We start from the raw sequence: 57,671 nt of genomic DNA on the forward strand, positions 1-57,671 counted from the left end.
AATCGGCACCATCCAGCCGATCGAAGCAATTGGGGAAGTCCTGCATGAAAAGGATGTTATCTTCCATGCAGATTGTGTCCAGACATTCGGAAAAATTCCTATCCATCTCTCGAAAACAAACATCGACAGCATCTCCATCTCCAGCCATAAAATCTATGGTCCAAAGGGTGTCGGAGCTGCCTACATCCGCCCAGGGCTCCGGTGGAAATCCCAACTGCCAAACACCACGCACGAGTCCGGATTCCGCCCCGGCACCCTCAATGTCGCGGGCATCGCAGCATTTGTCACAGCCGCAAAAGCAGGCTGTAAGGATATGAAAAGGGAAGGGGAGCGAATTACAGCATTACGGGAAAAATTGATCGATCAACTAGCCGGAAAAGGCATCACTATCGAAGGACACCCATCAAACTTCCTGCCACATATTCTCGGCCTCCGCGTAGAGGGAATGGAAGGACAGTATATGATGCTCGAATGCAACCGCCACGGTATCGCCATCTCCACAGGCAGCGCATGCCAAGCCGGCTTGCAGCAACCATCCCGAACCATCACAGCAATCGGCCGCACCGACGCAGAGGCCAAACAATTCATCCGCCTCTCCCTAGGCAAACACACCAACCCAGAAGACATCAACCGCACAGGGGAAGTGTTCGATCAGGTACTGGGACAGAGGGACAGGTCCATTGTCCCATTCGGTTGATTCGGGTGATGATTGGTGGCGCGAGGGTGATGTTTTGGAAGATACGGGCGATGTTTGCAGTCATGAGGTCGAAGTTACTGGAGATTCGGTTGATGCTCACTGTCATGAAGGCGATGTTACGTGAGATACGGTCGATGCTCACTGTCATGAAGGCGATGTTACGCGAGATACGGTCGATGCTCACTGTCATGAGGTCGAAGTTAAGCAGGATTCGGTTGATGCTCACTGTCATGAAGGCGATGTTACGCGAGATCCGGTTGATGCTCGCAGTCACGAGGCCGAAGTTAAGCAAGATTCGGTTGATGCTCACAGGCATGAAGTCGAAGTTAAGCAAGATTCGGTTGATGCTCACTGTCATGAAGGCGATGTTACGCGAGATCCGGTCGATGCTCACTGTCATGAAGGCGATGTTACGCGAGATACGGTCGATGCTCACTTTCATGAGGTCGATGTTAAGCAAGATTCGGTTGATGCTCGCAGGCATGAGACGGATATTCACTCGCTTGAGTAGCAACACGGAAAGGAAAGGCTGGTCTCGGACACCCGGACAGGTTCATCGTCCCACCTCCCTCTCAGGTGGTACACCTCTAACTAGCGATTCGAAAATAATTTAGGTTAAATCGCACATGAGAACCTTTCATGTGCGATTTGGTCTTGTTTAAGAGCAATTCACGCACTTTCACATATATCAAGATTTACCGCCTATTTCAGTCTGGGAAAGTTGAATTAATAATTTATTGATTGATATATACATAATCAGACAATTCTCAAAATCATTTATATCTAAATTTGTCAGTTTTTTTATTTTCTCTAATCTATATATTAATGAATTTCGGTGAATATAGAGTTTTCGGGAGGCTTCACTTATATTCATTCTGCATTGACAATATACTAAGAAAGTTTTGGATAATGTCAAGAAATTCTCGTCATTAATTAAAAATTGAATCTTATCGTTTATACGATTATAATAATCTTCGTGAATCTCTTCTAATAGAATTCCTAACATAATGTCCATATTATTAAACGTCAATACACCATCTTGATTAATTTTTTTTCCTGCATTTATTAACTTTATGGCTTCATGATATGCTTTAATCATTCCACTAATACCTTGGTGAAAATCCCCTATTGCTACAATTGCAGAAAGTTTGTATCTCTTTTCTAATGTCTGATTAAATCTTCTTGTTATTTCCTTTATTTTATTGATGAAGGTTTCCTCTAAGTGACCTTTTGAATAAGGCATAAGTATACAATGCTGTTCGTTGTTTAGCGTACCAATTAAATCTTCTTTTGAGTTTCTAAAAAAATCCTCAATAAGTATTCTTAACTCAGTTTTCAATTGATTCAGCATTGCTTGCTTATGAATAATATTATCTTGATTTGGAAGTACAGGGATAACTTCTATTACAATACACGCTCGGTCTGTTCTTAAGTCATATCCTAACATGTCCCCATAACGTACAATATGATTTCTATCATGATTACTTTCATTAAAATGAAGTATGTATTGAATGAGACTATCTATTGAACTTGCCTCAAATGATCTTATTTCTTTTCTAATTTCTTCATGGCACATCATTTCTATGTGATTTTTAACAAGCTTTATATAGTTGGTTGTTTCCTGATTTTCTTCAACTCTATCTAGAATACCAATGGCCCCCACAACCTCCCCGTTTAATGAAATGGGAGCAGCAACACCGGGATAAATATTCGGCAGCTTTGCTGCGGCGTCCTCTCCCCAATAAATCATCCTATTTTCCCTGATAACGATAGCTAACAATTCATCGAACATACCAATTCTTGAAGAATCGCTCACTCCTATTAAATAGCCATATTCATCAGAAATACTAACCGGATATCCAATAATTGCTGATGTGTCATTCGAGACTTTTTGAGCAATTTGATTTAAGATCATTCGTTTTCCTCCCCATGAATCAAGATAATTCCACAATTGTTATCCATCTGTTTATTGGTCAGATTATCCAACTAATAAAATAAAAATATATAATGTTAGCGCTTTAAAGTCAAATTATTCGCATTACTTTGATGGGTGCCCCAACTAATGGTTAGGCATCTTGCATAATCGGAATCATTAAATTAATCAAAAATTTTGTGCGATATGGGCGATGAAAAATAGCTCTCAACTAATATATACTTTGTACTAGTTATAGAAATTTCATAACTTTTCAACTAGAAGAAAAGAAGAGGTGAAGAAATGCAGAATCAATTTGATATCATCATTGTTGGTGGGGGTATTATGGCTGCTAGTCTAGCTTATAACCTACAAAAGGACGGCTATAACGGAAACATTGCAATTTTTGAGAAAGATAAGATGTATGAATATTCTTCAACACCTCGTAGTGAAGGTGGCGTAAGGCAGACGTTTAGTACAAAAGTAAACATTCAAATGAGCCAATATAGTTATCAAATATATCAAACCTTTGAAGAGGATATGGCCTTTGATGGTGATCCATGCCATATAGACTTTCATAAACATGGATATCTATATTTGTTAAATGAAAAATCGCTTCAAAATTTTGAGGAAATAATTCAAAAACAAAAAGGGCTTGGTGTGAAGTCTAAACTTATGAATCAAAGGGAAACAAAAGCATTTTTTCCGGAGTTAAACGTAGAAGATTTAGCTGGTGCTGTTTTTGACCCGGATGCGGGCAACGCAGACCCTTATTCAGTATTGCAAGGGTACCTAAAACATGTAAGGAATTCCGGTGCCTCTATTATTCATGAAGAAGTGGAAACGATTCTATATGAATCTAAAAAGATTAAAGGCATTGTTACAAAAGAGGGGACACAATATCATGCACCGATTGTAGTTAATGCTGCGGGAGCATGGGCAGGTGAGTTGAGCCAGAAAATTGGACTTGAAATACCTGTAAAACCCCTTAAAAGGCAGTTATTTACTATCGATACCAAAGAAACTTTTGAAAGTAACTTTCCTTTTACATTTGATATTTCAGGTCTCCACTTTCGTCAAGAGGGATCCAAAGTGGTTGTTGGTTGGGCAAGGGATGTTCCCTATGGATATGACTTCAAAACAGATAAATCTTTTTTTGAAGATGAGATATGGCCAGTGCTTGCAGAAAGATGTCCATCTTTTGAACGAATAAAAATTGAAAGAGGATGGTCAGGTCTATATGATTATAATCCGATCGATCATAATGCAATAATAAGCGACCATCCAGCAATGGAAGGCTATTATATTATTAGTGGGTTTAGTGGACACGGTTTTCAACATGCACCAGCTGCAGGGAAAGGCTTATCAGAGCTAATTCGATTAGGAAGATTTGAAACGATTGATTTAAGTCCTTTATCTGTTGAACGATTTGCTGAGAATAAATTAGTACTAGAAACAGCAGTTTATTAAAATTCAAAGGGGTGTGAGGAATGAGATTAAAAGACAAAATTACAATCATAACTGGTGGAAGTCAAGGAATTGGTGAGGCAGTAGCTCAAAATTTTGGAAGGCATGGTGCGAAAATTGTAATTGCAGATATTAATGAAGAAGCGGCTGCAAAGGCAATTGATAAACTACATGATCAAGATGTAGACGCTATCTATGTGAAAACAGATGTTAGTGATGAAGAAAGTGTTAAATCATTATTTAAGCGAACAGTGGACACTTTTGGTGGTGTGGATGCATTAATTAATAACGCTGCTGCTACATTGAGGAAATCAGCAGAAGAAACCGAATTAACGGAGTGGCAGAAAGTACTGGATGTAAATTTAACAGGAACTTTCCTTTGTTCAAAATACGCTATCCAGGAGATGGAAAAACGAGGCGGAGGAGCAATCGTTAACATGGCTTCATGGCATGCCTATCGGACAATCACAAGGTTTGCGGCATATGCAGCATCGAAAGGGGGAATGACTGCATTGACTAGACAGATGTCCTTAGACTGTGGCCCTCTTAATATTCGGGTCAATGCGGTTTGCCCAAGCACCGTAGATACACCAATGTTATATGAATCATTCAAAAGTTTGCCAGATCCTGAAGAAGCTTTTAATGAATCTCTAAAATATCAGCCGTTAGGGAGAATAGCTACCGGAGAAGATATTGCAAATGCTTGTCTATTTCTCGTATCCGATGAATCTAGCTTTGTCAGTGGACATTCATTAATGGTTGACGGTGCTGCGTTTAATAAGGTAGCACGTCCGTTGATGTTTGACTAGTATTCCATTAACAGAGACGTTTCGTTAAAATCTTTTCATGAAAGTTCTTTTGTTCAAAGGGATATCGTCAAGTTCAGTTATAATCAACTTGGCTGATAAAAAATTCTCCTGAAATGAGCATCTCACATGTCGGTTTTGGGAGGATTTAAAAAAACAAATCAGTGAAAGCGATAACATTATTAATGAATCCGGGGGAGTTTTATGCCGAATGATGATGTACGTCTGCCAAAACTTAGTGAGGTTATTATAGTTTTAGCCTTATTTCTCATCATTATGTCTTTTTCAATTATATCGTTTGACATACCACTTCAGCTTTCTCTTTTCGTTGTATGGTTTTTGTTTATTGGCTTTGGTATATACCTTGGTCATAAATATAATACCCTTCAAAAAGCGATTGCGAAAGGCATTTATGAAGGGATAGAAGCAACTCTCGTCATCGTTGTCGTCGGGGCTTTGATTGGAACTTGGACTGCCGGTGGTATTGTGCCGGGTATGATTTATTATGGCTTGTCATTTGTTCATCCTAGTATTTTTTTAGTAGCTGCTATGGTGATTTGTGCAGTAACCGCACTTGCTACCGGAACTTCTTTTGGAACTGTCGGGACCGCGGGTGTAGCAATGATGGGGGTCGGCCAAAGCTTTGGTATTCCCCTTCCTCTTGTTGCTGGTGCTGTCTTATCAGGAGCGTATTTTGGAGATAAAGTGTCTCCGCTATCGGATACAACAGTTTTGGCTGCTTCTTTGTCCAGGGTAAATGTGATGGATCATGTACGTTCGATGCTTTATGTTAGTATTCCTTCCATAATTATTGCCGGGATATTATATTTGATTGTCGGATTTTTCTATGTTGGTAATACAGTTGAACTGACTGTAGTACAAACGAATATGGACGCATTGAATGAGTACTTTAATATTTCATGGTACATGCTTGTTCCGCCGGTAGTTGTAATTGTTTTATTAGCTTTAAATAAACCTGCGATTCCTTCTCTGGCATTTGGCTCTCTTCTCGGAGTTCTGTGGGCATGGGCATTTCAAGGGATGGATGTCATTGCTGGATTAAAAACAGCTTATGAAGGTATTCAGATGAATTCAGGAATTGAATTTCTGGATGGGCTTTTAAACGGTGGAGGAATTGTTTCCATGCTTAGTGTTGTATTATTTACAATACTTGCACTTGGGTTTGGTGGACTATTGGAGCAGACAGGCGTTTTGAAAGTGATTAGTGGAGTATTTTCAAGCTGGGTAAAAAATAGTACAGGAAAATTAACAGTTTCTACAGTACTCACTGGTTTCTTTGGAAATTTGTTTGGAAGTGCTGGGTACGTTTCTATTATCACAGGCTGTAAAATGACGAAAGAGAATTACCAAAAATTAAACATACAAAGACGAGTTCTTTCCAGAAATACGGAAAGCGGGGGGACGATGACAGCACCAATGATTCCTTGGAGTGATAACGGTATATTTATGGCCGCAACACTTGGGGTGGCAACAATTTCTTATTTACCGTTTATGTGGTTCGCGTTTATTGGAATTTTCATCACCATTCTTTACGGATATACCGGAAAATTCATATGGCGTGAAGACGAAGACAGCGAGGAACACAATGTTTCTTCCAAGGAAACAATAGCTAAATAGTATTGAAATCCAGAAAAATTAAGTGCTAATAAAACTGAATATTTTATCGGCAAATAATAGAAAGAAAAGTAAAAATCATTCAATCATAAAAGTTGGCATTATGAATCAAGGAAAATTTGTTTTTGAAATAAATGCTACTGACAATATGTTTTAAAAAAAGGAGGATATATATGTCTGCCATTCGTGTTGGAGTTGATATAGGTGGAACATTTACAGATATAGTGTTTCTCGATGAAGAAGGGAACAGATATTTCGGAAAAACATTAACGACATATCCTGATCCATCTGAAGGATTTCTTAAAGGACTGGATGAAACCCTTACAAAATATGGTTTCTTATACAGTGATATAAAGGCGATTATCCATGGTACTACACTAGTAGTTAATGCTCTAATTGAACGAAAAGGTGTAAAGACGGCTTTTATCACAACGAAAGGTTTTCGCGATATGTTGGAAATTGGTAACGAAAGTCGTTATGACCTGTATGACCTATTTGTAGATAAGCCGACTCCGCTGGTTCCCAGAAGCTCAATATATACGGTCACGGAGAGAATATTGGATGATGGGGAAGTATTACAGCAATTAGACGAAAATGAAGTGCGGGAAGTATTTGAGAAGATCAAAGCACAAAATGTGGAAGCTGTAGCCATATGTTTATTACACGGGTATAAAAACAGCGTTCATGAAAAAAGGATTTTGGAAATTGCTCAAGAGGTTGCACCACATATTTGTGTTTCCTTATCCTCCGAAGTTTCGCCGGAGATTCGGGAATATCAACGCGCATCGACAACCATTGCTAATGTGTACGTCCAACCGCTTGTTGAGCGATATTTAACAAAATTAGAAAAAGATCTTGAAAATCGCGGATTTCATGGTCAATTTCATATGATGCTTTCCGGTGGTGGTACATGTACGATTGAAACCGCTTGTCGTTTTCCGATACGGATTTTGGAGTCAGGGCCTGTGGGAGGATCGATAGCGGGTGCTTTTTACAGTGATCTCTGTGATCTTTCCAACCTTCTCGTATTTGATATGGGAGGAACAACAGCTAAAGCAAGTTTAGTGGATAATGGGAAACCGTTAGTCACAAACGAGTTCGAAGTTGGACGCAAAGACAGGTTTATGAAAGGGAGTGGTATTCCTGTAAAGGTACCAGTTATTGAAATGATTGAGATTGGTGCAGGTGGCGGTAGCATTGCTCATATTGATCGTTTGGGCCTTTTAAAAGTAGGACCGGAAAGTGCAAGTTCTGAACCTGGTCCAGCCAGTTATGGAAAAGGGGGGACAAACCCGACCATTACGGATGCCGATTTGGTACTAGGCTATCTGAACCCTGACTTTTTCCTTGGGGGAGAAATGAGCTTAGATGTAAATGCCGCTTACAAGGCTATTGAGGAGAAAATTGCCAAACCACTTGGTCTTGACGTGGCAGAAGCAGCTTGGGGAATTCATCGTGTTGTGAATGAGAATATGGCTAGTGCAGCACGTATTCATGCGGTGGAAAGAGGAAAGGATATTCGAAACTATCCATTGTTTGCGACAGGAGGTGCAGGTCCCGTTCACGCTTGTAACGTTGCAAATATCCTGGATGTTTCTACATTAATTTCACCTGTTGGCGCAGGTGTTTGCTCAGCCTTTGGATTCTTATCGTCACCGCTTTCTTTTGATTTTGTGCGTAGTTATCAGGGGCGGTTGGATCAATTAGATCTGAATGAAGTAACAAAGATTTTCAAGGAAATGGAGAAAGAGGGAGAATCGATTCTTATTCAATCTGGTGTTAAACCGGAGGATATTAATGTGATACGGAATTGTGAAATGAGATATGTGGGTCAGAATCATGACATTAGTGTTCCCATTCCAAATGGAGAGCTAAATGAACACTCCATTGAATCCATTCGAAACAACTTCGAAGATCAGTATGAAAAGTTGTACACAGAATCCAGTGAAGGCATGTCCATGGAAGCTGTTAATTGGCGCGTTGTTGTTCAAGGACCAACTCCGGAACTCTTATTAAACCATAACGATGGAAAAAACAGTATAAAAGTAAAACCCAAAGATGAACGTCATGTTTATTTTGGTGAACATGCTGAATATATACTAACCCCTGTGTATGATCGAAATCAATTGAGTCCAGGTGTAGAGGTGGCTGGACCGGCAATTATTGAAGAACGGGAATCAACGATGGTGGTGACACCAAATTTTACAATGACTGTTGATCCTTTCTCCAATTTAATCTTAAATTCAAAGGGGGATAAGGTAAATGAAAAGAAAGATAAAAAACAACAATATGTTTAATCCTGTTCAGTTGGAAGTTATGTGGAATCGTCTAATTACTAATTTAGAAGAGCAAGCGAAAACGTTGATCAGAACATCGTTTACAAATCTCCTTTCAGATGCTGGTGATTTATCCTGTGGATTGTTTGATAGTGAAGGAAATATGATTGCTCAAGCAAATACAGGCACACCTGGACATATCAATACAATGGCTTTAGGTGTTCGTCATTTCATCGAACGATTTCCTAAGAAGTCATTACAGAAAGGCGATGTTTTGATTAGTAACAACCCTTATGAAATTTCCGGGCATCTTTTAGACGTTACAATTGTCACACCCGTGTTTTACGAGGACCATCTTATTGGCTATGTTGCATCTGTTTGCCATGTATCAGATATTGGTGGGCGAGGTTATAGTCCAGAGGGAGAAAGTATTTATGAGGAAGGTCTTTATATTCCTTATATGAAATATTATGAAGCTGGACAAGTTAATGAGAGTATTCAGGCAATGATTAAGGCAAATGTTCGGTCACCATACGAGGTTCTGGGTGATTTGCGTGCACAGGTGGTTGCTCAAGAGGTAGCCGTTAGAAGACTATTTGAGATGATGAATGAGTTTAACATAACTGAAATTGATACGTTAGGTAATGAAATTACACAACGATCAGAAGTAGCAATGCGTAAAGCAATTTCTGATCTTCCAGACGGAATTTATGAAAACGAGGTTTTAACCGATGGTGTGGATGAGCCGATTAAATTAAAATGTTCGGTATCCATCCAGGGTGATGAACTTGAGGTAGATTTTAAAGGTTCATCACCTGCAAGTACGAAAGGGATAAACGTTTCTCTTTATTACACATTAGCATATGTTACCTATGCTTTAAAAGCAGCTGTTGCACCGGATATTCCCAACAATGAAGGGAGTTTTCGTCCGATACATGTTACCGCTCCAGAAGGTTGTATTCTCAATGCTAAACATCCTATGCCAACAGCGACGCGACATATTATTGGTCATTTTGCCCCTGTATGTGTTCTTGGTGCATTATATCATGCTATTCCAGACAAGGTCATTGCGGAAGGGGCAACTGCTCTTTGGAATATACAAGTATACGGGGAAAACCTGCAAGGTAATCCATTCTCTTATGTCGTATTTAATACTGGTGGTATGGGAGCTCGCCCTTCAAAAGACGGTTTATCTGCAACAGGGTTTCCATCCGGTGTTCGCGGAACTCCAGTTGAAATTGTTGAAAGCAGTTCACCATTACTACTTTATCAAAAAGAACTTCGTCCAGATTCTGGCGGCAGCGGAAACTACCGGGGAGGACTTGGTCAAATTATCCGCTTTGGGGTTCGTACCAATAAGATTTGGAGTTTTCCAACCATGTTTGACGGTATAACTTATCCACCACGTGGTTTAGCTGGAGGGAAATCGGGAGAGAAAGCAGAAGTTTTGCTTAACAAGAACACATCTTTAGAGCCCAAACGACTTTATAATTTGTTACCAGACGATGTCGTTACTTTAAAACTTCCTGGTGGAGGTGGCTATGGAGAACCTAAGGAACGTAACCCTGAACAAGTTCTTGTTGATGTCGTAGATGGATACATTTCCCAGGAGAAAGCTGAATCCGATTATGGGGTTGTTATCAAATCAACCTCTAACGGGTGGGAAATAGATTAAATAAACAAAGAAATACAAAAAACCCAATTATATGGGGAGCGGGTAAAATAAGAAGGCTTATAAACCTGAAAATTCCTGACCTTCCGCATGACACCACTATATTTGGGACATGAATCCTTTGAAATACTAGATAAGAATGCATTTGAAAAAAGATTATTTAATAATAGAAGGAGTGCTTAGCTATGAATAATACAAAACAAAAAGAAACGTTTGCTAAAGAACGGAAAATTCGTAAGGAAAAATTAGCTGGATCATTTCGCATTTTCTCTTTGTTTGGCTTTGATGAGGGTAACGCAGGACACATAACTGTGAGGGATCCAGAATTTGAGGATTGTTTTTGGGTGAACCCTTACAATATGCATTTTAGTCAGATTAAGGTGTCAGATCTGATTCTTGTTAACCATGAAGGGGAAGTGGTCGAGGGTGATAAACAAGTAAACAAAGCTGGTTTCACCATTCACTCTCAGCTTCATAAAGCACGCCCTGATGTAGTGGCTGCAGCTCACGCTCACTCCGTGTACGGAAAGGCATGGTCAACCTTGGGAAAACTGCTTGATCCTATAAATCAGGAAGCATGTGCTTTTTACAAAGACCACGGCTTATACGATGCATATACGGGTGTTGTTCATGATCTAAAGGAAGGAGAAAGAATCGGTAAAGCTTTGAAAGACTATAAAGCTGTTATCTTACAAAACCATGGGCTTTTAACTGTTGGAGGTTCCCTAGAAGAAACTGTCTGGTGGTTTATAAACATGGAAAGGTCATGCCAAGTGCAAATATTGGCTGAATCAGCAGGGAATCCTGTACAAATTGGGGAAGAAGATGCCACGAATACCGCAGCTCAAGTAGGATCCCCGGAAGAAGCAAAGCGTTGCTTCCAACCTTTGTGGGAACGAATAGTTAACCAACAGCCTGATTTTTTAAATTAAGTTCTTCGGAGGAAATGAAATGAAGAAAAATGTGGAAATTGTCTCTTGCAAAAGCAGTGGTACAGTGGAAGAGATCCTTGTTAAAGAGGGATCATACGTCTATGAATGGGAGAAACTTTTATCTGTTAAGCATGAGGACAGGACGATAACAAAACTGTCAGTTGGCATTAGTGGTACTGTAATTAAAGTTAATGTGGATGAGGGTTTGTGCATTGAACCAGATACCCAATTATTAGAAATAGAAGATGATTTTCTGATAACTGGCAGCGACTAACGAGCAAATCCTATGTTTCTAACAAATAACTTATTAATTAAATCTATACTACACCCAATAGTTTTCAATAAATCCTTAGGCTTTCAACTTATATAGCTATTGAAGTCAACCCTCTTAGTGATAAAGCTATTAAGAACTGTCACTAAGAGGGTTCTTTGCTTATCTATGTTTAAAAAAACGTACATTCTTACTCGAATTATTACGGCTGAGTGGGGACAGAGGGACAGGTTCATTGTCCCGTCTGTTTGATTCGGGTGATGCTAGGTGGCGCGAGGGTGATGTTTTGTAAGATATGGGCGATGTTTGCTAGCACGAGGTTGAAGTTACACGAGATTCGGTTGATGCTCACAGGCTTGAGGTCGAAGTTATGCAAGATTCGGGTGATGCTCGCTTTCATGAAGGCGATGTTACGTGAGATTCAGTCGATATTCACTGGCTTGAGTGGGGGCCAGAGGGACAGGTTCATTGTCCCGTTTGTTTGATTCGGGTGATGCTAGGTGGCGCGAGGGTGATGTTTTGTAAGATATGGGCGATGTTTGCTAGCACGAGGTTGAAGTTACACGAGATTCGGGTGATGCTCACAGGCTTGAGGTCGAAGTTATGCAAGATTCGGTTGATGCTCCCTTCCATGAAGGCGATGTTACGTGAGATTCAGTCGATATTCACAGGCTTGAGCGGGGGACAGAGGGACAGGTTCATTGTCCCGTCTCCGTTCGAGGGAGCGAGCACACGAGACCCTGAGCGCAGGACTCCCCGCCACGAAAGCAGGACTACCTTGCATGAACGCAGGACTCCAGGCCTCGAACGCATGACAGTCCATCCCCCGCGCCGCACCCCGTATTGGGGCAGAGGGAGACTACTGGGACAAGGTACCCGTCCCTCTGTCCCAATAGCTTTGGAAAAGATAAAAAGTAAGAGGAAGGTTGATGAAGTGGTGAGAAATTCCTTATCCCATCTGACTTTAACTGTTTTGTTCAGTTAATTGTAACCTATTCAGAATCTATCTTACAAAAAGGAGGGACATCTTATGAATAGGGTCATTCAATTACTAAATAGATCCATAAATGATCTAGGTGAGATTGAAGAAGAAATTAGGGGAATGAATGAGGATGAGTTCGACCAACTATCCTCTTCTTACCCATTTAATGAGTATTTCCATGAACTGGTATCAGGTTTGGAGCAATGGAAAAGTGATATCGAAAATACCTCTTAAGTTAATTTTTAATCGTATAAATTCTATCATCTATCATTATATTTTTTTATAAAGGAAGCAAAAAATTCTCCGGTTGCTTCTACTGTTATAGGTTAAAAAAATGTTTTTTTATCTGTTCTGTACAAAAAAGATACCTCAATAAGTTGGCACTCCTGAAGAATCAAAAAGATGTTTTGGTCATTTTGGTAACGAATCATAAAAGATTAACCACAATTCTTCGATTAATTTAATAAAAAGGGGTGGCTGGTGATATGCAAACAATCATACTTATTGAAATCGTATTATACATTTTAGTGATGCTTGGAATAGGTGTATATTTTAGTAGAGTAAAATTAAGTCATTCAGAGTTTCATTTAAGTAAAAAAATACCTGCTTGGGTCGTTGCTTTTTCAGAGCGTGCTACTGGATCATCTGCGTGGCTGATGTTAGGTTTTACAGGATTTGTTTTTTCGACTGGATTATCAGCTGTGTGGATGGCGGTCGGTTCCATATTGGGGGCGTTATTTTCTTGGTTTTTCATGGCAGAACGCTTCCGAAGGGATTCCAACGAAAATGGAACCATTACTTTACCGACATTTATCGTTGCGCGTTTTAATAAAAATAGAAAAGTTATTTTGTATTCAGCTAGTTTATTAATTATTTTATTTTTTATGTTTTATCTAGGCGCCCAAATTGGAGGAGCAGGTAAAACATTGTATACAATTTTCGATATTAACCCGATTGTTGCCATGATCATTTGTACACTTATCATTGTCGTTTTATCTTTTTGGGGAGGATTTACTTCAGTCGTTTGGACAGATATGGTTCAAGGTATTATGATGCTCGTTACATTAACGATCATTCCAGCAGTTGCACTTTTTCAAATCTATACACAAGACTTATCGATTCCCGTTACATTAAATCAAGCTGGGGAAGGAATGGATTCTTGGGGAGGAGGATTGACAGGTTTTGCATTAGGCGCACTATTTTTTAACAACTTCTCGTATTTCTTTGGTTATTTGGGAGGGCAGCCACAACTAAGTACGAGATTTATGGCGCTTAAAGATAAGAAAGATGTGAAGATTGGAAGTTATTCGGTCTTAATATGGTCGTTTTTATCATTCGGTGGAGCGTTTTTAATTGGATTAACTGCACTCACTCTATATCAAGATGTGCAGTTTACCGATGTTGAAGTCATTTTACCATATATGATTTTAGATTTGACGCCACCGTGGATAGCGGGTATTTTGTTAGCCGGAGTTATTTCAGCAATCGTTACGACCGCAGATTCTCAACTCATGGTAATAGTGAGTTCAATTAACGAAGATATTTTACAACATGGAGTGCGTGTGAGCTTAACTGAAAAACAATTGATGAAGCTTGCTCGAATTTTAGTCGTTGTGGTTGCACTCGTAGGACTGTTTATCGCAACTAGTTTTGATTCACTTGTCTTATTAGTCGTCAGTTGGGCTTGGGCAGGTGTAGGTTGTACTTTGTCTGCAGTAATTGTGCTCTCATTCATTTGGGATAAGTATTCAAGCATGGGGGCGTTTGCAACGATTCTATCTGGGTTAATTGCTACAATTGTTTGGATAAGTACTCCGTTAGAAGGTATAATCACTTCAAGATTTACGACGTTTTTTATCGCATTAATCGTCGGTATTACCGTCTCTTACCTATTACCAGATAAAATTGACAAAACTGCTCAACAAAATGCAGAAGCGTAAACCGTTTATTGTTGCATCCAAATTAACCAGCTAATAGTTTGTCGTTTAATGCTTGTTGTCACGAAGTCGAAGTTATGCGAGATTCAGGCGATGTTCAGAGGCATGAGGTCGAAGGGAGGGACAGGTTCATCGTCCCGTTTGGTTGATTCGGGTGATGATAGGTGGCGTGAGGGCGATGTTTGCTAGAATGAGGTAGAAGTTACACGAGATTCGGGTGATGTCCCCAGGCATGAGGTCGAAGTTAAGCAGGATTCGGGTGATGCTCACTTCCATGAAGGCGATGTTACGCGAAGTTCGGGCGATGCTGGACTTCTGTCAATAAAGTGGACAAAAACAGATGCAAAATTGAACCATTTTATTACTTCCGCGCGACTCTCTCCAAGTCGCTTGGATGCCTCTGCGTAAGGGAACGAATCATAAACCGATGCGTTCCCTTACGCAGAGGTTTTTTGTTCATTTTCGATCTCTGCTTTGTGGCCCATTTCATAGATCTTTTCTCGTTCCATTGGGCTCAAATAATCAATTGACGAATGCATACGTTTCTCGTTATAAAATTTGATGTAAAATTGAATTGCTAACATAGCTTCAGCTTTTGTGGGAAATACATGCTTATACAAAAATTCTTTTTTTAAAGAAGCGAAAAAACTCTCCACACAGGCGTTATCATAGGGATTCCCCTTCCGGCTCATACTGACTTTGGCAACAGATTCTTCAAGCGTGTTCAAATAAGCGTTAGCACAGTATTGAGATCCTCTGTCTGAATGGTGGATTAATCCTTCCTCAGGCTGACGTAGGGCAATTGCTTCCTTTAAGGCGTCCAGCGAAAGCTGCTGTCCCATGTGATCATCCACTCGATAGCTAATTATCCGACGTGCATAAAGATCCATAACCGGATTTAAGTACAGAAACCCTTCCCCTGTATGAACGTAGGTAATATCTGTCGCCCAAACCTGATTTGGTGCTTCGGGCTCAAATTCTCGATTCAAATGATTCGAAAAGGTCGGCTGTTTGTGACCTGAATCGGTCGTGTGAACGAACTTTTTCGGCGGCGTGGCATAAAGATCCAACTTCCTCATCCGGTTCGTCACTTTCTTTTTAGAGACATCAATATTGTCCCGGTCACGAAGCTTTTTGTGAATGCGCGGACTCCCATAAAAACCATGATTATCATGATAGTGAAAAAGAATACGCTCATCCAAATAACGATTAAACGCTTCTCGCTCTGTTTCCGCCCGTTCTAACCGTTTCACATATTCGTAATAACCAGAAGTCGACACACCAAGAACTTCGCACATCTTCGTAACGGTGTGCTCCATGCGATGATCATGGATAAATGCGAACCTTACTCCTTTTCCTGCGTGAAGATGTGCATCGCCTTTTTTAGAATCTCATTCTCCTCTTCCATTTCCAATCTATTTTGACGTTCCTTTTCATACAAATCCTTATATTCCGAGGCCGTGAGCAGTTGGTTCTGCTTCTCTTTCTCCGCCTTTTTTTGCCTGTCTCTATACGCCTGAACCCATCTCCTTATAGTTCCATAAGGGATATCCAGCTTATTACTTATGTCAGTTTGTTTGTGACCGTCCAGTACAACCATTTTCGTCACATATTCCATAAACTCAGTGCTATAAGTCTTGTATTTTTCAGCCATAGTGAACACGTCCTTTTAGATTTAGGTTTGATTAAAACATGGATCAATCCCTGTGTCCACTTTTTATACTAACTCTAAAACAGCACCGCCAATTCGAGCGAGCACCAATCGAAATCGAGCAACGCACCAGCATCACCAAAGCCAGAACACTTCCCATTAAGTCAGCACTCCCCCAATAACCGGCCTTTAATTAACAAAAACCCATCTATTAAAAACCTTAAAACCATATCCAATCAAAGAACTGCCCCAGTACTAAATCGAGCGGGGAGGGGGGGACAGAGGGACAGGTCCATCGTCCCAGCGAACGCCGGACACGAAGCCATGAACGCAGAACATCACGCCGCGACCGCAGGACTACCCAGCATGAGCGCAGGATGACACGTTCCGACCGCAGGACTACCTGCCCTGAACGCAGGACATCATGCCTCGACCGCAGTACTCCACATCATGAACGCAGTACTCCACGTCACGAGCGCAGAACTCCCCACCATGAACGCCGGACGCCAAGCCAGAACGCGTCCTATTAAGTCAGCACTCCCCCAATAACCGGCCTTTAATTAACTAAAACCCATCTATTAAAAACCTTAAACCCATACGGACCGAAGCAACCGCACCCAATCTTAAATCGAGCGAGCAGCAGTCCAATTCGAGCGGGCGCATCACCAAAACGAGCGAGCCGAAGCTTATATCGAGCGACAGCCACAAGCACCACACCCCGCCCACAACCGCCCAACCAGGGGGGACAAGGAACCTGTCCCCCCGTCCCACACAAAAAAAGACTCCAGCCCCCGCCAGAGTCTTCTAAACCAAAACTATTAATATAACCGCTTATAACTATGAAAATGCTTACCCCAATAATATGGATCGTTCACATCAGAGATAGTTACGCCAGTGCTGCTGCCTGCGTGGATGAATTTGCCTCCGCCCAGGTAGATTCCCATGTGGGAGATGCCTGCTCTGTATGTACCTTCAAAGAATACGAGATCTCCTACTTGTGGGTTGTTCACGGTGTAAGAACGGTTATAGTATCCATCTGTTGATGTACGTTTGATATCATCCTTGCCTGCCTGCTTGTATGCCCAGTAGATGAAGCCACTGCAGTCAAAGCCGGATGTTGATGTTCCGCCCCACGTATAAGGTGTGCCCATTTGGCTTTTCGCTGAGCTGATTAGCTTATCAACATTGTAGTCCACATCTGCAGACGATGAGCCGCCGCTTGAGCTTGACCCGGATCCAGCGTTGGAGCTTGATCCAGAAGACGAACCAGATCCAGAACTAGCTTTCCCACCAATGTTCAACTTCTGACCAATCAGAATAAGATCAGAGCTCAAGTTGTTCCAGCTCTTCAAATTGGAAACACTCACACCGTTGTTTGATGCGATCCTAGACAAAGTGTCACCAGATTTAACGGTATATACCGATGATGAAGCCGTTGATCCGCTGCCACTACCTGAGGAGCTTGAGCCTGAGCTTGAGGAACTGCTTCCAGATGAGCTGGATGAGCCTGAAGCACTTACCTTAAATACGTTCCCTGGATAGATTAATGTTGTGTCGAGATCATTCCATTTCATTAAATTGCTTATAGAAGTGTTATATTTTGAAGCAATGCCGCTTAATGTATCACCGCGTTTAACGGTGTAAGTAGATGATTGACTAGTAGAATTAGAGTTTGAATTAGAACTGCTGGAACCTGAATTGGATGATTTCGATGTCTCGATGACCTGATTTGGAAAAATGAGGTTGCCTGACAAACTATTAATCGATTTCAGTTGGGAAACGCTGGTGCTGTGTTTTTGTGCGATTGACCATAGCGAGTCCCCGCTTTTTACCTTATAAGACGCTGCGTCCACTTCTTCTGCCGCGAAAATTGCGGTTGCTATTGCTGCCGATGCAGTCACCGACATCATCATTTTTTTGTTGGCCACTCTGTTTTCCCCCTATTATATGTATCTGTTTTTTCTGCCAAAATTAGTAGAAATTAACAATATTATATCTTTTTTCTATCAATTTTAATAGGTAGATAGATGATTTGTAATGGGAATGTAACGCAACTGTAATATATCTTGTGGAAAAACCGATGAATATCGTGAAATCACAGAAAGGGGGCATCAAGAATGTATAATTTTCCACAAAATATAAAAAACGTGTACGATAACCCCCAGAAATGTGATATAATCTCTTACTGTAATGTCGAAGGATAGAACTAATAACATAGATTATCAATAACAACTAGGAAAATGGAGGTAACAACATGGAAGAAACAATTTCCCTGAAGGAGATATTCGGGGTTATCAAAAAGCGTCTGCTGATGATTATCGCATTCGTATTGGGGGCTGCACTGATTGCCGCGGTCGTCAGTTATTTTCTATTAACACCGACCTATGAATCCAGCTCACAGTTTCTCGTTAATCAAAGCAACCCAGATCCAGCTCAAGAATTTACACAAAATGATATTCGTACCAACGTCGAACTTATCAATACGTATAATGTAGTTATAAAAAGTCCAGCCATCTTGGATCAGGTTGTTGAAGAATTGAGTCTGCCTTATAGCGCAGGCGCACTTAGTGAGAAAATTCAGGTCGCCAGTGAGGAACAATCACAGGTGGTAACCGTAACGGCAACTGATGAAAATCCGGCAATGGCAGTGGATATTGCCAATGCAACGGTTGGCATCTTCCAAAATGAAATTCCAGATATTATGAATGTCGATAATGTCAGCATCCTGACAGAAGCGAGCCTGAGTGAGAATCCATCACCGGTTGCACCGAACCCAGTCCTGAATATCGCGATTGCTGTCGTGTTGGGCGCAATGGTTGGTGTCGGCCTGGCATTCCTATTAGAATACCTGGATAACACGGTAACAACCGAAGATGATATCGAGAAGCATCTTGGTCTGCCTGTACTTGGTGTGATCTCCCATATCAATGATAGTGAAGTTCGAGGGAATCATCTGACATTCCAGCCGAGAAGGAGTGAGTATAATGGCGCGCAAAAAAAATCAATCTAAACCGAGTAAAATAAGGCATCTGATTACGAAACTGAACCCGAGGTCGCCGATTTCTGAACAGTATCGTACAGTGAGAACGAATCTGCAGTTTGCGTCTGTTGATGATGACCTCCAATCCATGATTGTAACATCCTCCGGTCCTGGGGAAGGGAAATCGATGACAACAGCGAATCTGGCAGTTGTCTATGCACAACAGGGAAAAAATGTGCTGTTGATCGATGCAGATATGCGTAAACCGACCGTGCATTATACCTTCCGTATGGATAATTTAAGAGGCTTAAGCAGCATTCTTGTTGGTGAAACAACGATGGCTGAGACGGCTGAAGCGTCGGATATCGATAATCTTGATCTGATTTCCTGTGGTCCGATTCCACCAAATCCATCCGAGTTACTGGCATCCAAAAAGATGGAAATGCTGTTAAAAGAAGCGAAAATGTCCTATGATCTTGTTATCATTGATACACCACCCGTTCTGGCGGTAACGGATGCACAGGTGCTTGCGAATATGGTGGATGGCTCATTGCTCGTCATCCGAAGTAAACATACAGAATCAGAAGCAGCGGAAAAAGCGAAGGAAGCATTGGAACCAGCAAAGGCAAAATTGCTTGGTGCTGTTCTGAATGACCGTGAGAAGAAAGCTTCCAATTATTACTACTACTATGGTACAAACTAATCGAAAGGCTCCTGGCATTACAAGCTTGGAGTCTTTCTAGTAGCATAAAATTCATCCTGATTAAGTCAAATCTATCCTATGAATAACTGTTACAATCTGTTATACTACTTTTTGGTTCTTTTGACCTAACCAACGTAAAGAAATCTTAATAGAAAAGCATGCAATCGTAATGTAAAAGATTGTCATAATTTGATATACTATATGTTAATATATTCACAATTACCAAAAACTGCCAAGATTGGAGGTAAGGCTGATGATTGATATACATTCCCACATATTGCCCGGTGTTGATGATGGGGCAAAGACGGAAGAAGACAGTATGAAAATGGCAAGGGAAGCTGTTTCTCAAGGAATCGATGCGATTATCGCCACACCCCATCACCGTAATGGAAAATATGACAATGAGCGTGCGAGCATCATGCAGCATGTCACTATCCTGAATGAACTGTTCGCCAAAGAAGACATCCCGCTCACGGTATTGCCCGGCCAGGAAGTCCGGATCAATGGGGAAATGATCGAGGAAATCGAAACAGGAGGAATTCTGTCATTAAACGAGACGAAATACCTGTTTGTCGAGTTCCCATCCGGCCATGTACCGAGATATTCCAGCCAGATGCTATTCGATATCCAGGTAGCAGGCTATACGCCGATTATTGTCCACCCGGAACGGAATCAGGAGCTGATTGAGCATCCAACCAAGCTATATGAATTTGTGAAAAAAGGTGCACTTACCCAAGTGACCGCAGCGAGTGTTGCCGGGAAATTCGGGAAGAATATCCAGAAATTCTCCAACCAGCTGATTGAAGCAAATCTCACCCATTTCATCGCTTCTGATGCACATAATACAACATCACGCGGTTTTTGTATGGATGAGGCATTCAAGAAAATCAATAACGAATTCGGCAGTGAAGCTTCCTATATGTTCATGGAAAACAGCCAGCTGCTTATAGACAATATGAACGTCAACCGCATGGAACCATCCATGGTAAAGAAAAAGAAATTCCTTGGGTTGTTTTAATTAAGAAATAAACTGTTGCTATATTGGCCGCAGTCGGAATACACTTCGCTTTCCGTGGGCGGCTGGTGAGCCTCGGGCCAACACGATGTTGGTCACATAGGCGTTGCCCCAGGACGGGGCGTTCTTAGCCTATGTTCCTTAATTCGCACTCCGGGGTCTCACCGATGCCTTTTCTCCCGCTGTAGTCTTCGTGTATTTCCTCCGCTGGTTAGTGTACTGCAACTTATAGCATTTATTTATTGCTTCATTGCAATCACATATAGCCGTGCAGTTTTATGATGGTCGATTGGAGCTGCGGACCGTTGACTCCAGCGGGAACAGCACGAGACTGAAGACCCCGCAGAGTGGGTTTCTCGAGGAGGCTGAAGCCGTGCCCGCGGAAAGCAACGGTCCGCAGCGGAAATCGACATAGCAGTTACGTCGATTTACAACTATAGCGAATGCCAACTACGGACTATATAGCAACACCTAGGGAAGAGAAACTCTTACAGCTAACTTTTATTAAAAGGGGCAGTTAGTATGATTAAAGTTATGCTGGTGGATGATCAGCGTCTGTTCAGCGAAGGGGTTCATGCCATACTGAAGCGAACAGATGATATCAAAGTCGTTGGAATGGCGGCAAATGGGCAAGAGGCCGTCCAGAACATCGATGAATGGCAGCCGGATGTCATCTTAATGGATATCCATATGCCAAAAGTTGATGGAATCCGGGCAACAACCCATCTGAAGGACAATTACCCGGATGTGAAAATCATCCTCTTAACCACATTCGCAGAAGAAGACCTGATCATCCTGGGCTTACGAGCAGGGGCGGACGGATTTCTATTAAAAACGCTGGACGGGAAGCGCCTGACCCGTTCGATTCGCGATGCTTATGATGATCAGCTGGTGATTTCGGGTAAAGCTGCAAAGATACTGGCCCATAAAGTCAGTACATTTACATCGAACAGAAAAGAAATTCTTGGTGAAAAACTCAAATACCGTGATGTCAATCTGTCAAAAAGAGAACTGGATATTGCCTACCTGTTAATGGATGAGCTGACCAATAAGCAGATTGCACAGAAACTTTACTTAAGTGAAGGAACGGTTAAAAACTATTTGAGTGAAATCTACCATAAGTTGAATATCCGTCAGCGGAAAGGCGTTATCATCTACTTCAAGGGATTGTTCAGCAAAAATACTACGGAATGAAATGGTGACTTTTTCATCATAAAGTCACTAAAAACATGACCGCCAAATGGCTTACGATAGGGAAGTATGTAACTAACCTCTCAGAATAGGCGGTCATAAAGAATGATATATGTCCAATGTGTTACGAAGAATGAATATATGAATAAGCTTGTCTACGAAATAAATGAACAATCGACAATGTACGTCTCAAGCTATGAGAATTACCATAAAGGGATGCTGGAGGTTTTGGAATATACCTCTGCTGACAGTGTCGTTATCGATATCGACACTCTCGAACCCGGTGAAGTTCTATCCTTTACGAAAGAATTACAGCAAAAAAGGAAAAAGATCATCATACTAACAGAAAAAACAAAGGATGTTCACCTGCTAGAATATATCGAAGCAGGAGCCGACAGTATGATAGATAAAAACGACCCAATCGAACGAATAATCACAGCAATTCAATCGGAACATGCCGTATTCTCGCCAGACATCATTCCACTGTTCATGAAAAAATACAACACCGAACAGCAGATAAACAAGAATATGTTTGCCACTCGCTTAAAGCAGAATAACATCGATTTAACGCAAAGAGAGCAAGATGTTGCCTTTCTATTAAAAGAAGGCTTAAAAAATGAAGCAATTGGGCGTATACTAGGTATCGGAGAGGGAACGGTCAGTGTACATATTAGTGGTATAAATAAGAAAATTGGCAGGAAACAGCGAAGAGCAGTGATTCAACTGCTTGGAGCGATGATGTCTACAACCATCACAGAAAGGAGTCAGTAACGTGACGTACAAAAAGAGACTGACATTACTCATCTTACTAGATTCAGTTATCGTCAGTACAGCTATCTTTATCGCAGCATGGATTGTCTATCCCCATACAAATGTTATCGCATTGGATGCCATGATCATCAGCGCAGTTGCACTATTAATCTTTCATCATATTTTTGCGTTTGCATTCAATTTGTATAACAAGGTATGGGCTTATGCGAGTGTCGGCGAGCTTGTTGCGATTGTCCAGGCGATAACCCTGTCGATTATTGCCGCAGGGATTGTCCAATTCTTCGCCAATGACTTCTCACTATATTCGAGAGCACTTCTCGTGACATGGCTTTTGCATATTATCCTCATTGGTGGTTCACGCTTTGTATGGCGGGTGTTCCGTGACAGATACATAGCGAATACAAAGAATCAAAAACGTACCCTTATTGTAGGGGCAGGGGCAGCTGGGGCGATGATTGCCCGCCAGTTGAAAAACGAGCATGAAAATGCGGAACTAAACCCGGTCGCATTTGTCGATGATGACCTTACAAAGCAGAAAATGCAGGTGTACAATCTTCCGGTTGCCGGGATGGTAAAAGATATCGAAAACGTCGTAGAAAACATGGAAATTGAACATATCGTAATCGCCATTCCATCATTACGTAATGGTTCCTTAGAGAAAATTGTCAATGAATGTAACAAAACCAATGCAAAAGTGCAAATGATCCCGAAAATCGAGGACCTTATGACAGGAAAGGTATCTGTCAGCAACTTGAAAAATGTCGAAGTCGAGGACTTGCTTGGACGAGACCCAGTGAAACTCGATATTGACACGATATCCGAATACGTCACTGGCAATACGGTCATGGTCACCGGTGCAGGCGGTTCGATTGGTTCGGAAATCTGCCGTCAGCTGATGCGGTTTAGCCCAAGTAAAATTGTCCTTGTCGGCCATGGGGAATTCAGCATTTATAGTATTGATATGGAACTGAAGCAAAAATACGGCGATACCGAAACCGAAATCTTACCAGTCATTGGTGACGTCCAGGATCGGGACCGCATCTTTGACATCGTGCACAAGCATCAGCCAGCCATCATTTATCACGCAGCAGCACATAAGCATGTCCCATTAATGGAATACAATCCGCATGAAGCGGTAAAAAATAATATCATCGGCACGAAAAATGTCGGAGAAGCTGCCGATACATTCGGTGTCAGCAAGTTTGTGCTTGTATCGACCGATAAAGCAGTTAACCCAACCAACGTAATGGGCGCAACTAAACGAGTGGCTGAAATGGTGATCCAGGACCTGGCAACTCGAAGCGCCACGAAATTCGTAGCTGTCCGATTCGGGAATGTTCTCGGAAGCCGTGGCAGCGTCATCCCGCTATTCAAGAAACAAATTGAAAAAGGCGGCCCGGTTACCGTAACGGACCCGGAAATGACCCGTTACTTCATGACGATTCCAGAAGCATCCCGCCTTGTGATTCAGGCAGGGACCCTTGCAAAAGGTGGAGAGATCTTCGTGCTTGATATGGGTGAGCCTGTGAAAATTGTAGATTTGGCTCGAAACCTTATTAAACTATCAGGCTATACGGATGATGAGATTCCAATAGAGTTCGCTGGTATTCGGCCTGGAGAAAAGATGTATGAGGAGCTTCTTGGGGATGAGGAGGTTCTGCCTGGTGAGGTTTATGAGAAGATTTATGTGGGACGCACGGTTGAGGTGGATCCGGAATTAATCATTGGATTGATTGAAAGAATAGATAGCTTCGATGCATTGAGCTTGAAGGATGAATTGATGAAGATTGTGTATATGGAACAGACAACGATTGCTATGAAAGGTTAGGAAAGATTCTATATCATATAGATGATGTAAAACAATATACTGATGAAATGGTTGCTGTTAGGTTGGTGGTTAAGTGTGAACAATAGAATAAAAGAGGTATTAAGACCAAAAGTAAACTTTTGGGATATTATTTTAATAATAGGTGTTATAGCTGCTCCAATGACAACCTTGCGAGTTGGTAAAATTGGAATATCAGAATTATTTCTTTTTGTTTGGTCATTTAAAATTCTAATTAACCTTAAATTTAAAATTAAAATAAATTATTTTATATTATTTTGGTTCTTATTCGATATTTTTCTGTTAATGGGGCTTAGTTATAGATATCTAAATTCAATATATACAGGATCTTTTTTAAGTGAATCAATTACATTTGTATTTTTTAATTTTATTATTTTAGCTTTTTCTCAATATTTTCGGCTCACATCTTATGATAAATTAATTAGTGTTCTTAAGAAAATATTTCTGTATGGCTTCATAGTTTATTTTTCATTATATATATATTCAATCCTTGTAAGTCAAACTTTACTGGGTTATCCGTTATGGTACTTTGGGGAAAGATTATCCTTATTAGCAGACAATCCACATCAACTAGTATTTCTTTTAGGTCCATTAGTTTTGGTGGGGTTATTTTTACTCTCAATCAACACTTATAATAATATCTCTGTAAAAGCACATGTATTTGTAATGATAGTTTTATTATTATGGATGACCATGGAAACAAAGTCATCTACAGTTATTGCAGTCTTTACGATGCTTGTTGCTTATATATTATTCACTAGTATTAGGGGCGGGAATAGTCCCAAAAAACAAATATTATTTTTAGGTATGAAGATTGCTTTTTTAGTATCATTAATAATGATATTTATAAGTCCAATAATTGAAGGTGTCATAATCTTTATTAATAGTGATGTAAATGGTATCGGAAGAATAAAATTATGGTGGGAAGGAATTGGAAATATTTGGGCTAGTCCAATCGTTGGGTTGGGTCCTGGAGCTCATATAAATGTCGGCAATTCATTTGGAGAAGCACATAACACCTATATAGATATTGCATTGAGAAGTGGATTATTAGGCATGTTTGTATATGTGGTTTTACTAGGATGGTCTTTATATAAGACTAGAAAGAATGTGTTTGCTACAAGCATTGTTTTATTTTTTGTTTTATATGGAATGGCAGGTTACTCCATTAGAAGAGTAACATTATGGTTCTTTATCATGGTTGTTGTATATATTTGCAAGAAAAGAACAATCGGTGTTAACAGTAGTTAATCGTTATTGGATTTTATAAAGATATAAAGTAACCGTCAAATAATCTGACAAAGAAAAAATATAATTAAGTTTTATATAAGGAAAGAAGAATGATATTAAATGTCAAAAATACAAAAAGCATTTGCGTATACATTTTTCTCTAACGCTTCTTACGCAGTAGTGCAATGGATATTACTGGTAATTATAACTAAATTTGGTACTGCTAATGACGTAGGAAACTTTACTTATGCGCTATCTTTGACTGCCCCCATTATTATGCTAGCTTCACTAAAGTATGATGGTTATATAAAGACACATTCCTTTGATGATAATCAAAGACGAATATTTATAGTGTTCAGAGTAATTATTTCAATTTTATCAACAGTATTGTTTATTCCTTTTATTTATTATTTAGAATCTAACATATTGTTAGTAATTATTGTTTTTATAGTTTTGTTATATAAAACTATCGAATCTATGACTCAATTAAAATACTCATTTTTAATTCAAGAAAATAACATTGATTATATGAATAAGTCTAAAATAAGAAGAACATTATTAGTAATTATTTTTGTTCCAATCACATTTATAATAACAGAAAGCCTATTGTTGTTTGTGTTAATAAATTTAGTAATGTTTACTATAGATTTGCTTTTAATTAAAAAGATTAAGTTCAAAGGGTATTTAATAAATGGAATTTCAGTAATACAAAAAACAAATATAAAAAAATATGGTATTAATTTTATACCTTTTGGACTTTCACTTTTTTTAGTCTCAATTAATGCAAATGCGACGCGATATTTAGCTAGGGCTGAATTCGGGGTAGAGGAAGTAGGCTTTGTGGCAAGTTTATCTTACTTTATAATAGTGGGAAATATGGTGATAAACTCTTTATATACTGTAAGTTCTTTTAGTATGAGAAAACAACTTGATAATCATGTGGAAAAATTCAAGGGAATGTTTTATAAGTATTTGGTACTAGTCATTCTAGTCGGTATAATTGGAGTTATTTGCGCAATTGTATTAGGAGATGAATTTTTAGTTTATATTTACAGTATTAACTTTTCAGGAATGGATAATGAATTTATTATTATTATGGTTACTGCGCTTTTTCTATATTTATCGTCCTACTTACAGCATATCTTAACATTTATGAATCAGTTAAACATACAAATGTGGGCTGTCCTTCTGGGCTTGGCATTACAAATTACAGCTTTTTATTTGCTGAAAGATATGGGGACTATTGCGATTTACCTGGCATATATGGCTTCTGCTATTGGAACGGCTGTAATTTTATATATTACTACGATAAAACAATTAAAAATTCGTACAAGATGAATGAAAAACAATAATTTAAAACATTACTGTAACATTGGAAATTTAAGGAGGCTGCAAAATGATTGATCTCAAAGCAACAGTTTATGATAAAAGCCCAATAGTTATTCAGCATTTATTAACCACAATTAAAGGTTATGAATTTAAAAAAAGAAGATATAATGACTCGTACTTCAAATATTTGAATTATTACCAAAATATAGAAGATGTATATAAAGAACAAGAAATTCAAACACGTAAATTATTAATCCATCTAAAATACAACATTCCTTTTTACAAAAGATATCTACAAGATTTTAACGACAGAGATTTAGATATAAATGTATTACTGAAGTTGCCTATAATTACAAAAGAGGATTTAAGAAGAAATATAGATGATCTTGTAGATCCTAATCAGAAAAATCCACATAAAAAGGAGACAGGAGGAACTACAGGTAAGAGTTTAAATGTATATTCAAGTAAAGAGGATGCAGGTAAAAGATCAGCTTATTTAGATTATTTTAAAAGAAAACATGGAGTCAATACTTTTAGTAAAAGAGCAAGTTTTACAGGGAAGGAAATAATTCCATATAAGCAAAGTAAAAAAGTCTTTTGGAGATATAATAAAACAATTAACCAACTTCTTTTTTCTGGTTTCCATGTGAGTGAGAAGAATATACCTTACTATATAAAATCTTTGGAAAGGTTTAAACCAGTGATGATTGATGGTTTTCCTTCCTCAATATATAGAATTGCAAAATACATAAATTCAAATAATATTAAGTTAAATTTTAAACCTATATGTGTCTTTCCAACAGCCGAAACCTTATTAGACCATTATAAAAGTGAAATTGAAAAGGCATTTGACTGTCCAGTTAGAAATCAATATGCATCAAGTGAGGGGGCCCCCTTCATAACAGAATGTAAAAAGGGCAAATTACACTTGAACATTGAAACAGGTTATTTCAATCTAAGACCATATAATACTGAAGAAAATTTATATAATCTAATAGTTACTAGTTACTTAAATTACACTACACCAATTGTTCAATATAATATTGGGGATATTGTAGAATATACTAAGGACCAGGATCTGTGTGAATGTGGAAATAGATCTCACTATGTTAAAAGGATACTAGGGAGACAAACAGATTACCTTTTGTCTAAGAATGGGAAAGTTACATCTGCTCACATGTCTAATGTAATTAAGAGTGCACCAAATTCTATAATTGCATGCCAATTTATACAAGAAAAAATGGGTGAAATAATTGTCAATTTGGTTGTAGATAGTACAAAGTATAAGGAATCGGATAACAATAAAATTATTGAGTCATTAAAATATCGTTTTGGAAATGATATTTTAATTAAATTCAATTTTATGGAAGAGTTACAAAAAGAAAATAGTGGGAAGACGTTGTTCTTGAAAAACTTATTGAAAGAAAGCAAATAATATTATTTAAGAGAATTGAGGAGTTTTAAATATGTCCAAGATTTTAGTTACTGGTTCAGCAGGATTCATAGGTTCACACTTATCAAAGAGATTACTTCAGGAAAGTCATCAAGTAATTGGAATAGACAATGTAAATGATTACTATGATCCACAATTAAAAGAAAACAGAATAAAGCAGATAAATAATGAAAACTTTACCTTCGTAAGAACGGGTTTAGAGGACTTAGATACAATCAATAAAACCTTTGAAGAATATAAGCCAGAAATAGTAATTAATCTTGCAGCACAGGCAGGCGTACGTTATAGTCTTGAAAATCCACATGCCTATATAAATTCTAATATAGTAGGATTTACAAATATTCTTGAAGCATGTCGCCATTATAAAGTAGAACATCTAATTTATGCTTCTTCAAGTTCCGTATACGGCGCGAATACAACAAAACCATTTTCGACTAGTGATAATATTGACCATCCATTAAGCTTATATGCAGCAACGAAAAAATCAAATGAATTAATGGCACATACATACAGTCATTTGTATGGATTACCAACAACAGGCTTACGTTTCTTTACTGTTTACGGCCCATGGGGACGGCCAGATATGGCATTATTCCTATTTACAAAAGCAATAGTGAACGATGAGCCAATAGATGTATTTAACCATGGAAATATGATGAGAGATTTTACGTATGTAGATGATATTGTTGAAAGTATTACTAGATTAACGAATAGGCCAGCTGAGCCAAATCCTGAATGGTCAGGTGCTAATCCGGATCCAGGGTCAAGTTATGCTCCATACAAAGTATATAATATAGGAAATAATAGTCCTGTTCGATTGATGGATTTTATAGAGGCAATTGAAAATAAACTTGGTAAAACAGCAAAGAAAAATTTCTTACCACTTCAAGCTGGTGATGTACCGGAAACGTATGCGAATGTAGAAGATCTTTTCAGAGATATTGATTTTCAACCACAAACATCCATTCAAGATGGGGTAAATAAATTTATTGATTGGTATTTAGAATATTATGGGGTGAAATTATAATGGAACAAACAATAGCAGTCGTAGGATTAGGATACGTAGGGTTACCACTAGCAGTATCCTTCGGCAAAAAACAAGATATTATCGGTTTTGATATAAACCCAAAAAGAATTGAAGAGTTAAAGCAAGGTTATGATAGAACGAATGAAGTTGAAACAGAAGATTTGAAAACAACAACTGTGGAATTCACTTCAAATCCAGCTGATTTAAGTAAAGCAAATTTTGTTATTGTGGCAGTACCAACTCCAATTACGGAAAATAAACAACCTGATTTAATGCCTTTGCTCAAAGCCTCTGAAACAATAGGGGAAAACATATCAAAAGGTACAATCATTGTTTATGAGTCTACAGTTTATCCAGGAGCAACGGAGGAAGAATGTGTTCCAGTATTAGAGAATGCATCAGGAATGAAATGTGGAGATGATTTCTTTATTGGCTACTCTCCAGAAAGAATCAATCCAGGGGATAAAGAACATACATTTACAACAATTACGAAGGTTGTCTCAGGTCAAAATGAAGAAGTCCTAGAGACTATTGCTAATGTATATGGATCAGTTGTAGATGCTGGTGTACATAAAGCAAGCTCTATCAAAGTAGCAGAGGCAGCAAAAGTAATTGAAAATACACAACGTGATTTAAATATCTCACTGATGAACGAACTCTCGGTAATTTTTGAAAAGCTTAATATTGATACAGCAGAAGTATTAGAAGCAGCTGGAACCAAATGGAATTTCCTAAACTTCTCACCTGGATTAGTTGGTGGACACTGTATTGGAGTAGATCCGTATTACCTAACATATAAAGCACAAAAAGTTGGCCATCATCCTGAAATAATTCTATCAGGACGAAAAACGAATGATAATGTAGGTAAGTTTATTGCAACATCATTAATTAAACAAATGATCAAGAAAAACATGCCTATTCAAGGTTCTACTGTTACGATTCTTGGATTTACATTTAAAGAAAATGTACCAGATTTACGTAATACGAGAGTGATAGATATAGTAAAAGAATTAGAAGATTTTGGTGTGAATGTACAGATTACAGACGCATATGCAGATAGTGTGGAAGCGTATGAAGAGTATGGCGTAGATTTATTATCATATAATGAGTTAAAACCAGCAGATGCTGTAGTTTTTGCAGTTCCTCATGAAGCTTATTTAGCAGAAGGATGGGGGATGTTTAATCAGTTGTTGAAACATGGTAAAGGCGTTGTATTTGATGTGAAGTCGAAGTTGAATAAAAATAAATGTCCTGACAAGATGAACTTGCTAAGATTATAATCAAAGAAATTGTGCAGTTTAGCATGGGGTTAAATATGTAAGTTCTAATGTAAAATTAAGGCTTGTGTAAGAACAATCAAAATAATATCACTGAGTATTTGATCTATTAAAAAATGATGTGTTGATACATAACTGCCCAATAAAGTACTACTAGTCTTCTGAAACAAATTCAGATGCGAACGGCAAAATTAATCCATATAAATTTGATGAATGGCAATGCTTAATATTCAAAGAAGGATTTTGATAATAACAAAGGCAATTTTGATTTCTTTAATTTAATTACTTGTAAAGAGAGAAAAATTTATTTAAAAAATTTAAATAAAGCGAGGAAGGCTGAAATGACTGAATCTAGTTCAAGAAATATTCCCTTTTCACCGCCAGATATCACTGATGCTGAGATAGAAGAAGTTATAAAAACAATGAAATCTGGATGGATTACAACTGGTCCAAGAACAAAAGAATTTGAAAGAAAAATAGCTGAGTATGTTGGTACAAATAATGCTGTTTGTTTGAATTCTGCTACAGCGGCTATGGAACTCACTCTCCGTATTCTGGGTATTGGTCCTGGAGACGAGGTTATTACTTCAGCATATACGTACACAGCAACTGCTTCAATTATAGATCATGTTGGCGCAAAAATTGTATTGGTTGATACTGCTCCAGATTCTTTTGAAATGGATTATTCCAAGCTTGTTGATGCAGTTACTGAAAAAACAAAAGTTATTATTCCTGTTGATATAGCAGGGAAAATGTGTGATTACGATGCAATATATGAAGTAGTAGAAAGCAAAAAAGAACTCTTTAAAGCCAAAAATGATATTCAAGAGTTATTTAATAGAATAATAGTCATGACTGATGCTGCTCACGCTTTTGGAGCTGAAAGAAACGGAACGAAATGTGGAGAAGTTGCAGACTTCACATGTTTTTCATTCCACGCAGTAAAAAATCTGACTACAGCTGAAGGTGGTGCAGTAGTTTGGAGAAATGGCTTAGGGTTAGAGGATGAGTGGCTTTATAAACAATTCATGCTATACAGCCTTCATGGTCAGTCAAAAGATGCATTATCAAAAACACAAAAAGGTGCATGGGAATATGACATAGTCTATCCGGCTTACAAATGTAATATGACAGATATTACGGCTGGGATTGGTTTGGTGCAATTAAATAGATATGAAAGTCTTATGAAAAGACGTAAAGATATAATCAAAACGTATGACAAAGCTTTAGCACCATTAGGGATTCAGTCGTTAAAGCATTATGATGAGGGATTTGCTTCTTCAGGGCATCTATATTTAGTGAGGATACCTAATATTGGAGAAGCGGAGAGAAATGAAATAATCGTTCAGATGGCTGGAGCAGGTGTAACTTGTAATGTCCATTATAAGCCATTACCTATGTTTACTGCATATAAGAATTTAGGGTTCGATATTAAGGATTATCCAAATGCTTATGATATGTATAAGAATGAAATTACATTACCACTTCATTCTTTGTTAAGTGATGAAGATGTGGAGTACGTCATTGAATGTTTTAAGAGAGTTTTAGATAAGGAGACAGCGTGATTCTATAGTTTATTTCACCTATATTAAGAGAGGGGGAAATTAGATGAATATAATTTTTGAACAGGTGCTTCCAAATGAATATAAAAAAATATCTGAGGTATACGAAATAATTAAGTTAAGTGGAGAGTATATGTTTAAGGAACAAGGATTAGTTCATTGGCGGTCTCCGTATCCGGTAGAAGCTATTAAGAAGAATTGCCAAGAACGAAAAGTGTTTCTAGCCAAGGACATTGAAACAAACATCTATGTGCATACATTCCAATTGGAATGTATAAGCTCTTCATTAAATGAATCTCATGTAGCTATTATAAATAAGTTTGCTACACTTCCTGAATTTGAAGGAAGAGGTATTGGAAAGTTAAGTACCGATTACATTGAAGAATACTGTCGCGATAAGAATGTAAAAAAAATCAGTTTGGATGTTTTTGACAAGAGTGAACATGCAATTAGGTTTTATAATAGAAGAGGTTTTGACATTACAGGTACTAAGCAGACTAAGCATTTCACTGTATACATAATGGAAAAGGACATTTAAGTTAATAAAATCTAATAAGTAGAATAATTTAGTGCTAAATGAGGACTGATCTTTCAATGAAAAAAATTCTTATAATTGGTGCTGGTTTCCTTCAAGCTTTTCTTATTAAAAAGGCTGTAGAATTGGGATATTACACCATAACAATAGATAAAAATCCAAATTCAATTGGATTTAAATACGCTGATGAATCTCATGTTGTAGATATTGTTGATCAAGAGGAATGCTTAAAGTATGCACAAGCAAAAGAGATTGATGGAGTTATAACTGCAGCAACAGATTATGGGGTGCTCTCTACAGCGTATGTTGCTGAAAAAATGGATCTACCTGGTCTAAACTATGAAGTGGCCAAGATTATCAAAGATAAATATATGGTGCGTCGTATATTGTATGAAGAAAAGGTGGATGATATATCTCAATATTATGAAATAAGTAATATAGGTACACTTGTTAAAATATATGATACTATTCATTTCCCTGTGATGGTAAAACCATGTGATGGATCAGGGAGTAAGGCTGCCAAAAGAGTTGATTCAATTTTAGATTTGAAAGATGCCTGTGATAATGCAATAAAAAATTCTTTGAAAGGAAAAGCCCTGATAGAAGACTTTGTCATAGGGAAAGAATATGGAGTTGAATCTTTTGTCTACAACGGAAAGACTCATGTACTTGGAGTTATGGGCAAATATATGACTGACCCACCCGACTATGCAGAATTAGGACATTACATGCCAATTCAATTACCAATTGAAAAGAAGGTAGAAGAAGTAGTAAAAAAGGCTATTAAAGCTTTAGGTATAAATTTTGGTGCAGTGAATATGGATGTATTAGTCACAAAAGATAATCATGTTTGTATTATTGATATTGGAGCTAGAATGGGCGGAAATCTAATTGGATCACATATTATTCCTAATGGTACAAACTTCGATTATATGGGAAGCCTAATTCGAACAGCTGTTGGAGATTCAATAGAGTATGAACCCCAAAAATCAGGGTTAAATGTCGTAACAAAATTGCTGGCTTTAAAGCCAGGAAGAGTATTGAGTTTGCCAAATCTCCAAGAAATCAAAGAGAAATGTCAAGTTGATATTAACCACCATCTCCAAGTTGGAAGCGTGATTAGAGAATACCATAATAACTTAGATGGTTGTGGTTATGTCATTTCAATTGCAGACGATATAAGTGAAGCTGAAATGCGAGCTGAACAAGCTAAACATTTAATTGATATAAGTATTGTAAGAGAGTAGTCAATAAGTGACTTTAAGAACATTGTTAGGGGAGAAAGTATGTATAAAAATTTCTTGAAACGAATTCTTGACATTATAATATGTTTTTTTGGACTAATAATCTATGTACCATTATATATAGTTGTAGGTTTATTAATAAAATTTGAAGATAAAGGACCAATATATTACAAAGCCGATCGAATTGGAAAAGATAGTAAGTCTTTTAAAATGTATAAGTTTCGCTCAATGAAGGTTGATGCACCAATTAAGCTTAATGCCGATGGAAGCACCTATAACGCCAAGGATGATCCGAGAGTAACAAGGATAGGTAAACTAATTAGGGAAACAAGCATTGATGAGACTCCCCAGATAATTAATGTCTTGAAAGGCGATATGAGTATAATTGGACCACGAGCTAGTCTTGCAAGTGTTCTTGAAACGTTTCATAGTGATGAAATTGACAAAATGAAAATCAGGCCGGGGATTACTGGTTATACACAGGCATATCATAGAAACGGGTTATCTAATAGAGAAAAGCGACTAAAAGATGCATGGTATGCTAATAATGTAAACTTTTGGCTGGACGTTAAAATTTTCTTTAAGACTCTTTTAACCGTTTTTAAAAGAGATGGGCTTTATACTAATGAAGGGATTAAAACGGAAGCAAAAGAAGAGAAAAAAGCTTCCAAAAATTTATGAATGACTGTGAGGTATAATATGAAAGTTGGGATTTCTGCAATTCGAACGAAAAACATCAGCATAAATAGACATGAACTTGTGTCAGGTTTAAAAAATTTAGGACATGATGTAACATATATCGGTCAAGAATCCGACGATAATATTCATCCAGATTATGAAAGGTATAATGTACAATTCTTATCTATCCCTTTAGGTAGAAGTAATACAAACCCTTTTCGAGAGCTTAAGTCTATAAAAAAAACTAAACAGGTTCTTCAAGAGAATAAAATAGAAACCTTAATTGCATATGGAATAAGAACTTTTCCAACAATTGTCTTAGCAGCAAAATTAGCTGGAGTAAAAAAAGTGCTATGCGTTGTAAATGGTTCAGGGCGACTATTTCAGATGAAAGGAATTAAGGGGTTCCTAGTAAAGTCCATTTCATATCCAATGTTATGGCTATCTTTTCTTATGGCTAATAATATATTGTTTCAAAATCCGGATGACTTGAAGATGATTAAAAATAAAGGGTTATTGTTAAGAGATAATTTTGACATTGTAAATGGCTCTGGTGTTAATTTGGATACATTTAAATTTGCACCTCTAGAAAGAAAACCTGTTTTTACCATGATAAGCAGATTGACAGGAGATAAAGGTGTGAATGAATATATTCAAGCAGCTAAGACTGTTAAAAGTTTTTATCCAGAAGCTGAATTCCATTTAATAGGACCTATGGATAATACTGACTCATCTCTAAATATTAATGAGTTATATAAATCTGTTGATAATGGAATTATAACAATGAAAGGAAAGGTTGAAGATGTTAGAACATATTTAAATAAAAGTAGATTCTTTGTCTTACCTTCATATCATGAAGGGACACCCCGAACTGTACTGGAAGCCATGTCAATGGGTAGACCAATTATAACAACTGACACAACGGGGTGTCGAGAAACTGTTGTTGAAGGTGTTAATGGATTTAAAGTACCAGTGAAAGATGTTAAAAGCTTATCTGATAAAATGGTATGGATGATTAACAATCCAACAGAAGTTGAAAATATGGGTAAAGAAAGCCGGAAAATATGTGAAGAAAAATTTGATGTACACAAAGTAAATAACAAAATATTAAATACGATTGGTCTTTAATATTTTGTTATTCTCTTTTAATGGTATCATGAAACCCTTGATTCGCCATCCGGTTTTCCTTAAAGAAGGGATTTAATCGAGTTTTATAATACTAGCTCCTTCTAATCTATACATTGGAGAAGGCATATCCAGAAATACAGAACAGTTCTGGGGTCAGTCCCTACTACGTTAATTTGCTAAACTGTCAAAAGAAAGGGCAAATATAGGTTAGTGTTTAAAGCTTATATTTATGCTAATTAAACCATCCGCTGTGATAAATAGACTAAGGGATGGTTTTTCATGCATCAACTTATATATAAGTGACTATTGATCACGGCCACTGAAATGTCCCACCTATGACATATTATTTACCACTGAGTGCCAGGTTGTTTACCAACTCACTATATAATTAGTGAGCACACTTATTGTGTGACACTTTTTATATAGGTGGTTTTTTGTTTGATTTATTATCGGAGGAATTTTGGAATTACGAATGAACCTATTTTACGCTCACTAATAGAGAGTTACTTTACAATTTCTTTTTCGTAATCGGAAAATGTTAAACTATTAAGCGGTGTCAACTTTGTAGTCGTAATCCAAATACCTTCTATAATTATCCCTTATTTTGAAGAACAATATCGAGGTGAACAGTCAAATAATTCTTTAAATAATAGGGTTTTTCTTAATACAGATTCATGATAGTTCTTAATCATCGCTAAACAGTATAGTTAAAATAACACTTACAATAATGTAGCCATATCCTAAAAACAACGGTACAAGGAATAACCAGACATAATTTATTACTGTTAATAACCAGCAGTCTTCTAAGTTGGATTTCATAAGCTGATAAACAATTGTAGTTAATACAATCAGCAACCCAGTAAAAAGTGCAGTTGATAATGTATTAATAAACTGTCTTTTTGAATTTTTTGATGTTTTTAATTTCATCCCGAATTTTTTATCCGAAACCGTAGCGAATATACTTAAACTTGTTCCTATAAATCCGACACTGATTGAAACGAACAAGAGGACAGAATCTAATGTTTTAGTAAAATCAACTAGATTATGATTAAATACATAAGTTCCAATAAGAAAACTAAACCCTAACGATAAAATGACAATAATTGTGATTTTTTTATTATGTTTTAATGGCTTCTTCTTTTTCACTATAATCACCTCGGTATTCTGTTAACTACCCCATCACCATCCTCACCAAAGTAAATATCACGCATTTTGTCAAATACAGCATCTGGCCTTAGGTTTCTATTTTCTCTAAAATCAAAACTTCCAATATTAAATAGCTTTTGCTCTATTAAATCATATTTTTCTACATTAGACTCATCATCGAACCTTGCGTATACCTGAGCTTTGCTTACATTTTGTCTCTCTGAAATATTTCTTATGAGTCTTTTTATTGCCCCTTCGCCCATCTCCCTATCCCTTTCTCTTCCTACAGATAAAGTTACATCAAGAGAGGAAGCTTCATATTGAGTAACTCGATGAGTAAGAAAACTTAAATCATCCTCCATGTTTATTTCATGGCCTAGGTCATCCACTCGGACAATCAACTTCCGAATTTGGCTGCTATCTAAAACTTCCTGGAGGGCATTTTGATGTAAAATAGGATTTATTTCGAAGTTATATTGATTCAATTCTCTTTCGTTTAACCTTCGATATAAATCCCCCAAAAACATTTCCAATGCCGATGGAGAAAGGGAATTTTTATTTCTTTGTATCATTAATACTCTATTGTGCACGTCATACAACAAACTTACTTCCTCGCCTATAAATTCATTTTCTTCTAAATCTATAGGTTCAGACTCTCTTTCAAATGAAGATTTTACTGGAAGATTAAAATCCCTGAGCCTTTCAAAACAAATCTGCCAGCATCTAATATCCTCATGCCAAAAAAGGTGTTCCAACTTTGCTATTTCGTTATTGAATTCATATCTAATCACTTCCCCGTTTACCTTTAGATGATAAAGGTGATTTAACATAGTGTCTAATTCAATTCTTTGCATTTCCTGATTTTGAATATTAACTAGGTTAGGACGATAATATTCAAATTTTACGTTTTTTCTCAACCTACACAACTCCTTTCCTAAATACTTCGACAAAAGGATTTGTTTTCCTCCAAATATTTTAAAATTATATACAGATAATACCTGATATTAAAGTGCGATAGAAACATTAGATTACTATATTTATTAAATTTATTATCTTACCCGAAAATTTCATTCAATTATAAAAAATACATAGGCATTAAAGCGAGATATTGTTTTATTTTTAATCAAAGACTAACAGATGAAATGGTACCTATACATGATATACTCGCTTTTAGTGTATCTATGTATAGGTACTATTTTTTAGTGGAGCTTATTATTTAGAAAATATGTGCAATTTGCGTGCTCTACACTATATTAAATTTTATTTGTGGCAAGTGTAATCGCTCTTAACGATCATTTATTGCTCGAGATATAATACCTCAATAAAATTAATTAAGTACTCCTGGCAGCGGATTCAAAAGCATCAACATCTCCAAACCAGTTAAGTCCGGAAGCCTTTCCAGAAAAGAATCAAGCTCCTCCCGGCTTTGAAAGCTAAAGGCAGCCAATTCCTGTATCGGCTCGTATGTTTCACCTTCAAAGACGGTTAATTGAAACAACCGCAAAATGAAAGTGGGACCTTCTTGCTCCGATAGCGCAGCCACTCCAATAAGGTCATTTAATGGTGTAAATATTGTTGTTTCTATTTGCCTGTTTTCTAGTAATTCATCCGGAAAATATACAGTTTTCTCTGAATTCATCTCGTAGCCTCCACATTTTAATAAATTTATAATAGCACTTGATTGAGGGCCTGTCACTACCTTTTTGTCAAAATTGGAGAAATAGATTGAAATTTAAAGAAATCATTTTCACCATGCAATTTGGATACGTACAAGCTACATACGTAGCCATTGTTAAACGGAAGGATGTAACAGGGGTAAACCTTCTAGGAGCAATGATGAAAGCGTAAAGAAGTTTGTGGAGCGGTATGAGTAACGCATACTCTTTTATAGGCGTGTACGGGAATCGAGGGTGGTGTCTCGGAGCCTGTTGACAATAAAGGAGAGTTCCATGTTTGCAACTCTCTTTTGGCTTAGACAGTCAACAACTGGTCACGCTCTGCACGCGCTTCTTCGTGGATATTTTCGCAAGTAGCTCCCCAATCTCTTCTGCCTCCTTAGCTGCTTCATCAGGGTCTGGAACGGCTTTCGGCTGCATGTATTGTCCAGCATGCTTTTCTTGTCGCTTCAGCTCTGTAAACCAATCAGGCACATTTTCCTCATGCTGCTGACGATAGGGAATGCCGGATTTCTTTGGTCTTCGCTGTTTGAATTCGATTTCCTCTTTTTCCGCTTCCTCCACGGTCGTAATGCCTTTCTGTTTCCATGCTTTCAAGATACCTTTCGCATAACGCCATGTCTTTCCTTGAGCCAACGCCAATTTCATCGCATGTAATACTAAATCTTCTCCCACATCGAACATCCAGCCAATGATATCTTCTGCGAGGAAGGGGGAGGTTCTGCCGAAATTTTCTTCGTAGAAATGGATGGGGTCTGGTGTTACTGCTTGGTCTTGTTTTGTATTGTCTGTGTTTTGTCTTTGTTTAAGTAATGGGTCGGCAGTGTGGTCGCTACTGTGGTCGGTTGTATGGCCTGGAGTGTTGTTTGGTCTGTGGTCTGTACTGTGAGTCGAAGGATCAGCAGGTGTGGATGTTTCACAGTGGTGTGGGAAGCTGCTAGGTTGTTGATGGGTGTCTTCCTCCTGCTGGAAATCCACTTGCTGGGAGATCATCTGATACATTGCTGCGCGGTTACTGCCACGGCTTTGGAAAGTGATATAACCATTGTCCTGAAGTTCTTTTCGGGCTGTTTTAAAGGCGGTTGCTTTCAGTCCTGCTTTTAACTGCAGCATGGAGGCGGCGACGGAGAATTCCTTCTTCCAGCCACATCGATTATTGAAATGCATGAGCGTATGCCACAGAGCTACGGCTGAGCTGGAGATTGGTTGAAAATCAATTCGGTTATAAAATGCATTCATTTCTTTTATGTAATTCATGTTTCTTACTCCTTATCCATTTCATTTTTGCGGTGCGCCCGTGAATGACGGACGCACCAGTGTGCTATTTATTCATTGTTTGTTAGCATTTGGCGGAATTCATCCGTCCTGAGTTTACGGCGCACCTGTCTGCCCCAGCTTTTAACGGCATCAGCTGTGGTGTTTTCCTGGATGGCGATGTCCTTGATCGACATATCTTCATTTACGGCATAATATACCCATTTCCATTGGTTCGTTGTCAGTCGGGATTTCAGTTGACGTAAGAGTGTGGGGTTGTCCGATAGAAGTTCAGAAAGGGCTGTTGGTGTATGTGATCTTTCTATAGGAGGTTGAATGTTTCTGTCTTCTGTATTGTATTGTTCCAGGATGGTTTGTAGATGTTGTTTTTCGCGGCTTTCCTTACGCAGGAGATCAATCAGGCGGTTGCGAATCATGAAATTGAAGTAGGTCGCCATCGGGCCCTTATCCGGATCATACTTCCTGTAAGCATTCCACATCGCGCAGAGTCCTTCTTGAAAGTATTCCTGTTGGGGATCACGGAGGTTTAGCCGGTGGATCTGATAATGGATCCGGCGCTTGTTTTGCTGGTAAATCTCTTCAAATGTTGATTTCTTATTGGTCATGGTTTTGCTCCTTTTGTGAAGTAGATAAAGGAGGGAGGGCAGGGGGTAAGCAAAGAATTAGAACGATCCGCAGTAGTAGATAGAAACGCCCGAGGATCAGAGGTCTGGTTTAGGTGTCATCATCCTGTTGGATTTGATCAATCATTGGACAAGGAAGATTTAATGCCTTCGATAGATTGTAAAGGGTTAGATATGTAGGATTCTCTTCGCCTCTTTCCAGTCTGCTTATATACTTATCGCTTAAATGGGAATCTTCCGCTAATTTTGCCTGTGTCATAAGATTCATTTTTCGGTGTTTCCGGTAATATTGCCCCAATTGTTGCAGCGCAGTATATTGGTCCAACTTCCACCCCTCCTTCTCAAGAATAATTATCCTTGGAGGGGAGGGAAATTAATACAATCTATATAGCACTTTTGTTGAGTTTGGGAAACAATTTTGTTGGGAGGTGGAGTTGCTGTTTTGGCCCGGTTTTATGATGAAGTTTTGGGGAGGTAGACCACGCTTTGCGGTATGTATGTCAATCAATATGAAATCTTCAATCCGTAGGATTGAAATGTTTTCAATTAAGTATTTTTGCAAATTTCTTTAAGTGTGTGTCCCTCGCATAGGATTTGGGAGCCAGTCCCTAGTACTTCTCCCTAATTTTTTCCTTGTTTGAAGAGACAATAATGCTGGTATTATTATATAAATCGTTAAATGGAAGAATAGATTAGTTTCCGTTTGGTTTATTGATAGCTTTTCTTACAAATTTGGATAAGTACTTAATGAAATGGTTATATATGGTAAAATATAATCAGAATCTACTTAAGGGGGAAATGTTTCAATGAGGCTGAAAAGATTTAGCGTTACGAATTATAAGGTATTTAAAGAAACTTTTAACATTGATTTTTCCACAGACTCAATTGCAATATTAACTGGAAGAAATAATACCGGTAAATCAACTATATTAGAAGCAATCAATTGTTTCTTTCTAAAGGAAACGAAAGCAAAAACCATTCCGAATGATTGCTTCTCAGTGAGGAATCAAGATATTATACTAAAAGCAGTATTTAAGTCCGGTGAGGATGAAATTACTATTGAAAAGAAATATAAAGAAGAATCTGCTCCTAAATTTTATGATGATGAAGGTAAGGAAATTAAAAACACCCATCCACTAAGAGAAACCCTTGAAGAGATTCATAATAATAAGCCATTCTATATAACTCCATCTATGTTACCTGATGACATTAACGATCTAATTCAAAGTATTTACTCAGAGATTATAAAAAGTGATTTACAAAAACTTGAAGAAATTGATGAAAATTCTGAAGAAGAAAAAGACATGATGGAGTTGGCGCAGGAATATTCTCAAATAAAAGAGTCTTACCCCAGGTTTTTAAGGAAGCTTAAATTAAATACGGATGAAATATTGAAACAGGTAAGTAATGATGTCTCAGACGATTTGCGTATTTTGTTTTCAAATAAATTTTTGTCCATTAATATAAAAGGTGGGGAAAGTGAAGGTTTTTCTTCAAATGACATATTAAAGTCTACAAATTCAAGCGTTGATATTGATAGTAATAAGCAAACTGAAATGCCTTTATCTAATCAAGGGACAGGTTTACAACGAATGAGTCTTATATATCTTATTCAAAATATGATACAGAATAAGCTCTTAGGAGAAAATGACGATAAGTTATTGCTGATAGATGAGCCTGAAGCATTCTTACATCCAGAAGCAGTTCGGGCTCTTAGCCGTTCTTTATATAAAATTGGTGAAAAGATGCCTTTAATGATATCAACTCATTCACCAATACTAATAGATCTTTCTCAAAAACATACATCTATTCAAGTATTTCGTGTTGATGATAAGGAAGCAGTCCAATTATTTAATTCTATTCACGATCAATTTGACGAGAATGATATTCAAAATATGAAGATACTAAATTATGTAGATTCTTATGTGAACGAATTCTTCTTCGCCGATAAGATTTTAATTGTAGAAGGGGATACAGAATATATTGCGTTTAAACATCTTGCTAATATAAAAGAAGAGAATGTACATATAATTCGTGCTAGAGGTAAATCTACAATTGGAACTATAATGAAAATTTTAAATCAATTTAATTCTAATTACGATGTATTACATGATGTTGATAATCATTTAAGCTATTCCTCTACCGCTTTAAAAGCTCAAAAGACGAACTGTAAAAATATATTTAATCTCAAGAAAAATAATGACACACGAATATTTTCTTCAATCTCTAATTTTGAGAATGCTATTGGTATTGGGGATGTATCAAATGATAAAAAAACACAGACAATATATCAGATTCTCCATGATTCATCTGATGGAGATAAGTGTGAGAAAGCTAGAAAAATGGTAGAGGAATTATTTGATCGAATTGTAAAACGAGATGAAGAGATAAATATAGGTGAGGGGTTTCGTAGAATAAATAGCGAAACAGATTATGATGATTTATTTGCTGGACCGATAGAACATAAAATTTATAAAGAAGCTGAAGAAAAGGAAAGACAAAAAGAAAGCTCTAATATTTGAATCAATTTCATAATTGCTCTCTTTAAAATACAAAGATGAGACGAATGAAATGCAGGTGCCTGTCACTTCCCGATTTTTGTCACAATATGCCGGATTTACTATATATAAAAGATTATAATTAATCTACTTAATATTATAGAATGAGGTGAGGATAATCTCTAGTAGATATATTCCTTTAGAAATAAAACGTGAATTGAGGCAAGAGGGTATATTTGGATGTGTACTATGCGGAAGCCCGATCGTGGAATATCATCATATCATTCCTTTTCACCAAGTTAAGTCCCACAACGTGAAGGAAATGGTGGTACTATGCCCAGAACATCATCATAGAGCTGACTGCGCTGAAATCCCAAAAGATGTACTTTATCAAGCGAAACAAAATCCTTTTAATGAAAATAAGGAATCGATTTCGAAAGATTTTTTTCTGCTAGATTATCCGTCCTTACAGATAAAAGCTGGATCAAATATATATTTACGTACTCCTGTGTTATTAGAAGTTGATGGTCAACCTCTAATAACGATTAGGGAAGAAGGAAATAAAGCTTTACTCAACGCTAAATTTTTTAATCGTCACAATAAGCTTCTGGCAGAAATTAAGGATAATGAGTGGATCGCTTACAAGAATAAAGAATTATGGGATATACAATATTCACCGGGGCATTTGAAGATCAATAGAGAAAAAGGGAACATATTAATGGATTTTCAAATAAATGGAGATGTTATCATGCTTCGAGCAAAAATGTTTTTTAATGGGTACAAAATTGACTTGCAGCCAAATAAAACCGTATTTGGAGAAAATAATACCATATCTAATAGTACAATATCCGATTGCGGGAAAGGGATAGTTATTTCCACAAGAGCTACTCGCCACTAGTGCATATCCCAATATAATATTTCAAGAAATGACCGCCGGAGCAGTCGTTTTTTTATTGGTTAATAGATTTTTTATTTTTCTCTTGAGAGAAGCCTTCTGCTTTTCCGATCATTTGAATACATTCTGAAAGCTGTGATGTAGTGTTATTGTTACTTATTTTATGGATTATCTTTATATTTATTGCTACGTGTACCCAAGACGTTCACGCATTTCTTGCCCATGGAAATATACATTTTAATTTTACACTGAATCCGGACTGGGATGGTTTTTTACAGTTTTATCCGTTGGCATATGCAAGCAAATTTGAATTTTTCGGTCACGTTCTGATGTTTTTTGTATTCACATGTTTATTAAGGGATTTATTAAAGCATTATCAGCATGTGATTCTCCTTTCAATTAATTACGCATTTCTTACAGAGTTTATACAGGTTTACTTTGGAAGAGGTGCAGATTTCTATGATGTCATTGCTGATGTTGTAGGGGTTTTCCTTGCGGTGGGGATTGCTGCTTGTTGGGATGGGCTTCGGGAAGGGATTGAGGGTGAAGGAAAAGGGGGAGGTTGAGGCGGCTGGAAAAGTCGGTTTATAAGAATAAGTTTTGCTAATTCACTTTCCAGTTTTTATTACATTTTGTCCAAAAATAAAGGTATCCAAAGCGTTTGGAGAAACATCTTGCCCTCATGGTTTGGACCAGTAAACCTATCCCTGTGGTCCGGTCCTATAAAACTGTTAAATCAGAAAAAAATTACATCTAACCAAAGTAGGATGTAATTTTTTTCTATAGCCTTTTTAATCATTCTCAGACTTCTTGTTCGAAAGCTCTTTCGAAACGTTTTGTTTAGAATGGACGGTGTTTTGATAACTTCCAGCCTACCAGATAAACGTATAGATCCTTCATTCGATGTCTCCTGAGGATAGCTTAGGATTTTGCTATCGCTTTTCCTTTTTCGTGTGGTTCCATTTTTCTCATTTGATATTCCTTACCGGTAAGCAGATAATCCAGTGACACATTATGTATCTTCGCAATTTCCACTAATACTTCATAGCTGAATTTTCCTTTTCCATTTTCCCATCTTCCATAGGTGTCTTTAGAATAGCCAAGCTGTATACTCATTTGCCTTTTCGTTAAATTCTTTTCCTCCCGCAGATTTTCTAAACGCTTTAGTAAACCTCCCATGAAATCCTCTCCTTTTTTAGCAGTTAAGAAAGTATAAAACTTTCTTACTGCATAAGTGTGGGCTTCGGCTTTTGCCACAAAGGCTTGGCAAAAGCCAAGTTTTCTAATAAAAAATACCATAATTTTACAATAATATTATATAACCGTTCAATTTGGACGGTTTTCCCAAATTTCAACAATTTTGGAATAAAATAAGAGTAGTTCTTTTTAACTGGGTATATAGTTAGGGGTGATTTTTAAGAAACTCGTATCATCGATGAACGCGTATAAAGTACCTGGGTAAGGACAAATACATATTGAATGTCTAATCAGCGACGCTTTTTAGACCAGGAGGAGCACGAATGATGACGAAAGAGAAAATGACATTTGAAGAAATCTACAAGCAAAACGAACGCAGAATTTACTATCAGATCCACAAATTAAACATAAGCGACCCTCAACAAGTGTTCTACGCCCATGGATTGGTTGCCATGTGGAATGCCTACGAGAAATACGAGTCTGACAAAGGCCCGCTTGCAACCTATTTTAATTACACGATCCGCAACCGAATGATTGATGAAATCCGGAAACAAACGAGAGAAAAAGAAAAGGAAACGCTCTACCTGCAGGAGCAAGAAATTCATTGGAGTGATGGTAATTACCGGCAAAATGAAAACGCTACCTACCCGGTCATAAAACCGCAGGCTACCCGTGTTTATGATGAAGCGTTCTGAAAGGGTATTCAAGCAATACTTACGGAGAATCAGTGGAAATGGGTGGTTTCTTCCATCATTTGGGAAATGCCTCTGAAGGAGATTGCTGCGCGAGAGGGCGTTACGATTGATGCCGTGAAGAGCTGGGGGAGACAGGCGAGGAAGAAACTCAGGGAAGCAAAAATCGTATTGGATTACAGGTGAGGGAGCGTGGGATGTTTCTCGTGCTTCTTTTTAACGGAGGAAATTTTAAAATTTAATAGAGATAAAGGGGAAAATGAAAATGAATTATCTAACGGAAATTCTCAAATTTTATGATCATATTGAGCAAAGCCAACTCTCAGCATCCGCTGTGTCGCTTTGGCATGGGCTGTTGTATACCAATAATAAGGTGAGATGGGCGGAGAAGTTTACGGCGTCCAGTGCTTCGCTCAATATATGGGCCAGATTGCCGTTGAGTACGTTTAAACGCGCTCGTAAGGAGCTTGTAGATAAAGGATATCTTCATTATGAGTCACGCGGTACTGGTCAGGCGCCCGTTTACCAAATGATACCGTTGTCTCAAATCGATTATGGTATGGTGGATATTGCTGAGGCTGAGGAGGAAGTCGTTCCGGCAGCTAATGCCAAAGAGGAAAGCAGCGCGGACAATATGGCAGGGAATGTGGCAGACAAATCGGAGGACAATGGGAACAATCATGATCAGATGCATCAGGGTGTGGACCAAGACGTGGCCCAAGGGATGGACCAAAGCGTGAGCCAAGGTGTGAGCCAACAGGTGGCCCAAAGCGTGGGCCCATTATATAAACATAAATATGACGAGATAAAACCAAAACGAAATAATTATAGATTATCTATGGACATCCGTACCTTTTACAATAACCATTTTATTGGGGAAGTAACAACGCAAATACGCACATCGATGGAAGAACAGGTAGGTGAGCTTGGAGAACCTTTGGTGATGGAGGCAATGAAGCGGGCAGTGGAGCGGAACAAGCTGAGCTGGGGCTATGTGAATGCCATTTGCAAGGCTTGGAAGAAGAAGGGGATTACAACGCTGGAACAGGTTCATGCCGATGAGGAAGCATTCCAAAAGCATCACGCTTATCAGAGGGCTTCTTTGGGGCAGAAAGAGGTTGTACCTGATTGGTTTAAAGACCGGCACAAGGAAGCTAAGCCGAAGAAGCAGGTAGAGGAAGATGAGCTGTCTTCGGAGGAGATTGGGCGGATGCTGGCGGCGATTAGTAGTAAAGGGAAAGGGGCAGGTGATGGAATGGTGCCTTTGTGATGAAGACTATCGCATGAGTAATATTGTTGAAGGAATCGGGGCGGGCACTGGAAGTATTGGGTGTACAGGAGCGATGTGGTTGGTTTTTGTAAAGAATAATTATCGGGCGTTTGTGGATTGGCATAGGGAGTATTACAGGGTGGAGTAGGAATTTGGAAGCAAAAGGTAGTCTCTTTCTTTTTTTATGCACTAATAGTTACATATTAAGATTACATATTAATAATTTTAGTAAAACATTAAACATTGGTAGATCTATACCGATATAAATAATAGATCATCAAGGAGGATGAGAGCGATGGCCCTAACGTTAGGAAGAAAGCCTGGTGAAAAAGTCTATTTAATAGACAATTAGGGACCAGAGATTGAAATTGAAGTAGTAAAAAGAGAAGAAAAGCTAAGTAACTTCACACAGTTACGAATTAGCGCTCCGGACGAATTATTATTCGTGAGGAAATTTACAATGGTAGTAACTCCAATTAAGGAGCTATTATAAATCAGCAAGCCAAATGGATGTGACTTGCTAGAAAACAAAACATGGAGGTAAGAAAAATGATTATCAATCACAACATTTCTGCTCTTAACGCACACCGCCAATTAGGAGCAAACCAAGGTGCAACACAAAATTCATTGGAGAAACTATCTTCAGGTCTTGCAATTAACAAAGCTGGGGATGATGCTGCGGGTCTAGCGATTTCTGAGAAAATGCGTGGACAGATTCGTGGGTTGGAACAAGCATCTACAAATGCTCAAGACGGTAAATAAGAAATGCCGCTCTAAGTAGTAATGCTTAGATGAAAACTCCGTGAATTCGGTGGAACCCCAAACCAAACAAGCAGTGTGGATGGTGGGCAATACCGAGCCAAGCCTAGTGAATTGTAAAGAAAGCTGTAGCTAGGAAGGTGTAACGATCAGGTAGTGAGGATACATACCAATAACCTACCCACGAGCGCGGGGCATCCTAATGGGATGAAGATATGATCTGAACTTTATGGAAACATAAAGAGGTAGTGGATTAAATACCGCTACGGTAACAAATTTGATTTCTCTAATCCAAACTGCTGAAGGTGCTTTGAATGAAACACATTCTATTTTACAACGTATGCGTGAATTGTCTGTTCAAAGTTCGAACGATACAAATACTGATTCTGATCGTGCAGAGTTACAAAAAGAAGTAGACCAGTTAGCAAATGCTTTAACTGATATTTCCGAGGACACAGAATTCAACACTAAGAACCTATTAAAAGGCGATTTTGAAGGAACTTTCCATGTTGGTGCTAATGAAGGGCAAAATTTATCTGTTGCTATTAACGATATGAGTGCTACTGCACTTAAAGCTGGATTTGAAGAAGACACTACTGTTGCAACTGCAGACCTTGGCGCGTTATCAGCTGGATCTAGTTATTCTGTAGTAAGTTTTGATGAAGTAACTGTAACAAATGGAACTACTGATGTTTTAGCCGATGCACGATATGGTTTACAAGATAATGATGGCAACATTGTTGCGGTAAGTGCTGACGGGGGTACCTATACACATATTGGTGCTGCGGCGGTAGAAGATCTAGGTACTTCTGGAGCAGCTCATGCAGACGGTAAAACAACAACATTTGGTACAGAAGTGAAAAATGGGACAGTAACAGTTTCTGCTGAATATGATACTGATGGTGAAGGCGCCATGGGATCTGATGTAACGGCAACAGGTGGTATTAACATTGCATCTCAAACAAATGCTGATGAAGCAATTACAACTATCCAATCAGCTATTGATACAGTTTCAGCTGAACGTTCTAAACTAGGTGCAGTACAAAACCGTTTAGATCACACAATTAACAACCTAGGCACTTCAGCAGAAAATCTAACTGCTGCAGAGTCACGAATTAGAGACGTTGATTATACCGAAGCTGCTTAGAGCAGAGAGCGAGGTACAGTCGTCCTAACTGGGAACGGTTAGCGATTATTACTGGGTGAATTGCTGGAAACCCCTTAGAGCTTGTCTTACCACAACGCAACTGGAAACAGTAAACGTGAAGGTTCGAAAAAAAGACAAGAATGGGCAATCAGCAGCCAAGCTCCTGTTGAGGAAACTCTGGAGAAGGTTCAACGACTAGAATATACCACCTAATGCGTAAGCGATGGTGATGAAATTCATAGGTGAAAGATGGAGCCGCAAATCCATTTGAATCCGAAGTGCCCAGCCCCTACTCACGTGAGAGGGTGAAGATATAGTCTGGTCATCTATTAAAGTAGATGTTCGCACGATGGCGAAAGAAATGATGGAATTCACAAAGAACAACATCCTTTCACAAGCGGCACAAAGTATGTTAGCTCAATCCCAACAAATGCCACAAGGAGTATTACAACTTCTTCAGTAATTTGATGGGAAGGGCGTCTAATCTGGTAATGGATTAGAGGATAACTGGGTGAATTGCTGGAACTTCCTAAAGTGTTTTGTACCACAACGCAGCTGGAAACGGCAGACGTGAAGGTTTGAAAAACAAAACAATGAAACAATGGATAATCAGCAGCCAAGCGCCTAAGGTGAAAACCTGGCGAAGGTTCAACGACTAGAATGTACTGCCTAACAGCAAATGCTCATGGCAATGAGATTCGTAGGGTGATTGCAATCAATCATTCGAAGTGCCCAGCCCCTTATTGAATATAAGGGTGAAGATATAGTCTATTCTACGATTGAAAGACGTAGCGGCGAAGCAAGCCAACCAACAACCACAAGGTGTTTTACAGTTATTACAATAATATTAGGTTTGAAAGGGACTCAAGCTTTGCTAGAGTCCCTTTCAATTAAAGTTATGATACTGCCACCAAATTTATTTGAAAAGGGAGAAGAAATTGGATAGTCTACTTAGAGGAGAAACGTTTGAGTTTTTTGTAGATGAAGTTTATGCAGTCCCAGAAATAAAGAAAGAAAATAATAATATATCAAAAGGTGTTTCTTTGTTTGGTGCTCTATTAATACCTGATATAAAATCAACTTTTTTTCCTCCCTATCATTTACGGAGAATATTATTTCCAGCAACTTTTCTTTCTAATAATTATTACAATTATTATAGAAGGAAATATCCAACATTAGATAATATAAGTGACGCTGAGTTTAGCGGTAGTATTGTGGAGGGTCAATATTATTCGCTTAGAACGAATGTATTTACAGACTACAGATTCCCTGAGATTTTACCACCGACTTTTCAAACTCTTTTAAATCAATCTAAGCTAGATTCCCCTTATAGAGACAGCTTAACGGATAATATAAATGATGAAGGGCTAGCTTTATTGAATAATGCAGAACATGGAGACGGAGAAAAAATATTACTTTATTGTTTTAATGTCGGTCAAGGAGATTCAATGCTTTTAATATTACCAAACAAAAGTGTATACATAATAGATACTAACTTTTATTCAGGGAGAAAAATTACAGGTTATATTAATAAAATAATTCGAATACTAGAATCGAATGGGATACATTCAAAGAAAATTAAAGGTTTATTAATTACACACAAGCATCTAGACCATATAAGAGGTGCTGCACAAATAATAGACTGTGGAGATTTTGTATTCGAAAATTTCATAATAAATTTTGACTATGTACATTCAAATAAAAAAGTAGAAGAGCTTTTGGATGTTGCAAATAGGAAAATTGCAAATCATATAAATGTAAATAAACAAGATACCTTTTATGAAGGGAAAGTTAAAATTTCTGTATTAAACCCAAAGCCTGATACTTGTAACAAAACAGTGTGTAGCGATTTAAATGACAGTTCAATTGTATTAAAGTTAGAATATGGAGAAAGTAAGGTTTTGTTAAGTGGAGATGCTGGATTTCCGATTACCAATAGTGTTATCAAGGGACAAGCAAATAATTATTTGTTGAAAGTTTCATATCATGCGAGTAGAACTGGTACTGATGAGGTTTTAATGAATAAACTCCATCCATCGTATGCATTTATTTCAGCTGGGAATCACAAGGGCTTTAATCATCCACATAAGGAGGCAACCGATTTACTAAATAAATATGATGTTGATTTTGATATCTCAAAGGAAGTAGGTTCTATGGTTTATGTAATTACCGAAAAGTCTATTATGAAAAATCCATTTAAAGTTACTTGAGTTTAAGTAATTCGTAGAGTGGAGTAGAACAACTCCCACTCAAAGTGCCCAGCTCCTTTTCGGAATAAGGGTGAAAATATAGTCTATTCTATGATCGGAAAACGTAGCGACGAAGCAAGCCAACCAAATGCCTCAAGGGGAATTATAGTTATTACCATAATTTAGATTTGAAAGGGACTCTAGTTTTACTGATCAATTTTCTGTAAGCATAAATCTGAATCAAACAAGCTAGTAAATATATATTATAATCCCGAATCAACTATTAAGCCCTAGTTCCCATTGTGGAATTAGGGCTTATTTTAATTTGGGGAGGAAAAGTGTATGAAAATGTATGGATCGAATGCGGAACAATTGGAATTGTTACATGTAAGGGAGGAGGAAGAGAAGCGAACGCCTGCAAAGCGTGTGATCATTGTTAGCCTAAAGTTAGTAAAGGAATCGAGTATGTTGTACAAGAATCGTTCTGTCAGTAGTCCAGAAGATGGCTATGATTTGTTGAAGCAATTTCTTGGTGAAGTTGATCGGTAGTATTTTGATTATTAAGATTGGTTGCCTTTCACTCCCCGGATTTTGTCGGAAAATAAAGGTATCCAAAGCTGTTGGAGAAGCATCTTGGTAATGAAACCTTTTTTTGATGGATAAGCTTGCCTTAACCATATTTCCCTTACATGGGGGTCCAATCTACTGCATCTTGGTATGCGATTTGTTTTTCAAAGGCATTCACTTCGGCATCCTTAGAAGGGCGTCCCAGTTTTAGACCACTTACCCGAATACCAAACTGCTTGCAGTAGGCCCGGTTCTCTCGTGTCCGAAGATTTGGCCAGCAAGTATGACTTCTGGATAGACACCATACCGGTTGTGATAGACCTCGATGAATCCACGAAGATATTTTCCTTCATGATAGCATTCCAGTCTAATTCGTCCAAAAAGGCAAAGCCGTCCACCATGCTTACCGGGGGTTTGGATCCAGGTTCATCATCGGCACCTGTCTTCCCGCGAACAATTGGACGAAGGTGCGGTTACTGGTGAAAAAGCGAATAAAATCACCACCGATGACTTTTAAGGCAGTCAAGTTGTTTTTCTTGGTGTGAGAATAGAGTTAATAATAATTAATATTGATAAGCTCATTTTCCAGTATTTGAATAAAACTCATCATATCGGGAGGTAAAATTTTGTTATTCAAATATCCGATACCAAGATGGCCTTCATTAAAGTCTCCATTTAATATAAGAGGTTTAACTACAATATCCCCGGAATTTACGTAACGATTATTATAAATTTCGGGTTCTACTTCTATAGCAATCGCCAAATTGTTTTTTACAGTCTCGCTAATAGTTTGGTTATTCTGAGTCGTTAGTAACTCCTCAAATTCCCCGTACAACTGACGATATTTTGAAAAAAACCAGTTCATATATTCTCCATTATAAGTTATAAAAGTTTCGTGTTTTAAGTCTGTGGGTGTTAAAGCTCTTTTACTTGACAGGGGAGATTTTTTAGATAAAAAAACGAACATATTAATTTTTTGAATCTCAATAAAGTTAATTTTCTTTTGATATTGCTCGGTTTCTTCATAGATAGCTAGTATTCCTAGGTCTATATTGGTATCCATCAAGGCCTTAATGATTTTTAGTGAGCTGAATTCAAATAACTCCACATCGAGGTATGGAAATTCCCTTTTAAGTTTTGAAAAGAGATTTGGAATAAAAGGTAAGTGAAGCCCTGATATTATTCCAATATTTAAAGCCTTCTTCTGTACGCTTTTACTATTGGAAAAAGAAAAAATCTTATCGGCCTTTTCAAGTATTTCAGTTGCAGTGTTAATCACAAATTCTCCCGTTTTTGTTATGGTAACGCCATTTCTATTACGTTGAAAAATTTCTATTTTTAATTCACTTTCAAGCTTTAAAATGGATTGACTTAGAGCGGATTGTGAAATGGATAACTCTTTTGCAGCCTTTGAAATATTTTTATGATGGGCAACACTGACTATATATTTTAACTGTTCGAATTGCATGGTTATGCCACCTCATTATATCTAGTTTCTGCCATTAATAATACTTATATCATATATAAGAAATACGACTTTTACAACGAATTATTTCAAGGTTATAATTTAAATATAAATTCAGAATATTTTATCAGGGAGAGTGAATTAACTTATGATAGGAATTAAAACTTCAAAACAGGAAGTAACTTACACTGATCCAGATTTTAATAACAAGAGTGAAGAACAAATATTAAATGAGCAAGAAAAACTTTTAAAAAAACAATTGAAATACGTTTATCGAAATTCTGAGTATTATAGAAAGAGATTCGATGAAATTGATATTAAACCTGAAGAAATAAAGACGTTGGAAGAGTATTATAATTTACCAGTTTTTATGAATAAGGAATTGGAAAGAGAATCTCAACGAGAATCTCAGGAGCGGTTTGGTCATCCATTTGGCATGCATTTGTGCACTTCACCGGATGATATAGCTTTTACTGGTACAACAAGTGGTACATCTGGAAACCCAACTTTTACTTACACTTTTACACAGCAAGACTTAAATTTCCTAAATCGTTATATAGCTCACATGCTTGAATATGGTGGAATACATGCTGGAGAACGAGTACTTTTCAGTCACTCATTAGGCATATATGCTACATCTTCAATTTTGTGGGGACTTCGTGAACACGGGGTATTACCAATAGATGTAGATGTGAGAGCTGGAAGCAATATGATACTTAAGTATGCCCAAATGACCAATCCTTCTGCGATTATGACTACTCCTTCTTTGGCTGAATATCTAATAAATAAGAGTTCTGAAAATGGAATTAATGTTGCTGATTTTGGTTTACAGGCAATTTTTACGGTGGGGGAAATTGGGATTGGTATCCCGGAAATCAAGAAGAAAATTGAAGGCGCTTACAATTGCAGAGTATACGATTATTTAGGAGAACTAGGGTTTTCCTGTGATTCAGATGAATATCATGGTATTCATTGTGTTGCACCAGACTTTAATCTATTTCCAAATAATTTAATAGATCCTGAAACGAAGAAACCAATTGAGATTTATGATGGTGTTATTGGTGAGTTGATTGATACTGAACTGAACATACAAGCATTGCCTAGAATTAGGTACTCTTCAGGGGATATTGTTCAAGTATTTACAAAAGAATGTCCTGGTTGTGGCTTTAAAGGTAAAAGAGTGAGGTTTGTGGGACGTTCGGATGACATGTTGATTATTAAGGGTGCTAATGTCTATCCATCAGTAATTAAGAAGGTTATTGCAAATTTCACACCATATGTAACAGGGGAACTTAGAATAGTTTTAAACTCACCGCCACCAAGGGTAGTACCTCCTCTTGAAATTAAATTGGAATATGGAGAAAAAACAAGTACAGATGATTTGGGCCAATTAGAAGAAAAAATCAAGCGAGCTATGCATACTGAAGCAAGGTTAACACCTAAAATTATTTGGTGTACACCAGGCGAATTGGGCAAAGAAATGACAAAAACACCTCTATTTGAAAAAAATTATTAATTGGATAAGGAGATAGGATAATGATAATAGATTGCTCAAATACTTTACCAGAATTCAGGTTTGATGGTTCTTTTGAAGCCGACCCAAAAAATTCGAAGTATGTTGAATTATTTGGAAGTACCTGGGCAAGATGGGCAGGTATTTCTAAGGAAGATTTCAACTATAGATTGCAAACTATTCCTCAAGAAAAAGTGATGGATGATATTTACAAAGTGCTTAAAAATCAATTTAGTTTTGACAAGTTTTTGGAGATGCTTAACAAAGCTGGAATTACTTATCATGCCATTCACAATATGGATTATGGCCGTGATAAACATGAAAAGCCTGTTGATCATACTTATATTTCAAACCTTATGAAGGATAATCCAGGAAAATTTATAGGGTTTGCCGGTTATAATCCGCATAAAGGTACTGAAAGTATAAAAACTGTCAGGAAAGCTCTATTGGAACAAGGTTACAAGGCTGTGGTCATCCCGCCATATGAACATGGATTGACAGCGGATGATCGCAGATATTATCCATTGTACTCCTTATGTGATGAACTAGGTGTCCCTATATGGATTCATTCTTCTATTAATTATTATGCCGAGACACCTGTATCTATTGACCACCCAAGTAATTTAGAAAAACCTTTAATGGATTTTAAGAACTTAAAAATTATTGCTGGACATGGGGGATGGCCTTGGTTTGATGATTTATTAGCATTATTGCTTAAATATGATAATCTTTTTGTTGATATTTCTGCTTTCCGGCCGAAATATATCGCTCAGCCTAATACAGGTTGGGACATGTTTATGTATTATGCTGATAATTTAATTCAGGATCAAATTGTTTTTGGCTCAGACTGGGTAACAATTGGTATCCCGATAGATAAGATTATATCGGAAATTGAAGACTGGGATTTGAAACCTTCAGTAAGAGAAAAATTGATGTGGAGAAATGCTGACTTTTTATTTGAATTAGGTCTTGCTAATAAATAGGGGTGCTATATGTTAATTCTAAATAAGCTGTTGGGAACTATTCAAAAATTTATAAGGTTTATTGCATCATTAACCATATTTTTGATGATGATATTCATAACAGTTAATGTGTTTTTCCGAATGATAGGTAACCCATTAATAGGAACTGTGGAAATAGTTAAACTTATGATGGTAATCATAATTATGTTTGGTTTGGCTTATTGTGAGTTTGAGAAATTTCACATTTCTGTTGAGATATTTTACGAAAGGTTCCCTAAAAGTATACAAAAATTTTTATTAATATTCTCCTATCTTTTAGGTGCTGCAGTTACTTTATTAATAAGTCTCGTCTATTTTAAAGTTGGGTACAATTCATTTGAAGCAGGTCTGAGACAAACAGAATTATTGCAAATTCCTTTATACCCTTTCGAGTTTGTAATTGCTATAGGCTTTATAATTTGGTTCCTTCAAATAATAGTTAATTTAGTTAGCATTAGAGAGGGGGGAGAAAATGACAGTTGAGTGGATAGGTATTATTGGCATTACACTTGTATTGTTGCTCATTTTTTTAAGAGTTCCTCTCACCTTTTCAATGCTGATAGTAGCTCTAGTGGGGATATATTTTGTAAGGGGATGGGTACCTCTTCAAACTGTCATTGAGACTATTATATGGGAGCAAAGTAACAATTATCTTTTAAGTACAATTCCAATGTTTATCTTAATGGGGGAGTTTATATTCCTGTCAGGTATTAGCACTGAAATCTTCACGACTGCGAGGAAATGGTTTGGCAGAATCAGAGGAGGCCTCGCCATGTCCACAGTAGGAGCTTCAGCAATGTTTGCCGCATCATCAGGATCCAGTGTGGCCACAACAGGGACCATGGGGGTAGTAGCACTAAAAGAAATGGTTAACCACAAATATGATAAGTCACTCGCCAGTGGCTCAATTATATCTGGAGGTACTTTAGGTATTTTGATTCCTCCAAGTACAATGTTTATTGTCTATGGTATGTTGACAGAGCAATCAATCGGCCAGTTGCTAATAGCCGGAATAGTACCTGGTATTTTATTAACGATACTTTTTTCAATAACAGTTTGGTTAGTCATAGTACTTCGTCCATCTATGGCGCCAACAGGTGAACAATATAGTATAAAAGAAAAAATTGCTTCAACAAAATCCTTATTTTGGGTCATCGTAGTATTTTTGATTGTTATCGGTGGTATGTATTTAGGTATTTTTGGTCCTACAGAAGCAGGGGGTATCGGAGCTACAACAACATTCCTTATCGCTTTATATAGAAGGAAAATCAATTTAGAGACTTTATCAAAGGCACTGTCCAACACATTGAAAACTACTGGGTTTATTTTCGCCATTATTTTGGGGGCCTTTCTATTGAATTATTTTTTAGCTATTACTAAAGTGCCTATAATTCTAGCTGAGGTACTTACAAATTTAGGCTTGAATGCCATGGGGATATTATTCCTAATAATTTCCATGTACATTTTATTAGGGGCAATAATGGACGAATTAGCTATGATTGTAATTACCATGCCCATCGTAATTCCTATTATTGAATCACTAGGTTTTGA

55 protein-coding genes and 2 pseudogenes (2 of these 57 cut by a window edge) are annotated in these 57,671 nt (G+C 37.7%); 45 read left to right on the plus strand and 12 right to left on the minus strand.

What is annotated here, in order from left to right; genetic code table 11:
* Window positions 1-697 carry the 3' portion of an IscS subfamily cysteine desulfurase gene (locus tag ACZ427_RS01275; RefSeq protein WP_461178669.1) on the plus strand. It extends 449 nt beyond the left edge of the window, so only the last 697 of its 1,146 coding nucleotides appear in the window; its start codon lies beyond the left edge, outside the window; it ends in the stop codon at window positions 695-697.
* Between the two features lie 26 nt (window positions 698-723).
* A complete protein-coding gene (locus ACZ427_RS01280; RefSeq protein ID WP_464883500.1) occupies window positions 724-1,311 on the plus strand; it encodes a hypothetical protein in 588 nt (195 codons plus the stop codon).
* A gap of 74 nt (window positions 1,312-1,385) precedes the next feature.
* Here the strand turns inward: ACZ427_RS01280 and ACZ427_RS01285 are convergent, their stop codons facing one another.
* Window positions 1,386-2,612: a sugar diacid recognition domain-containing protein gene (locus ACZ427_RS01285; RefSeq protein ID WP_461178671.1), complete on the minus strand. Its 1,227-nt coding sequence runs from the start codon at window positions 2,610-2,612 to the stop codon at window positions 1,386-1,388.
* Window positions 2,613-2,912: 300 nt separating this feature from the next.
* Here ACZ427_RS01285 and ACZ427_RS01290 point away from each other — a divergent pair, with 300 nt between their 5' ends.
* From ACZ427_RS01290 to ACZ427_RS01335, 10 genes are all read left to right on the plus strand, one after another.
* On the plus strand, window positions 2,913-4,079 hold the full coding sequence (locus tag ACZ427_RS01290; protein ID WP_461178672.1) for an NAD(P)/FAD-dependent oxidoreductase: 1,167 nt from the start codon (window positions 2,913-2,915) through the stop codon (window positions 4,077-4,079).
* A gap of 20 nt (window positions 4,080-4,099) precedes the next feature.
* Window positions 4,100-4,885 carry an SDR family NAD(P)-dependent oxidoreductase gene (locus ACZ427_RS01295; RefSeq protein ID WP_461178673.1) on the plus strand — a complete coding sequence of 262 codons (786 nt, stop codon included), beginning with the start codon at window positions 4,100-4,102 and terminating at the stop codon, window positions 4,883-4,885.
* 201 nt (window positions 4,886-5,086) lie between these two features.
* Complete coding sequence (gene nhaC / locus ACZ427_RS01300) at window positions 5,087-6,520, plus strand: Na+/H+ antiporter NhaC (protein WP_461178674.1); 1,434 nt, start codon at window positions 5,087-5,089, stop codon at window positions 6,518-6,520.
* Between the two features lie 170 nt (window positions 6,521-6,690).
* Window positions 6,691-8,814 (plus strand): hydantoinase/oxoprolinase family protein, encoded by a 2,124-nt coding sequence (locus ACZ427_RS01305; protein WP_461178675.1) that lies wholly within the window; start codon window positions 6,691-6,693, stop codon window positions 8,812-8,814.
* Window positions 8,780-10,468, plus strand: a complete 1,689-nt coding sequence (locus ACZ427_RS01310) for a hydantoinase B/oxoprolinase family protein (RefSeq protein ID WP_461178676.1) — start codon at window positions 8,780-8,782, stop codon at window positions 10,466-10,468. The genes ACZ427_RS01305 and ACZ427_RS01310 overlap by 35 nt, the downstream gene beginning before the upstream one ends.
* 182 nt (window positions 10,469-10,650) lie before the next feature.
* The gene (locus ACZ427_RS01315) at window positions 10,651-11,397 is read left to right on the plus strand and encodes a class II aldolase/adducin family protein (protein ID WP_461178677.1); all 747 of its coding nucleotides are present in this window, start codon (window positions 10,651-10,653) and stop codon (window positions 11,395-11,397) included.
* Window positions 11,398-11,416: 19 nt separating this feature from the next.
* Window positions 11,417-11,671, plus strand: a complete 255-nt coding sequence (locus ACZ427_RS01320) for a hypothetical protein (protein ID WP_461178678.1) — start codon at window positions 11,417-11,419, stop codon at window positions 11,669-11,671.
* A 275-nt stretch (window positions 11,672-11,946) separates the two neighbouring features.
* Window positions 11,947-12,153, plus strand: coding sequence for a hypothetical protein (locus ACZ427_RS01325; RefSeq protein WP_464883501.1), 207 nt, complete (start codon window positions 11,947-11,949; stop codon window positions 12,151-12,153).
* Window positions 12,154-12,698: 545 nt separating this feature from the next.
* The gene (locus ACZ427_RS01330; protein WP_461178680.1) at window positions 12,699-12,884 is read left to right on the plus strand and encodes a hypothetical protein; all 186 of its coding nucleotides are present in this window, start codon (window positions 12,699-12,701) and stop codon (window positions 12,882-12,884) included.
* 251 nt (window positions 12,885-13,135) lie between these two features.
* Window positions 13,136-14,590, plus strand: coding sequence for a sodium/proline symporter (locus ACZ427_RS01335; protein WP_461178681.1), 1,455 nt, complete (start codon window positions 13,136-13,138; stop codon window positions 14,588-14,590).
* Between the two features lie 434 nt (window positions 14,591-15,024).
* On the opposite strand, the gene ACZ427_RS01340 is transcribed toward ACZ427_RS01335, so the two are convergent.
* The 3 genes from ACZ427_RS01340 to ACZ427_RS01350 all read right to left on the minus strand — a co-directional run bounded on the left by ACZ427_RS01340 (window position 15,025) and on the right by ACZ427_RS01350 (window position 18,166).
* Window positions 15,025-15,906, minus strand: a complete 882-nt coding sequence (locus ACZ427_RS01340) for an IS3 family transposase (RefSeq protein ID WP_464883459.1) — start codon at window positions 15,904-15,906, stop codon at window positions 15,025-15,027.
* Between the two features lie 26 nt (window positions 15,907-15,932).
* Window positions 15,933-16,241 carry a transposase gene (locus ACZ427_RS01345; RefSeq protein WP_464883502.1) on the minus strand — a complete coding sequence of 103 codons (309 nt, stop codon included), beginning with the start codon at window positions 16,239-16,241 and terminating at the stop codon, window positions 15,933-15,935.
* A gap of 815 nt (window positions 16,242-17,056) precedes the next feature.
* Window positions 17,057-18,166, minus strand: a complete 1,110-nt coding sequence (locus tag ACZ427_RS01350) for a C40 family peptidase (protein WP_461176395.1) — start codon at window positions 18,164-18,166, stop codon at window positions 17,057-17,059.
* Window positions 18,167-18,492: 326 nt separating this feature from the next.
* Between ACZ427_RS01350 and ACZ427_RS01355 the strand changes: the two genes are divergently transcribed.
* The 16 genes from ACZ427_RS01355 (at window position 18,493) to ACZ427_RS01430 (ending at window position 36,207) form a co-directional block, all read left to right on the plus strand.
* Complete coding sequence (locus tag ACZ427_RS01355) at window positions 18,493-19,248, plus strand: YveK family protein (RefSeq protein WP_461176396.1); 756 nt, start codon at window positions 18,493-18,495, stop codon at window positions 19,246-19,248.
* Window positions 19,223-19,921: a CpsD/CapB family tyrosine-protein kinase gene (locus ACZ427_RS01360; protein ID WP_461176397.1), complete on the plus strand. Its 699-nt coding sequence runs from the start codon at window positions 19,223-19,225 to the stop codon at window positions 19,919-19,921. The genes ACZ427_RS01355 and ACZ427_RS01360 overlap by 26 nt, the downstream gene beginning before the upstream one ends.
* Window positions 19,922-20,174: 253 nt before the next feature.
* Window positions 20,175-20,939, plus strand: a complete 765-nt coding sequence (locus ACZ427_RS01365) for a tyrosine-protein phosphatase (protein ID WP_461176398.1) — start codon at window positions 20,175-20,177, stop codon at window positions 20,937-20,939.
* Between the two features lie 519 nt (window positions 20,940-21,458).
* Complete coding sequence (locus ACZ427_RS01370) at window positions 21,459-22,130, plus strand: response regulator (RefSeq protein ID WP_461176399.1); 672 nt, start codon at window positions 21,459-21,461, stop codon at window positions 22,128-22,130.
* 138 nt (window positions 22,131-22,268) lie between these two features.
* A complete protein-coding gene (locus ACZ427_RS01375) occupies window positions 22,269-22,898 on the plus strand; it encodes a LuxR C-terminal-related transcriptional regulator (RefSeq protein WP_461176400.1) in 630 nt (209 codons plus the stop codon).
* A 1-nt stretch (window position 22,899) separates the two neighbouring features.
* A complete protein-coding gene (locus ACZ427_RS01380) occupies window positions 22,900-24,726 on the plus strand; it encodes a polysaccharide biosynthesis protein (RefSeq protein ID WP_461176401.1) in 1,827 nt (608 codons plus the stop codon).
* A gap of 42 nt (window positions 24,727-24,768) precedes the next feature.
* Window positions 24,769-25,995 (plus strand): O-antigen ligase family protein, encoded by a 1,227-nt coding sequence (locus ACZ427_RS01385; RefSeq protein ID WP_461176402.1) that lies wholly within the window; start codon window positions 24,769-24,771, stop codon window positions 25,993-25,995.
* A gap of 99 nt (window positions 25,996-26,094) precedes the next feature.
* The gene (locus ACZ427_RS01390; protein ID WP_461176403.1) at window positions 26,095-27,312 is read left to right on the plus strand and encodes a lipopolysaccharide biosynthesis protein; all 1,218 of its coding nucleotides are present in this window, start codon (window positions 26,095-26,097) and stop codon (window positions 27,310-27,312) included.
* Window positions 27,313-27,370: 58 nt separating this feature from the next.
* A complete protein-coding gene (locus tag ACZ427_RS01395) occupies window positions 27,371-28,738 on the plus strand; it encodes a phenylacetate--CoA ligase family protein (protein ID WP_461176404.1) in 1,368 nt (455 codons plus the stop codon).
* A 31-nt stretch (window positions 28,739-28,769) separates the two neighbouring features.
* Window positions 28,770-29,783 (plus strand): NAD-dependent epimerase, encoded by a 1,014-nt coding sequence (locus ACZ427_RS01400; protein ID WP_461176405.1) that lies wholly within the window; start codon window positions 28,770-28,772, stop codon window positions 29,781-29,783.
* The gene (locus tag ACZ427_RS01405; RefSeq protein WP_461176406.1) at window positions 29,783-31,063 is read left to right on the plus strand and encodes a nucleotide sugar dehydrogenase; all 1,281 of its coding nucleotides are present in this window, start codon (window positions 29,783-29,785) and stop codon (window positions 31,061-31,063) included. The genes ACZ427_RS01400 and ACZ427_RS01405 overlap by 1 nt, the downstream gene beginning before the upstream one ends.
* A 338-nt stretch (window positions 31,064-31,401) precedes the next feature.
* Window positions 31,402-32,625, plus strand: a complete 1,224-nt coding sequence (locus ACZ427_RS01410; protein WP_461176407.1) for a DegT/DnrJ/EryC1/StrS family aminotransferase — start codon at window positions 31,402-31,404, stop codon at window positions 32,623-32,625.
* Between the two features lie 43 nt (window positions 32,626-32,668).
* Window positions 32,669-33,160 carry a GNAT family N-acetyltransferase gene (locus tag ACZ427_RS01415; RefSeq protein WP_461176408.1) on the plus strand — a complete coding sequence of 164 codons (492 nt, stop codon included), beginning with the start codon at window positions 32,669-32,671 and terminating at the stop codon, window positions 33,158-33,160.
* Between the two features lie 56 nt (window positions 33,161-33,216).
* Complete coding sequence (locus ACZ427_RS01420; RefSeq protein WP_461176409.1) at window positions 33,217-34,404, plus strand: ATP-grasp domain-containing protein; 1,188 nt, start codon at window positions 33,217-33,219, stop codon at window positions 34,402-34,404.
* Between the two features lie 39 nt (window positions 34,405-34,443).
* The gene (locus ACZ427_RS01425; protein ID WP_461176410.1) at window positions 34,444-35,082 is read left to right on the plus strand and encodes a sugar transferase; all 639 of its coding nucleotides are present in this window, start codon (window positions 34,444-34,446) and stop codon (window positions 35,080-35,082) included.
* Window positions 35,083-35,100: 18 nt separating this feature from the next.
* The gene (locus tag ACZ427_RS01430) at window positions 35,101-36,207 is read left to right on the plus strand and encodes a glycosyltransferase family 4 protein (RefSeq protein ID WP_461176411.1); all 1,107 of its coding nucleotides are present in this window, start codon (window positions 35,101-35,103) and stop codon (window positions 36,205-36,207) included.
* A 684-nt stretch (window positions 36,208-36,891) separates the two neighbouring features.
* On the opposite strand, the gene ACZ427_RS01435 is transcribed toward ACZ427_RS01430, so the two are convergent.
* From ACZ427_RS01435 to ACZ427_RS01445, 3 genes are all read right to left on the minus strand, one after another.
* A complete protein-coding gene (locus ACZ427_RS01435; RefSeq protein ID WP_461176412.1) occupies window positions 36,892-37,353 on the minus strand; it encodes a hypothetical protein in 462 nt (153 codons plus the stop codon).
* A 5-nt stretch (window positions 37,354-37,358) separates the two neighbouring features.
* Window positions 37,359-38,270, minus strand: coding sequence for a DUF6731 family protein (locus tag ACZ427_RS01440; RefSeq protein ID WP_461176413.1), 912 nt, complete (start codon window positions 38,268-38,270; stop codon window positions 37,359-37,361).
* A 410-nt stretch (window positions 38,271-38,680) separates the two neighbouring features.
* Complete coding sequence (locus tag ACZ427_RS01445) at window positions 38,681-38,992, minus strand: hypothetical protein (RefSeq protein WP_461176414.1); 312 nt, start codon at window positions 38,990-38,992, stop codon at window positions 38,681-38,683.
* Window positions 38,993-39,078: 86 nt separating this feature from the next.
* On the opposite strand from ACZ427_RS01445, the gene ACZ427_RS01450 reads away from it, so the two are divergent.
* Entirely contained in the window at window positions 39,079-39,201 is a 123-nt protein-coding gene (locus tag ACZ427_RS01450; RefSeq protein ID WP_461176415.1) for a hypothetical protein, read from the plus strand.
* Between the two features lie 131 nt (window positions 39,202-39,332).
* On the opposite strand, the gene ACZ427_RS01455 is transcribed toward ACZ427_RS01450, so the two are convergent.
* The 3 genes from ACZ427_RS01455 to ACZ427_RS01465 form a co-directional block, all read right to left on the minus strand.
* Window positions 39,333-40,286 (minus strand): DnaD domain-containing protein, encoded by a 954-nt coding sequence (locus ACZ427_RS01455; RefSeq protein ID WP_461176416.1) that lies wholly within the window; start codon window positions 40,284-40,286, stop codon window positions 39,333-39,335.
* Window positions 40,287-40,354: 68 nt separating this feature from the next.
* Entirely contained in the window at window positions 40,355-40,909 is a 555-nt protein-coding gene (locus ACZ427_RS01460) for an RNA polymerase sigma factor (protein WP_461176417.1), read from the minus strand.
* 109 nt (window positions 40,910-41,018) lie between these two features.
* Window positions 41,019-41,252: a helix-turn-helix domain-containing protein gene (locus ACZ427_RS01465; protein ID WP_461176418.1), complete on the minus strand. Its 234-nt coding sequence runs from the start codon at window positions 41,250-41,252 to the stop codon at window positions 41,019-41,021.
* Between the two features lie 481 nt (window positions 41,253-41,733).
* On the opposite strand from ACZ427_RS01465, the gene ACZ427_RS01470 reads away from it, so the two are divergent.
* The 3 genes from ACZ427_RS01470 (at window position 41,734) to ACZ427_RS01480 (ending at window position 44,886) form a co-directional block, all read left to right on the plus strand.
* Window positions 41,734-43,449 (plus strand): ATP-dependent nuclease, encoded by a 1,716-nt coding sequence (locus ACZ427_RS01470; protein WP_461176419.1) that lies wholly within the window; start codon window positions 41,734-41,736, stop codon window positions 43,447-43,449.
* A gap of 241 nt (window positions 43,450-43,690) precedes the next feature.
* A complete protein-coding gene (locus ACZ427_RS01475) occupies window positions 43,691-44,323 on the plus strand; it encodes an HNH endonuclease signature motif containing protein (protein ID WP_461176420.1) in 633 nt (210 codons plus the stop codon).
* A 146-nt stretch (window positions 44,324-44,469) separates the two neighbouring features.
* Window positions 44,470-44,886 carry a VanZ family protein gene (locus ACZ427_RS01480; RefSeq protein ID WP_461176421.1) on the plus strand — a complete coding sequence of 139 codons (417 nt, stop codon included), beginning with the start codon at window positions 44,470-44,472 and terminating at the stop codon, window positions 44,884-44,886.
* A gap of 355 nt (window positions 44,887-45,241) precedes the next feature.
* On the opposite strand, the gene ACZ427_RS01485 is transcribed toward ACZ427_RS01480, so the two are convergent.
* On the minus strand, window positions 45,242-45,499 hold the full coding sequence (locus tag ACZ427_RS01485) for a helix-turn-helix domain-containing protein (RefSeq protein ID WP_461176422.1): 258 nt from the start codon (window positions 45,497-45,499) through the stop codon (window positions 45,242-45,244).
* Between the two features lie 341 nt (window positions 45,500-45,840).
* Here ACZ427_RS01485 and ACZ427_RS01490 point away from each other — a divergent pair, with 341 nt between their 5' ends.
* The 9 genes and pseudogenes from ACZ427_RS01490 (at window position 45,841) to ACZ427_RS01530 (ending at window position 52,123) form a co-directional block, all read left to right on the plus strand.
* Window positions 45,841-46,212, plus strand: coding sequence for a sigma factor (locus ACZ427_RS01490; protein ID WP_461176423.1), 372 nt, complete (start codon window positions 45,841-45,843; stop codon window positions 46,210-46,212).
* A 262-nt stretch (window positions 46,213-46,474) separates the two neighbouring features.
* Window positions 46,475-47,479, plus strand: a complete 1,005-nt coding sequence (locus ACZ427_RS01495) for a DnaD domain-containing protein (RefSeq protein WP_461176424.1) — start codon at window positions 46,475-46,477, stop codon at window positions 47,477-47,479.
* Entirely contained in the window at window positions 47,460-47,627 is a 168-nt protein-coding gene (locus ACZ427_RS01500) for a hypothetical protein (protein ID WP_461176425.1), read from the plus strand. Before ACZ427_RS01495 ends, ACZ427_RS01500 begins: the two co-directional genes overlap by 20 nt.
* Before the next feature lie 401 nt (window positions 47,628-48,028).
* A pseudogene (locus ACZ427_RS01505) lies at window positions 48,029-48,235 on the plus strand (flagellin N-terminal helical domain-containing protein); the annotation flags it as partial.
* 283 nt (window positions 48,236-48,518) lie between these two features.
* Window positions 48,519-49,367: pseudogene (locus ACZ427_RS01510) on the plus strand (flagellin N-terminal helical domain-containing protein); the annotation flags it as partial.
* A gap of 367 nt (window positions 49,368-49,734) precedes the next feature.
* On the plus strand, window positions 49,735-49,848 hold the full coding sequence (locus ACZ427_RS01515) for a flagellin (protein ID WP_420874397.1): 114 nt from the start codon (window positions 49,735-49,737) through the stop codon (window positions 49,846-49,848).
* A 246-nt stretch (window positions 49,849-50,094) separates the two neighbouring features.
* Complete coding sequence (locus ACZ427_RS01520; RefSeq protein ID WP_464883503.1) at window positions 50,095-50,331, plus strand: hypothetical protein; 237 nt, start codon at window positions 50,095-50,097, stop codon at window positions 50,329-50,331.
* A complete protein-coding gene (locus tag ACZ427_RS01525) occupies window positions 50,324-51,595 on the plus strand; it encodes a ComEC/Rec2 family competence protein (protein WP_461176426.1) in 1,272 nt (423 codons plus the stop codon). The genes ACZ427_RS01520 and ACZ427_RS01525 overlap by 8 nt, the downstream gene beginning before the upstream one ends.
* A 321-nt stretch (window positions 51,596-51,916) precedes the next feature.
* Window positions 51,917-52,123: a hypothetical protein gene (locus ACZ427_RS01530; RefSeq protein ID WP_461176427.1), complete on the plus strand. Its 207-nt coding sequence runs from the start codon at window positions 51,917-51,919 to the stop codon at window positions 52,121-52,123.
* 571 nt (window positions 52,124-52,694) lie between these two features.
* Here the strand turns inward: ACZ427_RS01530 and ACZ427_RS01535 are convergent.
* On the minus strand, window positions 52,695-53,609 hold the full coding sequence (locus ACZ427_RS01535) for a LysR family transcriptional regulator (protein ID WP_461176428.1): 915 nt from the start codon (window positions 53,607-53,609) through the stop codon (window positions 52,695-52,697).
* 145 nt (window positions 53,610-53,754) lie between these two features.
* Here ACZ427_RS01535 and ACZ427_RS01540 point away from each other — a divergent pair, with 145 nt between their 5' ends.
* The 4 genes in view from ACZ427_RS01540 to ACZ427_RS01555 are tightly spaced (at most 20 nt apart) and all read left to right on the plus strand, a layout consistent with a single transcriptional unit that may run on beyond the window.
* On the plus strand, window positions 53,755-55,122 hold the full coding sequence (locus ACZ427_RS01540) for a phenylacetate--CoA ligase family protein (RefSeq protein WP_461176429.1): 1,368 nt from the start codon (window positions 53,755-53,757) through the stop codon (window positions 55,120-55,122).
* Between the two features lie 20 nt (window positions 55,123-55,142).
* Window positions 55,143-56,102, plus strand: a complete 960-nt coding sequence (locus tag ACZ427_RS01545; RefSeq protein WP_461176430.1) for an amidohydrolase family protein — start codon at window positions 55,143-55,145, stop codon at window positions 56,100-56,102.
* Between the two features lie 9 nt (window positions 56,103-56,111).
* Window positions 56,112-56,603, plus strand: coding sequence for a TRAP transporter small permease (locus tag ACZ427_RS01550; RefSeq protein ID WP_461176431.1), 492 nt, complete (start codon window positions 56,112-56,114; stop codon window positions 56,601-56,603).
* Window positions 56,593-57,671, plus strand: the 5' portion of a protein-coding gene (locus ACZ427_RS01555) for a TRAP transporter large permease (RefSeq protein WP_461176432.1). Its footprint extends 232 nt past the window's final position; the window shows 1,079 of its 1,311 coding nt (coding positions 1-1,079); it begins with the start codon at window positions 56,593-56,595; its stop codon lies beyond the right edge, outside the window. The genes ACZ427_RS01550 and ACZ427_RS01555 overlap by 11 nt, the downstream gene beginning before the upstream one ends.

Source organism: Virgibacillus ainsalahensis (genome assembly GCF_055380755.1).

Bases quoted from the DNA above. Each gene is read 5' to 3' on its own strand.
- ACZ427_RS01320 (WP_461178678.1), top strand. From the start codon at position 11,417: ATGAAGAAAAATGTGGAAATTGTCTCTTGCAAAAGCAGTGGTACAGTG.
- ACZ427_RS01395 (WP_461176404.1), top strand. From the start codon at position 27,371: ATGATTGATCTCAAAGCAACAGTTTATGATAAAAGCCCAATAGTTATT.
- ACZ427_RS01290 (WP_461178672.1), top strand. From the start codon at position 2,913: ATGCAGAATCAATTTGATATCATCATTGTTGGTGGGGGTATTATGGCT.
- ACZ427_RS01530 (WP_461176427.1), top strand. From the start codon at position 51,917: ATGAAAATGTATGGATCGAATGCGGAACAATTGGAATTGTTACATGTA.
- ACZ427_RS01330 (WP_461178680.1), top strand. From the start codon at position 12,699: ATGAATAGGGTCATTCAATTACTAAATAGATCCATAAATGATCTAGGT.
- ACZ427_RS01365 (WP_461176398.1), top strand. From the start codon at position 20,175: ATGATTGATATACATTCCCACATATTGCCCGGTGTTGATGATGGGGCA.
- ACZ427_RS01550 (WP_461176431.1), top strand. From the start codon at position 56,112: ATGTTAATTCTAAATAAGCTGTTGGGAACTATTCAAAAATTTATAAGG.
- ACZ427_RS01430 (WP_461176411.1), top strand. From the start codon at position 35,101: ATGAAAGTTGGGATTTCTGCAATTCGAACGAAAAACATCAGCATAAAT.
- ACZ427_RS01495 (WP_461176424.1), top strand. From the start codon at position 46,475: ATGAATTATCTAACGGAAATTCTCAAATTTTATGATCATATTGAGCAA.
- ACZ427_RS01490 (WP_461176423.1), top strand. From the start codon at position 45,841: ATGATGACGAAAGAGAAAATGACATTTGAAGAAATCTACAAGCAAAAC.
- ACZ427_RS01370 (WP_461176399.1), top strand. From the start codon at position 21,459: ATGATTAAAGTTATGCTGGTGGATGATCAGCGTCTGTTCAGCGAAGGG.
- nhaC (WP_461178674.1), top strand. From the start codon at position 5,087: ATGCCGAATGATGATGTACGTCTGCCAAAACTTAGTGAGGTTATTATA.
- ACZ427_RS01315 (WP_461178677.1), top strand. From the start codon at position 10,651: ATGAATAATACAAAACAAAAAGAAACGTTTGCTAAAGAACGGAAAATT.
- ACZ427_RS01310 (WP_461178676.1), top strand. From the start codon at position 8,780: ATGAAAAGAAAGATAAAAAACAACAATATGTTTAATCCTGTTCAGTTG.
- ACZ427_RS01400 (WP_461176405.1), top strand. From the start codon at position 28,770: ATGTCCAAGATTTTAGTTACTGGTTCAGCAGGATTCATAGGTTCACAC.
- ACZ427_RS01305 (WP_461178675.1), top strand. From the start codon at position 6,691: ATGTCTGCCATTCGTGTTGGAGTTGATATAGGTGGAACATTTACAGAT.
- ACZ427_RS01345 (WP_464883502.1), bottom strand. From the start codon at position 16,241: ATGGCTGAAAAATACAAGACTTATAGCACTGAGTTTATGGAATATGTG.
- ACZ427_RS01295 (WP_461178673.1), top strand. From the start codon at position 4,100: ATGAGATTAAAAGACAAAATTACAATCATAACTGGTGGAAGTCAAGGA.
- ACZ427_RS01470 (WP_461176419.1), top strand. From the start codon at position 41,734: ATGAGGCTGAAAAGATTTAGCGTTACGAATTATAAGGTATTTAAAGAA.
- ACZ427_RS01385 (WP_461176402.1), top strand. From the start codon at position 24,769: ATGAAATGGTTGCTGTTAGGTTGGTGGTTAAGTGTGAACAATAGAATA.
- ACZ427_RS01540 (WP_461176429.1), top strand. From the start codon at position 53,755: ATGATAGGAATTAAAACTTCAAAACAGGAAGTAACTTACACTGATCCA.
- ACZ427_RS01425 (WP_461176410.1), top strand. From the start codon at position 34,444: ATGTATAAAAATTTCTTGAAACGAATTCTTGACATTATAATATGTTTT.
- ACZ427_RS01415 (WP_461176408.1), top strand. From the start codon at position 32,669: ATGAATATAATTTTTGAACAGGTGCTTCCAAATGAATATAAAAAAATA.
- ACZ427_RS01455 (WP_461176416.1), bottom strand. From the start codon at position 40,286: ATGAATTACATAAAAGAAATGAATGCATTTTATAACCGAATTGATTTT.
- ACZ427_RS01485 (WP_461176422.1), bottom strand. From the start codon at position 45,499: ATGGGAGGTTTACTAAAGCGTTTAGAAAATCTGCGGGAGGAAAAGAAT.
- ACZ427_RS01340 (WP_464883459.1), bottom strand. From the start codon at position 15,906: ATGGAGCACACCGTTACGAAGATGTGCGAAGTTCTTGGTGTGTCGACT.
- ACZ427_RS01285 (WP_461178671.1), bottom strand. From the start codon at position 2,612: ATGATCTTAAATCAAATTGCTCAAAAAGTCTCGAATGACACATCAGCA.
- ACZ427_RS01375 (WP_461176400.1), top strand. From the start codon at position 22,269: ATGAATAAGCTTGTCTACGAAATAAATGAACAATCGACAATGTACGTC.
- ACZ427_RS01500 (WP_461176425.1), top strand. From the start codon at position 47,460: ATGGAATGGTGCCTTTGTGATGAAGACTATCGCATGAGTAATATTGTT.
- ACZ427_RS01460 (WP_461176417.1), bottom strand. From the start codon at position 40,909: ATGACCAATAAGAAATCAACATTTGAAGAGATTTACCAGCAAAACAAG.
- ACZ427_RS01390 (WP_461176403.1), top strand. From the start codon at position 26,095: ATGTCAAAAATACAAAAAGCATTTGCGTATACATTTTTCTCTAACGCT.
- ACZ427_RS01535 (WP_461176428.1), bottom strand. From the start codon at position 53,609: ATGCAATTCGAACAGTTAAAATATATAGTCAGTGTTGCCCATCATAAA.
- ACZ427_RS01335 (WP_461178681.1), top strand. From the start codon at position 13,136: ATGCAAACAATCATACTTATTGAAATCGTATTATACATTTTAGTGATG.
- ACZ427_RS01355 (WP_461176396.1), top strand. From the start codon at position 18,493: ATGGAAGAAACAATTTCCCTGAAGGAGATATTCGGGGTTATCAAAAAG.
- ACZ427_RS01515 (WP_420874397.1), top strand. From the start codon at position 49,735: ATGGCGAAAGAAATGATGGAATTCACAAAGAACAACATCCTTTCACAA.
- ACZ427_RS01445 (WP_461176414.1), bottom strand. From the start codon at position 38,992: ATGAATTCAGAGAAAACTGTATATTTTCCGGATGAATTACTAGAAAAC.
- ACZ427_RS01360 (WP_461176397.1), top strand. From the start codon at position 19,223: ATGGCGCGCAAAAAAAATCAATCTAAACCGAGTAAAATAAGGCATCTG.
- ACZ427_RS01410 (WP_461176407.1), top strand. From the start codon at position 31,402: ATGACTGAATCTAGTTCAAGAAATATTCCCTTTTCACCGCCAGATATC.
- ACZ427_RS01420 (WP_461176409.1), top strand. From the start codon at position 33,217: ATGAAAAAAATTCTTATAATTGGTGCTGGTTTCCTTCAAGCTTTTCTT.
- ACZ427_RS01405 (WP_461176406.1), top strand. From the start codon at position 29,783: ATGGAACAAACAATAGCAGTCGTAGGATTAGGATACGTAGGGTTACCA.
- ACZ427_RS01545 (WP_461176430.1), top strand. From the start codon at position 55,143: ATGATAATAGATTGCTCAAATACTTTACCAGAATTCAGGTTTGATGGT.